This is a genomic window from Arthrobacter sp. RAF14, from assembly GCF_052114185.1.
Lineage (GTDB): Bacteria > Actinomycetota > Actinomycetes > Actinomycetales > Micrococcaceae > Arthrobacter_E.
The window spans coordinates 166507-222228 of record NZ_JBFREG010000003.1 but is presented as its reverse complement, the minus strand read 5'-3'; the positions used below and the strand labels follow the sequence as shown (position 1 = coordinate 222228).

General features: G+C 68.8%; 51 protein-coding genes and 3 tRNA genes (2 of these 54 cut by a window edge). 34 read left to right on the top strand and 20 right to left on the bottom strand.

Annotated elements, in window-relative coordinates:
* Window positions 1-796, bottom strand: partial view of an EamA family transporter gene (locus AB4Y75_RS11330; protein ID WP_441435980.1) — the 5' portion only. Its footprint begins 224 nt before the window's first position; 796 of the gene's 1020 nt are visible here — the first part of the coding sequence; its start codon is at window positions 794-796; the stop codon falls past the left edge of the window.
* 72 nt (window positions 797-868) lie between these two features.
* Between AB4Y75_RS11330 and AB4Y75_RS11325 the strand changes: the two genes are divergently transcribed.
* The gene (locus tag AB4Y75_RS11325) at window positions 869-1774 is read left to right on the top strand and encodes a LysR family transcriptional regulator (protein ID WP_441435979.1); all 906 of its coding nucleotides are present in this window, start codon (window positions 869-871) and stop codon (window positions 1772-1774) included.
* 125 nt (window positions 1775-1899) lie between these two features.
* On the opposite strand, the gene AB4Y75_RS11320 is transcribed toward AB4Y75_RS11325, so the two are convergent.
* Entirely contained in the window at window positions 1900-3729 is a 1830-nt protein-coding gene (locus tag AB4Y75_RS11320) for a phosphoenolpyruvate carboxykinase (GTP) (protein ID WP_441435978.1), read from the bottom strand.
* A gap of 265 nt (window positions 3730-3994) precedes the next feature.
* Here AB4Y75_RS11320 and AB4Y75_RS11315 point away from each other — a divergent pair.
* Both AB4Y75_RS11315 and AB4Y75_RS11310 read left to right on the top strand, forming a co-directional pair.
* A tRNA-Arg gene (locus AB4Y75_RS11315) sits at window positions 3995-4068 on the top strand.
* Window positions 4069-4319: 251 nt separating this feature from the next.
* Window positions 4320-4393: transfer RNA gene (locus AB4Y75_RS11310), tRNA-Arg, on the top strand.
* Window positions 4394-4512: 119 nt separating this feature from the next.
* On the opposite strand, the gene AB4Y75_RS11305 is transcribed toward AB4Y75_RS11310, so the two are convergent.
* Genes AB4Y75_RS11305 through AB4Y75_RS11295 form a run of 3 tightly spaced genes read right to left on the bottom strand, consistent with a single transcriptional unit; the run spans window position 4513 to window position 8039 of the window.
* A complete protein-coding gene (locus AB4Y75_RS11305; RefSeq protein WP_441435977.1) occupies window positions 4513-5694 on the bottom strand; it encodes an MFS transporter in 1182 nt (393 codons plus the stop codon).
* Between the two features lie 56 nt (window positions 5695-5750).
* Window positions 5751-7055: a D-arabinono-1,4-lactone oxidase gene (locus AB4Y75_RS11300; protein WP_441435976.1), complete on the bottom strand. Its 1305-nt coding sequence runs from the start codon at window positions 7053-7055 to the stop codon at window positions 5751-5753.
* Window positions 7056-7100: 45 nt separating this feature from the next.
* Entirely contained in the window at window positions 7101-8039 is a 939-nt protein-coding gene (locus AB4Y75_RS11295; protein WP_441435975.1) for a LysR substrate-binding domain-containing protein, read from the bottom strand.
* Window positions 8040-8145: 106 nt separating this feature from the next.
* Between AB4Y75_RS11295 and AB4Y75_RS11290 the strand changes: the two genes are divergently transcribed.
* The 6 genes from AB4Y75_RS11290 to AB4Y75_RS11265 all read left to right on the top strand — a co-directional run bounded on the left by AB4Y75_RS11290 (window position 8146) and on the right by AB4Y75_RS11265 (window position 15154).
* Window positions 8146-9411, top strand: a complete 1266-nt coding sequence (locus tag AB4Y75_RS11290; protein WP_441435974.1) for an amino acid deaminase/aldolase — start codon at window positions 8146-8148, stop codon at window positions 9409-9411.
* Window positions 9408-10880 carry an aldehyde dehydrogenase family protein gene (locus AB4Y75_RS11285; RefSeq protein WP_441435973.1) on the top strand — a complete coding sequence of 491 codons (1473 nt, stop codon included), beginning with the start codon at window positions 9408-9410 and terminating at the stop codon, window positions 10878-10880. The genes AB4Y75_RS11290 and AB4Y75_RS11285 overlap by 4 nt, the downstream gene beginning before the upstream one ends.
* 97 nt (window positions 10881-10977) lie before the next feature.
* Complete coding sequence (locus AB4Y75_RS11280; RefSeq protein WP_441435972.1) at window positions 10978-11730, top strand: ABC transporter ATP-binding protein; 753 nt, start codon at window positions 10978-10980, stop codon at window positions 11728-11730.
* Window positions 11727-13778, top strand: a complete 2052-nt coding sequence (locus AB4Y75_RS11275; RefSeq protein WP_441435971.1) for a YhgE/Pip family protein — start codon at window positions 11727-11729, stop codon at window positions 13776-13778. The genes AB4Y75_RS11280 and AB4Y75_RS11275 overlap by 4 nt, the downstream gene beginning before the upstream one ends.
* Window positions 13775-14470: a TetR/AcrR family transcriptional regulator gene (locus AB4Y75_RS11270; RefSeq protein ID WP_441435970.1), complete on the top strand. Its 696-nt coding sequence runs from the start codon at window positions 13775-13777 to the stop codon at window positions 14468-14470. Before AB4Y75_RS11275 ends, AB4Y75_RS11270 begins: the two co-directional genes overlap by 4 nt.
* 81 nt (window positions 14471-14551) lie before the next feature.
* Window positions 14552-15154: a hypothetical protein gene (locus AB4Y75_RS11265; RefSeq protein WP_441435969.1), complete on the top strand. Its 603-nt coding sequence runs from the start codon at window positions 14552-14554 to the stop codon at window positions 15152-15154.
* On the opposite strand, the gene AB4Y75_RS11260 is transcribed toward AB4Y75_RS11265, so the two are convergent.
* Both AB4Y75_RS11260 and AB4Y75_RS11255 read right to left on the bottom strand, forming a co-directional pair.
* Window positions 15069-15593, bottom strand: a complete 525-nt coding sequence (locus AB4Y75_RS11260; protein WP_441435968.1) for a SixA phosphatase family protein — start codon at window positions 15591-15593, stop codon at window positions 15069-15071. The genes AB4Y75_RS11265 and AB4Y75_RS11260 overlap by 86 nt on opposite strands.
* A 432-nt stretch (window positions 15594-16025) precedes the next feature.
* Window positions 16026-16925 carry a winged helix-turn-helix domain-containing protein gene (locus AB4Y75_RS11255; protein ID WP_441435967.1) on the bottom strand — a complete coding sequence of 300 codons (900 nt, stop codon included), beginning with the start codon at window positions 16923-16925 and terminating at the stop codon, window positions 16026-16028.
* Window positions 16926-17595: 670 nt separating this feature from the next.
* Here AB4Y75_RS11255 and AB4Y75_RS11250 point away from each other — a divergent pair.
* From AB4Y75_RS11250 to AB4Y75_RS11235, 4 genes are all read left to right on the top strand, one after another.
* Complete coding sequence (locus AB4Y75_RS11250) at window positions 17596-18420, top strand: hypothetical protein (RefSeq protein ID WP_441435966.1); 825 nt, start codon at window positions 17596-17598, stop codon at window positions 18418-18420.
* A gap of 434 nt (window positions 18421-18854) precedes the next feature.
* On the top strand, window positions 18855-19028 hold the full coding sequence (locus tag AB4Y75_RS11245) for a hypothetical protein (protein ID WP_441435965.1): 174 nt from the start codon (window positions 18855-18857) through the stop codon (window positions 19026-19028).
* Window positions 19029-19071: 43 nt separating this feature from the next.
* A complete protein-coding gene (locus tag AB4Y75_RS11240; RefSeq protein WP_441435964.1) occupies window positions 19072-19908 on the top strand; it encodes a sigma-70 family RNA polymerase sigma factor in 837 nt (278 codons plus the stop codon).
* Between the two features lie 95 nt (window positions 19909-20003).
* Window positions 20004-20378 carry a hypothetical protein gene (locus tag AB4Y75_RS11235; protein ID WP_441435963.1) on the top strand — a complete coding sequence of 125 codons (375 nt, stop codon included), beginning with the start codon at window positions 20004-20006 and terminating at the stop codon, window positions 20376-20378.
* On the opposite strand, the gene AB4Y75_RS11230 is transcribed toward AB4Y75_RS11235, so the two are convergent.
* On the bottom strand, window positions 20307-20645 hold the full coding sequence (locus AB4Y75_RS11230) for a hypothetical protein (protein WP_441435962.1): 339 nt from the start codon (window positions 20643-20645) through the stop codon (window positions 20307-20309). The genes AB4Y75_RS11235 and AB4Y75_RS11230 overlap by 72 nt on opposite strands.
* Window positions 20646-20878: 233 nt before the next feature.
* Here AB4Y75_RS11230 and AB4Y75_RS11225 point away from each other — a divergent pair, with 233 nt between their 5' ends.
* Both AB4Y75_RS11225 and AB4Y75_RS11220 read left to right on the top strand, forming a co-directional pair.
* Window positions 20879-21619: a response regulator transcription factor gene (locus tag AB4Y75_RS11225; protein ID WP_441435961.1), complete on the top strand. Its 741-nt coding sequence runs from the start codon at window positions 20879-20881 to the stop codon at window positions 21617-21619.
* Window positions 21616-23148 (top strand): sensor histidine kinase, encoded by a 1533-nt coding sequence (locus tag AB4Y75_RS11220; protein ID WP_441435960.1) that lies wholly within the window; start codon window positions 21616-21618, stop codon window positions 23146-23148. The genes AB4Y75_RS11225 and AB4Y75_RS11220 overlap by 4 nt, the downstream gene beginning before the upstream one ends.
* A gap of 80 nt (window positions 23149-23228) precedes the next feature.
* Here the strand turns inward: AB4Y75_RS11220 and upp are convergent, their stop codons facing one another.
* Window positions 23229-23876 carry a uracil phosphoribosyltransferase gene (gene upp / locus AB4Y75_RS11215; protein WP_441435959.1) on the bottom strand — a complete coding sequence of 216 codons (648 nt, stop codon included), beginning with the start codon at window positions 23874-23876 and terminating at the stop codon, window positions 23229-23231.
* A 129-nt stretch (window positions 23877-24005) separates the two neighbouring features.
* On the opposite strand from upp, the gene tadA reads away from it, so the two are divergent.
* From tadA to AB4Y75_RS11195, 4 genes are all read left to right on the top strand, one after another.
* Window positions 24006-24506 carry a tRNA adenosine(34) deaminase TadA gene (gene tadA, locus AB4Y75_RS11210; RefSeq protein WP_441435958.1) on the top strand — a complete coding sequence of 167 codons (501 nt, stop codon included), beginning with the start codon at window positions 24006-24008 and terminating at the stop codon, window positions 24504-24506.
* 285 nt (window positions 24507-24791) lie between these two features.
* Entirely contained in the window at window positions 24792-25268 is a 477-nt protein-coding gene (locus AB4Y75_RS11205) for a MarR family winged helix-turn-helix transcriptional regulator (protein ID WP_441435957.1), read from the top strand.
* Between the two features lie 30 nt (window positions 25269-25298).
* A complete protein-coding gene (locus AB4Y75_RS11200) occupies window positions 25299-27317 on the top strand; it encodes a DHA2 family efflux MFS transporter permease subunit (RefSeq protein ID WP_441435956.1) in 2019 nt (672 codons plus the stop codon).
* A gap of 198 nt (window positions 27318-27515) precedes the next feature.
* Window positions 27516-27605: transfer RNA gene (locus AB4Y75_RS11195), tRNA-Ser, on the top strand.
* A 533-nt stretch (window positions 27606-28138) separates the two neighbouring features.
* Here the strand turns inward: AB4Y75_RS11195 and AB4Y75_RS11190 are convergent.
* Window positions 28139-28792 carry a hypothetical protein gene (locus tag AB4Y75_RS11190; RefSeq protein ID WP_441435955.1) on the bottom strand — a complete coding sequence of 218 codons (654 nt, stop codon included), beginning with the start codon at window positions 28790-28792 and terminating at the stop codon, window positions 28139-28141.
* 199 nt (window positions 28793-28991) lie between these two features.
* Here AB4Y75_RS11190 and AB4Y75_RS11185 point away from each other — a divergent pair, with 199 nt between their 5' ends.
* Window positions 28992-29231 carry a PLDc N-terminal domain-containing protein gene (locus AB4Y75_RS11185; RefSeq protein ID WP_441435954.1) on the top strand — a complete coding sequence of 80 codons (240 nt, stop codon included), beginning with the start codon at window positions 28992-28994 and terminating at the stop codon, window positions 29229-29231.
* Window positions 29232-29602: 371 nt separating this feature from the next.
* On the opposite strand, the gene AB4Y75_RS11180 is transcribed toward AB4Y75_RS11185, so the two are convergent.
* The 3 genes from AB4Y75_RS11180 to AB4Y75_RS11170 all read right to left on the bottom strand — a co-directional run bounded on the left by AB4Y75_RS11180 (window position 29603) and on the right by AB4Y75_RS11170 (window position 31616).
* The gene (locus AB4Y75_RS11180; protein WP_441435953.1) at window positions 29603-30445 is read right to left on the bottom strand and encodes a hypothetical protein; all 843 of its coding nucleotides are present in this window, start codon (window positions 30443-30445) and stop codon (window positions 29603-29605) included.
* Between the two features lie 47 nt (window positions 30446-30492).
* Window positions 30493-30810, bottom strand: coding sequence for a hypothetical protein (locus AB4Y75_RS11175; protein ID WP_441435952.1), 318 nt, complete (start codon window positions 30808-30810; stop codon window positions 30493-30495).
* A gap of 179 nt (window positions 30811-30989) precedes the next feature.
* Window positions 30990-31616, bottom strand: a complete 627-nt coding sequence (locus AB4Y75_RS11170) for a sunset domain-containing protein (protein WP_441435951.1) — start codon at window positions 31614-31616, stop codon at window positions 30990-30992.
* Between the two features lie 221 nt (window positions 31617-31837).
* Here AB4Y75_RS11170 and AB4Y75_RS11165 point away from each other — a divergent pair, with 221 nt between their 5' ends.
* Window positions 31838-32779 (top strand): hypothetical protein, encoded by a 942-nt coding sequence (locus AB4Y75_RS11165; protein WP_441435950.1) that lies wholly within the window; start codon window positions 31838-31840, stop codon window positions 32777-32779.
* Window positions 32780-32847: 68 nt separating this feature from the next.
* Here AB4Y75_RS11165 and AB4Y75_RS11160 read toward each other — a convergent pair whose 3' ends face one another.
* The 4 genes from AB4Y75_RS11160 to AB4Y75_RS11145 all read right to left on the bottom strand — a co-directional run bounded on the left by AB4Y75_RS11160 (window position 32848) and on the right by AB4Y75_RS11145 (window position 36181).
* Window positions 32848-34110 carry a Dyp-type peroxidase gene (locus tag AB4Y75_RS11160; protein ID WP_441435949.1) on the bottom strand — a complete coding sequence of 421 codons (1263 nt, stop codon included), beginning with the start codon at window positions 34108-34110 and terminating at the stop codon, window positions 32848-32850.
* A complete protein-coding gene (locus AB4Y75_RS11155; RefSeq protein ID WP_441435948.1) occupies window positions 34107-34694 on the bottom strand; it encodes a copper chaperone PCu(A)C in 588 nt (195 codons plus the stop codon). The genes AB4Y75_RS11160 and AB4Y75_RS11155 overlap by 4 nt, the downstream gene beginning before the upstream one ends.
* 74 nt (window positions 34695-34768) lie before the next feature.
* Entirely contained in the window at window positions 34769-35398 is a 630-nt protein-coding gene (locus tag AB4Y75_RS11150; protein WP_441435947.1) for a copper resistance CopC family protein, read from the bottom strand.
* Window positions 35399-35473: 75 nt separating this feature from the next.
* Complete coding sequence (locus AB4Y75_RS11145) at window positions 35474-36181, bottom strand: hypothetical protein (RefSeq protein WP_441435946.1); 708 nt, start codon at window positions 36179-36181, stop codon at window positions 35474-35476.
* A 256-nt stretch (window positions 36182-36437) separates the two neighbouring features.
* Here AB4Y75_RS11145 and AB4Y75_RS11140 point away from each other — a divergent pair, with 256 nt between their 5' ends.
* From AB4Y75_RS11140 to AB4Y75_RS11130, 3 genes are read left to right on the top strand one after another with little or no spacing between them, the layout of a single operon-like run.
* The gene (locus tag AB4Y75_RS11140; RefSeq protein ID WP_441435945.1) at window positions 36438-37952 is read left to right on the top strand and encodes an APC family permease; all 1515 of its coding nucleotides are present in this window, start codon (window positions 36438-36440) and stop codon (window positions 37950-37952) included.
* Window positions 37949-38608 (top strand): TetR/AcrR family transcriptional regulator, encoded by a 660-nt coding sequence (locus AB4Y75_RS11135; RefSeq protein ID WP_441435944.1) that lies wholly within the window; start codon window positions 37949-37951, stop codon window positions 38606-38608. The genes AB4Y75_RS11140 and AB4Y75_RS11135 overlap by 4 nt, the downstream gene beginning before the upstream one ends.
* Window positions 38605-39777, top strand: a complete 1173-nt coding sequence (locus tag AB4Y75_RS11130) for a DmpA family aminopeptidase (RefSeq protein WP_441435943.1) — start codon at window positions 38605-38607, stop codon at window positions 39775-39777. The genes AB4Y75_RS11135 and AB4Y75_RS11130 overlap by 4 nt, the downstream gene beginning before the upstream one ends.
* A 113-nt stretch (window positions 39778-39890) precedes the next feature.
* On the opposite strand, the gene AB4Y75_RS11125 is transcribed toward AB4Y75_RS11130, so the two are convergent.
* Window positions 39891-41261: an APC family permease gene (locus tag AB4Y75_RS11125; protein ID WP_441435942.1), complete on the bottom strand. Its 1371-nt coding sequence runs from the start codon at window positions 41259-41261 to the stop codon at window positions 39891-39893.
* 86 nt (window positions 41262-41347) lie between these two features.
* Complete coding sequence (locus AB4Y75_RS11120) at window positions 41348-43066, bottom strand: amidohydrolase (protein ID WP_441435941.1); 1719 nt, start codon at window positions 43064-43066, stop codon at window positions 41348-41350.
* 83 nt (window positions 43067-43149) lie between these two features.
* Here AB4Y75_RS11120 and AB4Y75_RS11115 point away from each other — a divergent pair, with 83 nt between their 5' ends.
* From AB4Y75_RS11115 to AB4Y75_RS11075, 9 genes are all read left to right on the top strand, one after another.
* Window positions 43150-43863: a TetR/AcrR family transcriptional regulator C-terminal domain-containing protein gene (locus tag AB4Y75_RS11115; RefSeq protein WP_441435940.1), complete on the top strand. Its 714-nt coding sequence runs from the start codon at window positions 43150-43152 to the stop codon at window positions 43861-43863.
* Between the two features lie 132 nt (window positions 43864-43995).
* Complete coding sequence (locus AB4Y75_RS11110) at window positions 43996-44712, top strand: hypothetical protein (protein ID WP_441435939.1); 717 nt, start codon at window positions 43996-43998, stop codon at window positions 44710-44712.
* A gap of 81 nt (window positions 44713-44793) precedes the next feature.
* Window positions 44794-45507 carry a YcnI family copper-binding membrane protein gene (locus AB4Y75_RS11105; RefSeq protein WP_441435938.1) on the top strand — a complete coding sequence of 238 codons (714 nt, stop codon included), beginning with the start codon at window positions 44794-44796 and terminating at the stop codon, window positions 45505-45507.
* Window positions 45508-45651: 144 nt separating this feature from the next.
* Window positions 45652-46320, top strand: coding sequence for a DUF4232 domain-containing protein (locus tag AB4Y75_RS11100; protein WP_441435937.1), 669 nt, complete (start codon window positions 45652-45654; stop codon window positions 46318-46320).
* A 97-nt stretch (window positions 46321-46417) separates the two neighbouring features.
* Entirely contained in the window at window positions 46418-51409 is a 4992-nt protein-coding gene (locus tag AB4Y75_RS11095; protein ID WP_441435936.1) for a DNA glycosylase AlkZ-like family protein, read from the top strand.
* Window positions 51402-52340, top strand: a complete 939-nt coding sequence (locus AB4Y75_RS11090) for a DNA-formamidopyrimidine glycosylase family protein (RefSeq protein ID WP_441435935.1) — start codon at window positions 51402-51404, stop codon at window positions 52338-52340. The genes AB4Y75_RS11095 and AB4Y75_RS11090 overlap by 8 nt, the downstream gene beginning before the upstream one ends.
* On the top strand, window positions 52337-52858 hold the full coding sequence (locus AB4Y75_RS11085) for a tetratricopeptide repeat protein (protein WP_441435934.1): 522 nt from the start codon (window positions 52337-52339) through the stop codon (window positions 52856-52858). The genes AB4Y75_RS11090 and AB4Y75_RS11085 overlap by 4 nt, the downstream gene beginning before the upstream one ends.
* A gap of 123 nt (window positions 52859-52981) precedes the next feature.
* Window positions 52982-54076 carry an S-(hydroxymethyl)mycothiol dehydrogenase gene (locus tag AB4Y75_RS11080; RefSeq protein ID WP_441435933.1) on the top strand — a complete coding sequence of 365 codons (1095 nt, stop codon included), beginning with the start codon at window positions 52982-52984 and terminating at the stop codon, window positions 54074-54076.
* On the top strand, window positions 54073-54702 hold the full coding sequence (locus AB4Y75_RS11075; protein WP_441435932.1) for an MBL fold metallo-hydrolase: 630 nt from the start codon (window positions 54073-54075) through the stop codon (window positions 54700-54702). The genes AB4Y75_RS11080 and AB4Y75_RS11075 overlap by 4 nt, the downstream gene beginning before the upstream one ends.
* A gap of 58 nt (window positions 54703-54760) precedes the next feature.
* Here the strand turns inward: AB4Y75_RS11075 and yczE are convergent, their stop codons facing one another.
* Entirely contained in the window at window positions 54761-55402 is a 642-nt protein-coding gene (gene yczE / locus AB4Y75_RS11070; RefSeq protein ID WP_441435931.1) for a membrane protein YczE, read from the bottom strand.
* Between the two features lie 60 nt (window positions 55403-55462).
* Here yczE and yczR point away from each other — a divergent pair, with 60 nt between their 5' ends.
* On the top strand, window positions 55463-55722 hold the 5' portion of the coding sequence (gene yczR / locus AB4Y75_RS11065) for a MocR-like transcription factor YczR (RefSeq protein ID WP_441435930.1). 1228 nt of this gene lie beyond the right edge of the window; the window shows 260 of its 1488 coding nt (coding positions 1-260); the start codon lies at window positions 55463-55465; the stop codon falls past the right edge of the window.

Sequence of the window (55722 nt, the reverse complement as noted above, 5' to 3'; positions counted from 1 at the left end):
GGTCCCAGACGCCGGGGATCTCGCCGAACGCGAGCCAGCCGGCGAGCATCGCGAGGGGCGGAACCAGGAGGGTGAAGGGCGCCACCTGCGCGGCGGGATAGGTCTGCAGCAAGCTGTTCCAGACCGTGAACGCCAGAAGCGTGGACACCAGGACCGTGAAGAGGGTGCTACCCCAGGCGAGAGGGGTCATGCTGGTCAGTGCCCGAACCGGGGCCGCCGGGCCGTCCAGGAGCATCGACAGCGCGAGCAGGGGCACCGGCACCACGGCCGCGGACCACACCACCAGGGAGAACGGCTTCGCTCCCCGCGCCGAGCGGGACACGACGTTGCCCAGACCCCAGGACAGTCCCCCGGCCAGCCCCAGGAACAACGGCAGCAGGTTCGCGGAAGCACCCCGGCCCAGCACCACGACACCCAGTCCCAGGACACCTGCCCCGATGCCCAGGAGCTGCATCGTGCCGGGCCGCTCACCGAGGAACACCGCGGCCAGCAGGACCGTGAAGAGCACCTGGCTCTGCAGGATGAGCGGGGCGAGGCCGGACGGCAAGCCGAGATGCATCGCCAGATAGATGAAGCCGAGATGCCCCGCACTCATGAACAGACCCACACCCACCACGGTCCACCAGGGAACCTTCGGGCGCGGCACGAACAGGATGAGGGGGAACGCCACCAGGGCGAAGCGCAGCGCCGCGAACGTCAGGGGCGGGACGTCACGGAGACCCACGTCGATCGCGACGAAGTTGACGCCCCAGATGACGGCGACGAGCAGGGCCAGCAGGACATGACGGGTTTTCACGTCCTCATCCTGTCGCGCACGAGACTTAAGCACCAGCATTGATTTCTATCGTCAATTCGGTAGCATCACTGCATGATCGATCTTCAGGCGCTTCAGGCCCTCGTCGCGGTCCACCGGACCGGCAGCGTGGCCGCTGCGGCCGCCGAACTCGGCTTCACCCCGTCGGCCGTCTCGCAGCAGATCAAGAAGCTCGAACGCCACTCGAAGGCCGCCCTCCTCGAACGGCAGGGCCGCGGCGTGCTCCTGACCGAGCGAGGCAGGGCCCTGATCGAGCACGGCGGCCGGATCCTCTCCGAGCTTGAGGAGATGGAGTCGATCCTCACGTCCGGCGAACAGCCTCAAGGCACCTTCACCGTGGCGAGCTTCTCCACCGCCGCCCGCGGCCTGCTGGTCCACGTGGCGGAGCGGCTGGCCGAAGAGGCGCCGGAGATGCGCCTGGAGGTGGTGGCCGTGGATCCGGCCGAGGCGGTCGGCAAGGTGTCCCACGGGGACGTGGATCTCGCGGTCATCCACGACTGGAACTCCGTGGCCCTGGAGATCCCCGGGAACGTCGTGCGGGAGCCGCTCTGCGACGACGTGGCGGACATCATCCTGCCCTCCACACATCGCCTGGCCGGACTCGACGCCGTCCCCCGCGCCGAACTGCTGCAGGAGACCTGGTGCTCACAGCCGCGCGGAGCCATCTGCCACGAGGCACTTCTGCGGCTGCTGGCGAGCGAGGGGGCCACCCCGCGCATCGCCTACATCGACCCGGATTTCGCCACCCATCTGGAGTTCGTGGCGCGGGGACTCGCGCTCGCCTTCGTGCCCCGCCTGGGCCGGGGTGCGCTGCCCGCCGGAGTCGTCGCCAGGCCGCTCTCCGGGGAGCAGGCGCACCGCTCGGTTTCGGCGGCGTACCGCCACACCATGTCTGCAAGCCCGGGGGTTCAGCTACTCGTCCGCCTCCTGCACGAAGCGGCGGACGCCGCCTGGACGTGAGCACGACGACGCACGGCGGCTTCGGCGGAAGGCTCACCGCGCGACCGGGACGCGACGCGCCACCCCCGGAAAACGACAGAACCCCCGGAACTCCGGGGGTTCTGTCGTCGGCGAAAGTCCGCGGGCTAGGACGCCAGGCGGCTCTTCAGACCGTCGAGCTCGGCGCGGAGGTCCTCAGGGAGGGCCTCACCGAAGTTGCCGTACCACTCTTCGATGCTCGCGGCCTCGACCTCCCACTCCTCCGGGCGGAAGGCCAGGGCGGCTTCCAGTTCCTCGGCGGAGACGTTCAGGCCCTCGGTGTCCAGCGAACCGGCCGTGGGCACGAAACCGATGGGGGTCTCGACCGCCTCGGCCTTGCCCTCGATGCGCTCGATGGCCCACTTCAGGACGCGGGAGTTCTCGCCGAACCCGGGCCACGCGAAGCCACCCTCGGGGGTGCGGCGGAACCAGTTGACCAGGAAGATCTTCGGCAGCTTCTCCGGGTTCGCCTGGGCGGACAGGGAGATCCAGTGCTTCAGGTAGTCGCCGGCGTTGTATCCGATGAACGGCAGCATGGCCATGGGGTCGCGCCGCACCACGCCGACGGCGCCGGCCGCGGCGGCCGTGGTCTCGGAGGAGAGCGTGGAACCCATGAAGATGCCGTTGGTCCAGTCACGGGCCTCGGTCACCAGGGGGATGGTGGTCTTGCGGCGTCCGCCGAACAGGATGGCGTCCACCTGGACACCCTCGGGAGCGAAGTACTCCTCCGCCAGCATGTCGATCTGGTCGATCGGCGTGCAGAAGCGCGAGTTCGGGTGCGCGGCCGGACGGCCGGACTCGGGGGTCCAGTCGTTGCCCTGCCAGTCGGTGAGGTGCGCCGGGGTCTCCTCGGTCATGCCCTCCCACCAGACACCGCCGTCGTCGGTCATGGCGACGTTGGTGAAGATGCTGTTGCCCTTGGCGATGGCGCGCATGGCGTTCGGGTTGGTGCCCCAGCCGGTGCCGGGCGCGACGCCGAACAGGCCGGCCTCCGGGTTCACCGCGCGGAGTTCGCCGTCCTTGCCGAAGCGCATCCAGTTGATGTCGTCACCCAGGGTCTCGACCTTCCAGCCCGTGATGGTCGGGTCCAGGAGGGCGAGGTTGGTCTTGCCGCAGGCCGACGGGAAGGCCGCAGCCACGTGGTAGGTCTTGTTCTCCGGGCTCGTGAGCTTCAGGATCAGCATGTGCTCGGCGAGCCAGCCCTCATCGCGGGCCATGACCGAGGCGATGCGCAGGGAGAAGCACTTCTTGCCGAGCAGGGCGTTGCCGCCGTAGCCGGAGCCGTAGGAGACGATCGAGCGCTCCTCCGGGAAGTGCACGATCCACTTGTCCGGGTTGCACGGCCAGGCGACGTCCTGCTGACCGGGCTCCAGCGGAGCTCCCACGGAGTGCAGCGCGGGGACGAAGAAGGCGTTCGTGGCGGTGAGCTTGTCCAGCACCTCGGTGCCGATACGGGCCATGATGCGCATGGAGGCGACCACGTAGGCGGAGTCGGTGATCTCGACGCCGAACTTGGGGTCCTCGGCGTCAAGGTGACCCATGACGAACGGGATGACGTACATGGTGCGGCCACGCATCGAGCCGGCGAAGAGGGTGTTCAGCTTCCCCTTCATCTCGGCGGGGGCCATCCAGTTGTTGGTGAAGCCGGCATCGGCCTCCTTCTCGGAGCAGATGAAGGTCTGCTCTTCCACGCGGGCCACGTCGGCCGGATCGGAGAAGGCGGCGAAGGAGTTCGGGAAGGTCTCCGGGTTGAGGGGGACCAGGGTGCCGGCCTCGACCAGTTCAGTGGTCAGGCGTGCGTACTCTTCTTCAGAACCGTTCACCCAGTAGATGGAGTCCGGCTGCGTCAGCTCTGCCACTTCCTCGACCCAGGCCAGAAGCTTCTGGTGGGTGGTGGGGGCGTCAGCTGTCAGGCGAGACGTCGTCAGATTTCCCATAGTGAGTCCTTTTCGATGGGTTCCTGGGCGGGTGTCTCAATCGTAGGTATGGACCACTGGACGGATTTTCAGCAATATTTGACGAACGATCCGCTTTCGGGACGTTTTCCGTGGTCGAATCGCACTTTCCGGCCCTTTTTGTGATTAAGGTCACGTAGACCGGTACATGTGCGGGGCGTCACCGGCCGTCGATTTGGAAGCCGCCGGAAGTTCCCGTAAAGTTTATGAAGGTTCAACCGGGAGTCACTTCCGGAATGACACCGATGCGCCCATAGCTCAGCTGGATAGAGCGTCTGTCTACGGAACAGAAGGTCAGGGGTTCGAATCCCTTTGGGCGCACAGCGTATGTGGAAACACAGCGTCTGTTGAAACACAGAACATATGGAAACAGAGACAAGCCCCGGTCCACGGACCGGGGCTTTTTCGTTGTCCGGCCACGGGCGAGGAGAACAGCCGCCCGGCCCTCCCCCGCACCCGACGGCCGCCGAAACGCAGGGCCCGGAACACCGGCCGATCGCCGTCGTGCATCCTGCGAGGATTTCGGGTAAAGTATTTCGAGGTTCGAACGGGAAATCTCCCGGGAGAAACATGCGCCCATAGCTCAGCTGGATAGAGCGTCTGTCTACGGAACAGAAGGTCAGGGGTTCGAATCCCTTTGGGCGCACAGCGTCTGTTGAAACGCAGAACATGTGGAAACACAGACAAGCCCCTGTCCACGGACCGGGGCTTTCGCGTTCCCCCTCAGTTGTGCCGAAGTGCACTGGTGTGCCGAAGTGCGCTGGTTTACCGGAACGCGCGTGCCAGCGGCAGGATCGCCAGGACGAGCACCAAGGGCAAGGCGAATCCGAGGCGCAGGGAATCGGCGCCCACCAGGCCGGTCAGCACGGACCCCAGCAGTGCCCCCACATAGTTGAACTGGTTGAACCGCGCGATCACTGAGTCCACCCGCCTCCGGCGCACGGGGTCGTCTGCGCCGCCGTCCTGTCCCAGGGCAGCGATGGAACCCGCCACGGAGAAGGACAGCGGCGCGATGATGCCCGCCCCGAAACCGAGGACCGCGAAGCCCAGCACCGCGATCGCCGCATTCGGCGCCAGGACCACCACGGCGAGAGCCGCTGCGGAGAGCAGTGCCGCGGCACGCAGCAGCCGCACCGCCCCGAACCGGCCGACCGCCCAGTCGCCCGCCAGCCGCGCGAGGAGCGACGCCACCAGATACGGCAGGGTCGCCACGGCCACATTGCCCAGACCCGTTCCGAACAGGTCGTGCAGATAGGCGGGACCCCACGTGGAGGCCGCGGTGTCCACCATGTAGAAGAGCACCAGGACCAGCCCGACCGGCAGGAGCCGCTTCCACGGGATGCTCACCTGCGTCCCCTCGGCGTCGACCTCCTGGCCCTTGTCCCGGCGGAGGAACGGCACGGCGGTCAGCGCCAGGGCGACCACGCCGAACGGCGTCACCGAGGCCGCGAGCGCGACCTCCCCGAAAGCGAGAGCGGCCAGCGTCGCGACGATGCCGCCCGCGGTCCAGGACGCGTGGAAACCAGGCAGCAGGGTGCGCCGCAGCCGGTGCTCCAGTGCCACCCCCTGCATGTTCATGGAGGCGTCCACCGTTCCGAGCCCCACCCCGTAGACGGCCAGAAGAACGCAGAACAGCACAAGATCCGGGGCCAGTCCCACGCCGAGAGCCCCGGCCCCGATCAGGCCGAGGCCCACCCTGAGAGCCTGGGCGGAGTCGAACCGCCGGGCCAGTTGCCCGGCCAGCACCGATCCGACGCCGGCCAGCACCACCATGCCCAGGAGCACCAGGGACAGAGTGGCCGCGTCCAGTCCGAAGAGACCCTGGATCTGCGGCAAGTGGGTGGTCATGGTGATGAAGAGGAAACCCTGCATGAAGAAGGCGGCGCTGGCCGCCACCCGCTGAGCGGTCATCCCCTCGGCACGTACGACGGCGGCTGGCTGGCTCATGTCCATCTCCTCGGGGCTTCGCTCAGGGTTTCGCACACGGTTCGAGACGCCGGGATTCAGGCGCCGAAGATGCGGCGGACGTGGTCGTTGGCGAACAGGCCGTCCGGATCCAGCTCGCGCCGGACCCGCTGGAAATCGTCCCAGCGGGGGTACAGACCCGAGAGCCTGTCGGCGGAGAGGCTGTGGCGCTTGCCCCAGTGCGGACGTCCTCCGTAGGAGAGCGCCACGTCCTGAACGGCGGTGAAGAACTCCTGCCAGGGCATGCCCCGGTACATGTGCGCCGCGATGTAGCAGCTCTCGCGCCCGTAAGCGGGGCTGAGCAGGGATTCGCCGTCCCCCGCCACGAAGCGCACCTCGAAGGGGAAGTTCACGTCCAGGCGACGGGACGTCACCAGCCGGCGCATCTCCGTCAGGGCTTCGGCGCAGGCCTCGCGGGGCAGTGCCCACTCGGTCTCGGTGAAGCGGACGCTGCGCTTGCTGACCAGGACCTCGTGGCTGGTGCCGGTGCGGGAGGTCGGGGTGATCAGGTCCGTCGCCAGTCGATTGAGCCGGGGAATGAGTCCGGGCCGGGCCCGGCCCAGCCGGCACACCAGGTCCAGCGCGGTGTTCTCCAGCAGCTCGCCCTCCAGATAGGAGCGCAGCCGGCCCGTGGTGCTGGTTCCCCGTCCCGGGACAGGGCCGTCCACTCGGTTGGTCCGTTTGGCCAGCACGGTGCCGCTGTGGGGGAAGCTGAAGAATTCGAAGTGGTCATTGCCGTCGACGTGGTCGTCCAGCCGCTCCAGCGTCTCGTCCAGAGCGGCCGGTTCCTGGACGCCGTGCAGGGTGAAGGACGGCACCACCTTCAGGGTGTACGCCGTGATCACGCCGAGGGCGCCCACCGAGACCCGGGCCGCTTCCAGGACGTCCCGGCCGGCGGCCGACGCCTGGAGGACATCACCTTGTGCGGTCACGAGTTCCACGTCCTGCACGAAGGTCGCCAGGTTCCCGAGGTTCCGGCCCGTGCCGTGCGTGGCGGTGGAGATGGCGCCGGCCACGGACTGGCTGTCGATGTCCCCCAGATTCGCCAGGGCCAGCCCGTGCCCGTCCAGCAGACGGTTGAGCTCATGCAGCCGGGTCCCGGCCGCGACCCGGACGGTGCCGGCCTCCCGGTCCACGCCGAGGACTCCGCTCAGACGGTCCAGGGACAGCAGCGTGCCGGAGGTGAGCACGTTGTCACCGAACGAGTGACCGGCGCCCACCACCCGGACGCCCCGTCCCTGCCGCGCGGACTCCCGGACGGTGTCCCGGACCTCGTCCACCGAGGCGGGCTGGGCGAAGTGCGCCGGAGTGCAGGCCTGATCTCCGGCCCAGTTGTTCCACATGGCCTCCATGCTCGGGCCGATGTGAGCTGGAGCACAAACACTCGATCAGGCCGAATTCACAACCACGGGATGCTCAATCGTCCGGATCAGCTCCCGCTCGGTGTCCCGCACATCCCGGGCCACGTCCACGAAGAGCGAGATGACGTCGCTCTCGGCGTCGGCCCGCCAGGCCAGCGCGACCTCCGAGCCAGGGTGCGGCTCCACGGGGACGTACACCAGGCCGGGGCGCACCAGGTAGCGCGCCATGGCCGCCGCGGTCAGGGCCGTCGCCACGCCGCCGGCCACCAGCTCCGCCTCCTCGGTGGGCGAGGACGTCTCCACGATCCGGGTCGGGTGACCCTCCGCGCGGAAGGCGGACAGGGTCCAGAAACCCCGCCACGCGGCGTCGTGCCCTCCGCCGACCGTGAGCGGCTCGTCCAGCAGCTCCGTCGGCGACACCATGCTCCGGCCCGCCAGACGATGACTCGAGGCGAGGCAGGCCACCACGGGTTCCACGAAGAGCGGCAGCCGCTTCAGCCCCGGCAGCGACAGGGGCGGGCGGAAGATGGCCAGATCGCTGCCGCCGTCGGCCAGGCCACAGCTGGGATCGCTCAGGGACGCCTCCTGGAGGCGCAGTTCCACGTCCGGATGGCGCCGGGCGAACTCCGCCAGGAGCGGCCGCGTCAGCTCCAGCGCCGCGCCCACCACGAATCCGAGACGGAGCACCCTCTGATTCGCGCGGCTCGTCTGCCGGACGCGCCGCAGGCCGTCGTCCCAGGCCTCCAGGACTCCCCGGGCCACGTCGAGGAAGTGCTCGCCGTCCTCGGTCAGCTCCACACGCCGCGTGGTCCGGTTCAGGAGCGTGACGCCCAGCTCCGCCTCGAGCTCGCGGATCTGTTTCGAGAGCGCCTGCTGGGCGACGAAGAGGCGGGCCGCGGCACGGCTGAAATGCAATTCCTCGGCCACCGCCACGAAGTAGCGCAGCCGGCGCGTGTTCACGTCCATCACCCCCTCATTCTGAGAGCGGGCCCCGTGATTGACAACAGGTCGATGTGAGTTGCGCCAAGGCAGGTGTTTCCCCTCGCCCTGTGCGCCGTGTCACAGTCGGGGTATGCCCGGCAGTCCCGAACTCCCCTTCAGCCTCGCCTCGGATGGCTCCGCGCGGCGGGACGGCTTCACCGGCGCCGGTGGTTTCGCCGCCCTGAACCGTGCCACCGCCCACCTCGAGGCGCCCCTCGCGGTGCTGAGCCTGCCCGCCCTCCGCCGGAACACCGAGGATCTGCTGCGCCGGGCTCACGGCAAGCCCATCCGCGTGGCCAGTAAATCGATCCGCAGCCGCACCGTGCTGAGGGCTGTGCTCGACCTCCCCGGGTTCCGGGGCATCCTGGCCTACGCGCTCGCCGAGGCGCTCTGGCTCGCCGAGGAGTTCGACGACGTCGTGGTCGCCTATCCCACCGCCGACCGCACGGCGCTGGCGGCCCTGGCCCACTCCGCCACCGCCCGCGAGCGCGTGACGCTCATGGTGGACTCCGTGGAGCAGCTGGAATTCCTGGCGCCGTTCGCGAGCCCGGACGCACCGCTGCGGCTCTGTCTCGACCTGGACGCCTCGCTGCGGCTGGCGGGCGGCAGGGCGCACCTGGGCATGCGGCGTTCTCCGGTCCACACCCCGGCGGAGGCGGCCGCCCTGGCCCACGCGATCGCCGGTCGCCCGGAATTCCGGCTCGTAGGCGTGATGTCCTACGAAGGTCAGATCGCGGGGCTCGGGGACGACTCCGGATCGGCCCTGCACCGCGCGCAGATCCGAGCACTGCACGCCCTGTCCGGCAGGGAGCTCGCCGCCCGGCGCGGCGAGGCCGTCGCCGCGGTGCGCCGGGCCCTGCCCGCGGACGCCCCGCTGGAATTCGTCAACGGCGGCGGCACCGGAAGCTTCGAGACCACGGGCGCGGAGGCGGCCGTCACCGAACTCGCGGCCGGATCCGGACTGTACGCCCCTGGGCTCTTCGACGGGTGCCGGGCGTTCCACCCGCAGCCCGCAGCGTTCTTCGCCCTGCCCGTGGTCCGCAAGCCGGCCCCGGGATTCGCGACCGTGCTGGGTGGCGGCTGGGTCGCGTCCGGCCCGTCCGGGCCCGACCGCCTGCCCCGACCGGTCTGGCCGACAGGGCTGAGCCTGCTCGGCACGGAGGGTGCGGGCGAGGTGCAGACACCCGTGCACGGCCCCGCCGCGGACTCGTTGTCCGTGGGCGACCGGGTCTGGTTCCGGCATGCCAAGGCCGGCGAACTCTGTGAACACGTCGACACCCTGCACGTGGTGGACGGCGATCGGCTGGTGGCGTCCGTCCCCAGCTACCGCGGCGAAGGAAAGGCATTCCTCGGATGAGCACCTTCAACTCCCTCAACCCCGCCACCGGAGCCGTGGTGGCCACCTTCCCGGTGGACGACGACGGTGCGGTCACGGCGTCCGTCGAACGCGCCCGGGAGGCGGCGGCCTGGTGGGGCGGGCTGGGCTTCGACGGCAGGCTCCGCCGGCTGCAGGCGTTCAAACACGCCGTGGTGGCAGGACTGGACGAGCTGGCGCTTCTCATGCGGGAGGAGACGGGCAAGCCGGTGGACGATTCGCGGCTGGAGGTGATGGCCGCCGTCGAGCACATCGACTGGGCCGCGCGCAACGCCCAACGGGTCCTGCGACGGCGCTCGGTGCGGCCGGGCGTGCTCGGCGCCAATCTGGCGGCGAGCGTGGAGTACCAGTCGCTCGGGGTGGTGGGCGTGATCGGGCCGTGGAACTACCCGGTGTTCACCCCCATGGGCTCGATCGCGTACGCCCTGGCGGCGGGCAACGCCGTGGTCTTCAAACCGAGCGAATACAGCACGGCGGTCGGCTCCTGGCTCGTGGAGGCCTTCCATCGTGCGGTGCCGGAGCTGCCGGTCCTCCAGCTCGTGACGGGTCTGGGCGCCACGGGGGCGGCGCTGTGCCACTCCGGCGTGGACAAACTCGCCTTCACGGGTTCCACGGCCACCGGCAAGAAGGTCATGGCCGCGTGCGCGGAGACCCTCACCCCCGTGGTCATCGAGGCCGGCGGCAAGGACGCCGCGATCATCGCCGCCGACGCCGATGTGCGTGCCGCGGCGCAGGATGTGGCGTTCGGCGCCTGGGGCAATGCCGGGCAGACCTGCATCGGCATGGAGCGGGCCTATGTGGAGGCGCCCGTCTACGAGTCCTTCGTGGCCGAGCTCTGCCGGATCGCGGACTCCGTGACCGCAGGCCCGGGCGACGGCGATCGTATCGGGCCGCTGACCATGCCCAGCCAGCCGGACACGGTGCTGCGCCACATCAAGGCGGCGCTCGCGGACGGCGGCCGCGCGGCGACCGGTGGCGAGGAGTCGGTGGCGCCGCCGTTCGTGAAGCCCGTCATCCTGCTGGACGTGCCGGAGGACAGCGAAGCGGTGCGCGAGGAGACCTTCGGACCGACCCTCACCGTCACGCGGGTGGGTTCGCTGGAGGAGGCCATCGAGAAGAGCAATGCGGGCGTCTACGGTCTGGGGAGTGCGGTCTACAGCCGGGATCTCGCCCGTGCCGAGTCGGTGGCGCGCCGGGTCCGGGCCGGCATGACGTCCATCAACAGCGTCATGTCCTTCGCGCTGGTGCCGGCGCTGCCCTTCGGCGGGACCGGGGATTCGGGATTCGGCCGGATCCACGGCGCGGACGGCCTGCGGGAGTTCGCCCGTCCTCACAGCGTGGCCCGGCAGCGTTTCCCGCTGCCCGTGCCGGTGCTGTCCTTCCGCCGGGAAGCCTGGCAGGTGCGGCTCATGAGCCGGCTGGTGCGGCTGGTGCATGGAGCCCGCCGCTAGCGAACGCGGGCCCATCGGGGACGTGAAGAATTATTTGAACTGACCAGTCAGTTTAGATACTCTGGAGACAGACGTTCTTCACGAAAGGCACCTCCCCATGCTCGAAGCCCGTGCGCTCCAGGTGAACGGCCGCAGGACCGACCTCCTGCCCGCCACCTCACTGCGTGTCTCCCCCGGCGAACTGCTCCTGGTCCGCGGCGAGAACCAGGATGACCGCACCGCCCTCGCCCTGACCCTCAGCGGACGCATGAAACCGTCCTCGGGTCACCTTTCCTGGAACGGCAGCACCCGGCTCAAGACCGTCCGCAAGACCTCGGCCCTCGTGGACTCCCCCGGCATCAACGAGCCCGAACAGCACCTCTCCGTCTGCGATCTGGTCACCGAAGACCTCGCACTGGTCCCCCGTCGCTACCGCGGCGCGCTCCTGGCCAAGCCGTGGCTCAAGCTCAACGCCTTCGAGGACGTCGAGAACCTCTGGGTGGACGAACTTCCGGCGGACCGCCGCGTGAGCCTCCTGACCCAGCTGGCCCTCGCGGATCCCGCGGTGGACCTCCTGGTCCTGGACTCCCCCGACCGGCACAGCGCCGATCCCGCCGTCTGGCTGCAGCGCTGCGAGGACCTCGCCTACGACGCCGGGCGGCCGCTCGCCGTCGTCGCCGTCGTCTCGGCGCTGCCGGACGGCTGGGAGGGCCCCAGCGCGGTGATCGGCAACTCCGTTCCGCATGCGGAGCTGCCGCCGGGCGCCGAAGAGGACGCGGAAGCCGTGGAGGAAGCCCGGCCGGCGTCGACGGGTGAAACGCCGTCGAATGAGATGCAGAGTGCGGATGAGAACGTGGAGGAAGAGAAGTGACCGTTCTACGCCTGGCCCGCTCCGAGCTCAAGCGCATGACCGGTGGTGTGCTGCCGAAGCTCACCATCGTCGCCCTGTCCCTGGTGCCCCTGCTCTACGGGGCCATCTACCTCTACGCCAACTGGGATCCGTACAACAACCTGAGCGGCATCAAGGCCGCCCTGGTGGTCGAGGACACCGGAGCCACCCCGTCCAAGCCGGACGGCACCAAGGGCGAGGAGCTCAAGGCCGGCGCCAAGGTCGCGGACTCGCTCGTGGACGCGCACCTCTTCGACTGGCAGCGTGTGCCCACCTCGCAGGAGGCCGACGAGGGCGTGCGGACGGGCAAGTACGCCTTCGCCCTGAAGATCCCGAAGGACTTCTCCAAGAACCTGGTCTCGCCGTCGACGTTCGACTCGGCGCACCAGGCGATGCTCAACGTCACCACCAATGACGCCAACAACTATCTGCTCAGCACCATCGTGGACAAGCTCACCACGGCCGTGCACGCGAGCGTCGCCCAGGAGGTCGGCGAGCAGACGGCCGATCAGCTCCTCACCGGCTTCGGGGTGATCCACCAGAACATGGTGAAGGCCGCGGACGGGGCCAAGACCCTCTCCAACGGCCTCGCCCAGCTGCAGACCGGCACCACCGATCTGCACAAGGGCACCACGGAGCTGAGCTCCGGCGCCAGCCAGCTGGTGAACGGCCAGGGCCAGCTCGTGGCCGGCGCCAACAAGCTGTCCGACGGCGCGAACAAGCTGAGCAGCGGACTCGCGCAGCTCAGCCAGGGCGCCGCCCCGCTGCCGTCCAGCACCAAGCAGCTGGCCGACGGCGCCGCCCAGGTGGCCGCCGGGAACGCCCAGCTCAACGCCAAGGTCCAGGGTGCCGTGAAGGACCTCCGGACCGTGGAGACCCAGGCCGACGCGGACGTGAAGACCACGCTCAGCAAGCTCGTGAAGGACGAGGTCCTCACCCAGGAGCAGTCGGACAAGATCCAGGCCGATCTCAAAACCGTCCAGGGTTCCAGCCCCGTTCAGGACGCCAAGGCGAAGATCAACGGCGCCGCCGCGGACATTCAGAAGCTCTCCGACGGCGCAGGGGCTGTGGCCGCCGGCGCCAAGAAGCTCTCCGACTCCGCCCCCACCCTGGTGAACGGCATCAACCAGGCCAACTCCGGCGCCTACCAGCTGGCCGATGGCGCGAAGACCCTAGCGGCCGGCGAGCAGAGCGCCTACCAGGGAGCCACCAAGCTCAACGCGGGCGCCACCCAGCTCAATGCGGGTGCGGCCAAGCTCCAGGACGGGGCCAAGTCCGCCGCGAGCGGCGGCAAGGAACTCGCCACCAAGCTCGCCGACGGTTCGGGCCAGATCCCCAACCCGAACGCCACCCAGCGGGAGAGCGTCTCCAAGGTCATGTCCGATCCGGTGGCCGTGGACAAGCTCGCCCAGACCAAGGCGACCACGTACGGCGCCGGCCTGGCTCCGTTCTTCCTGAGCCTGTCCCTGTGGATCGGTGCGTTCATGCTGGTGCAGGCCATGCGCCCGCTCACCCAGCGCGCCCTGGCGTCCAACGCGCCGTCCTGGAAGATCGGCATCGCCGGATGGCTGCCGTTCTTCGTGGTGTCTGCCGTGCAGACCGCCCTGCTGTGGGCGGTGGTCACGCTCGGCCTGAAGCTGGAATCGGCCAACCCGGCCCTGACGTTCGTCTTCCTGCTCTTCGCGGCCATGGCGTTCACGGCTCTCATCCAGGGCATCTGCGCCCTGCTGGGGACACCGGGCAAGTTCGTGGTGCTCATCCTGCTGGTGCTCCAGCTGGTCTCCTCGGGAGGCACCTTCCCCTGGCAGACCACCCCGGAACCGTTCCACGTGGTGCACGACATCCTGCCGCTCGGCTACGTGGTGACCGGCATGCGCCACCTCATCTACGGCGGTGACCTGTCCATGGTGGCGCCGATCATGCTGGGCCTGGTGGGCTACGCGGCACTGGGCATGGCGATGTCCACCCTCGCGGTGCACAAGCACAAGCTCTGGACCCTGAAGAGCTTCAAGCCGGAGATCTCGGTATGAGACCCGCCGGGCCGGGCGCCCTCGCGGGGCTGCCGCAGACGGGCGGCGACGCCGGCGGAGTGGGCGGCGCTCCCGGTGCGGGCGACGACGACGGCGCGGGCCGCCGTCGTCGTCCCCAGCGGACCTCCGCCTCCCGGCAGAAGATCTTCGACGCCTCGATGCAGCTGATCGGCGAGCGGGGCGCGGCCGAGGTCACCGTGGATGAGATCGCCGCCGAGGCCGGCGTCTCCAAGGGCACGGTGTACTACAACTTCGGCAGCAAGTCCGAGCTGATCGCGCAATTGCTCCGGCACGGCGTGGACATCCTCCTGGCCCGTTTCGCAGCGGTGCCCGGGGTGGACGATCCCGTGGCGGCCATGGAGTCCGTGGTGTCCGAGGCGATCGCGTTCCTGGACGACTACCCCTCGTTCGGGCAGCTGTGGATGAACGAGAACTGGAAGGCCGAGAACGAGTGGCGTGACCTGATGCGGGAGCTCCGGGCCGAACTGCTCGACGTGATCTCTCAGGCTCTGGACCGGATCGGTCAGCGGTACGCCGTGAACCAGGACGTGTCCCGGAGCGGCCTGGAGGCGGCGATCTTCGGGGCCTGCTTCATCGTGGGGCTGGACCGCAAGAGCTTCCATCCCGGGCGGTCCCAGGAGGCCAGCGTGGAGGCCATCATGACCTTCGTGAAGGGGTACCTGGCGCGCTGAGACGCTGCCACTGCTCCGCCACCGGCACCGGCACCGGCACCGGCACCGAAAACTGTCAGACCCCTCTGAAAGAATGACGTCATGCGCTTGCTCACCACCAAGATCATGCTCGGCGCGGCCCTGGCCTGCGCCGCGCTCCTGATCCAGACGGTCCTGGCCCCGGAGACCCTGGGCCTGGTCCTCCTGGTGGTGTGCGCCTTCATCGGTTTCGTCTGCGCGATCGCGTCGGTCGCCATTCTGCGCCGCAACAAGACCCTGCTCGCAGCCGGGGCGCTCACCACCGTGGCGGTCACGTTCGCCCTGGCCTACGTCCGCCTCTGGGGCCTCGGCTTCTCCGAAGGCTACGACCGGATGCACACCACGGGACCGGGGGCCGGGAGCGATCTGTACTTCTTCCTGAGCCTCGCCGCGGGCCTCCCCGCGGCTCTGCTACTGTTCCTGGGCAGCGTCTGGCCCGTCAGGAGGCCCGGCGCCACCGGAGGCCGGAGCCGCACGCCCGCCGGGTCACGCCGGAGCGGATCCGCTTCGCGCGGCGCCGCAGGGTCCAGGAGCGGCACGCACAGCCGGAGTGGGGCCCGCCCGGTGCCGAAACCTACCGTCAGGCCCGGGGCACCTCGAAGGACGTCAGGCGCGCATCCTGACCGTCCAGCTCCGCCCAGGGCTTCACGCTCTCAAGCACGGTGATCCCGCTGGTGGGGTAATGCTCCGCCATGTCCAGGTACGCCGCCTGGTCCGAATCCCGGTCCGCCAGGAGCAGCGCGAGGTCCTGCACACCCGGCATGTGGCTAATGATCATCAGACTGGTCACCGTCTCCGGCACATGATTGATGACGGTGAGCATCCGCCGTCCGGTCGAGGCGTAGAGTCCCGACTCCAGCTTGGGCGTCGGAGCCTTCTCGCCCAGTTCCTCGCACACCCAGGTGCACGTCTGCCGGGTCCGCAGCGCGGTGGAGCAGAGGATGAAGTCCGGGACGTTGCCGGACTCCCGGAGCCAGGCCCCGGCAGCCGCCGCATCGCGGTGTCCGCGGGGTTCCAGGGGCCGGTCATGATCGGGCACCCCCAGAGGCCAATCCGCCTTGGCATGACGCATGACGATCAGGCGTTTCACATGATGCTCACTCATGGGAAAACACTATCCCCGGGGAGTTGGTGTTCGGTCCTCGGGGTAGGGGTGCCGCGGGCTTCCTCCGGCGCCTGCGCTCCAGCCCCGCCGGCTCTTGCGCGCAGACTCGGATCACGCGGACGGCGGGGCTTTCACGCAACAACGGCGCTCTCCGGATACCCCCGGCACCCCTGCGTGGACGGCCGGTCACCTCCGCAGGGTCAGGTCACCCACTCGCTCGCAAAGGACCGGCCCCACTCACGGGCAACCCTCCCACGAAGCCGGATGCACCGCATCTGACGCGGCGAACAGAGAAGGACGGGGATCCCCGTCAGCGCCGTTGTTGCGTTTCGATCCGCCGCATTGCGATCTTCCGCAAGGAAGAGCGTCAGGAGCGGCGGACCGAAGCGCAGGCGCGGAGGGGATCCCCGTCCTTCTCAGAAACCGAAACCGTCAGATGGAGTACTCCGGCGCGGCCCAGACGACCACCTCGGGGTGCTCGTAGAAGCGGTAGCCCTGGCCGCGGACCGTGCGGACCGTGTTGGCGAGGCGGCCCAGCTTGGAGCGGAGGCGGCGGATGTGCACGTCGATGGTGCGCTCGTTGGGGACTTCCTCGGCGTTGCGCCACAGGTTCTCCAGGAGCTCTTCGCGGTCCACGGTGCGGGTGCCGTTCTCCACGAGGTAGTTCAGGAGTTCGAACTCCTTGAACGTGAGGTTCAGGGTGTCGCCGTCCAGGTGGACCTCGCGACGGGCGAGGTCGATCAGCACGCCGCTGGGACGCTGATCGGGAACCGCGGCCGGACGGGGCGCCTCGACACGCTGGCGGTTGGCGACGGTGGGGTCACCGAAGGTGCTGCGCACGACGTCGAGCGCCGAGCCGGGTGCGCTGGCCGGGGCGACCGCGACGGCGGCGTAGCTCTCGGCACCCTGCACGAGGGACTGAGCGTAGGCGCGGATCTCCTGGGCCAGCTTGGCGATCGACTGACCGGAGGCGGCGGCCGTCTCCTCGTCGATCCCGACGTACAGGACGAACCCGCGGGCGACCGTGGGCGTTCCGGCGGCGGGCCGGGCCACGGCACCGTTGGCGCCACGGGCGATCACCGGGGTGGGTGCGGTCAGGGGGTGGCCCTCAGCGGCGGGAGTGCCCGGCTGCGGGACTGCTCGGAGCTGGCCGTATCCCTGCTGCGGGTAGCCGGGCTGCTGAGCCGGGGCGGCCGCGGAGGTGAGCTGGCCGTTGTAGCCTGCCGGGTACTGCTGCGGAGCGGCAGGCCGGTTGGCGAATTCGGGGCGGACGGCAGGAGCCTTGTTGGCATTCCGCAGGGAGATGTGGACGTATCCGGATGCAACTGACATGTTGTTTCAAACCTCTGAGAGTGAATTTGCCGTCATCGCGGCTCGAATGTTGAGTCCCCGCAATGAATCAGGAAAGTGCCCTTCATTGGGCGGGGGTGAGGACGGTTGCCTGAACTGAGGGGTGGAGTTCAGGCGCACATTCGACAACAGCCAGCCATCCGGCCAGCGGGTGCGCTGGGGAGGGTTACTGCGGCTGCAGATGCTGTTGATTTGGTATTCACATCTCCGAGTGTGCAACGTAACAAACAGAACTTGCAAGTAACAAAGCTCACAGCCGTCCACATCGTGAGACAAAAGTGTCCATTGTGATGGATTTCACCATTCTGGCAAGTGGCTCCGTGAGATGCGAATCAACCCTTTCACGGTCAGATTTCGCGTGATTCATCGAATTTTCTGCGCTGATTCGCCCTCCTGGGTGCGATTCGTTCAACTGTGAACTGAAACTCGTGTCAGATCCACTTGACCGCATCGTGGACGCCTCAGCGGACGTGGGCCCTCCGCGAAGGGGGTCGAAAGAGGACCAGCGTCGTTACCTAAATGTGACATGAGCGCGTCCGCCGCCTAGACTGATGGCGGGGCGGAGCGTCCGCCGGAACCAGCAGGGCACCGCCTCGGTGCCCGCGTCCGGAATCCAGGGACCCGCCTCTTCCAGGAGCATGAAGGGTTGAGCATGACCGCGAACCGACCGCGGACCACCGACGGGCGAGCCGCCGCGAGGTCCCGCGCTGTACGCGCCACCGGGAGCCCCCGCAGCGATGAACGGACCACAGGGTTCCGGTCGTCGGCTGCCGCCGCGCCGAGCGGCCGGCCCAAGCGTTCCATCCTCAGCCAGCTCCCCAGCCTCCTTCCCCGAACCCGCGGGGCCCGCGCCGCCGTCGTCGGCTCGGTTCTGACCCTGACGCTGGCCGGCGGGCTCGCCGCACAGGCGTCGATCGCCGCTCAGGACACCACCCCGGTGGCGCCGACCGTGCAGTCCGCGCCCGAGGTCAAGCTCAGCGCTCCTCAGTTCCGCAAGGTCAGTGTCGGCCAGAAGTTCGACTTCTCCGTCCTCGCCACCCTCTCCTCGGAGAGCGTCTCCGCCGGCGCGGAAGCCAGCAAGTCGGCCCGCGAGGCGGCCAGCCAGGCCGCCGCCCTGAAGGACGCGGTGGATGCGCTGAAGGAGGAGGCCGCACCGCCCAAGACGGTGGACGATCCCGCCGCTGCGCAGGCCTTCGCCGCGACTCAGCTGGGCAAGTACGGCTGGGGCGCCGGCGAGATGCCGTGCCTCGTGACCCTCTGGACTCGCGAGTCCGGGTGGAAGACCACCGCGCAGAACGCTGATTCCGGCGCCTACGGCATCGTCCAGGCACTGCCCGGCACCAAGATGGCCTCCGTCGCTCCGGATTGGCAGACCAACTACAAGACCCAGATCACCTGGGGCCTGAAGTACGTCTCCGAGCGGTACGGATCGCCCTGTGGCGCCCTCGGATTCCACTACGCCAACAACTGGTACTGAGCCTCAACCGGTCCCGAACCGCCCCGCGTGACGGACTCCTTCAGGCCCGCGCCTGACGGCAGCGTGAGGAATTTTTCGATTTCCTCGGCGTGGTCGCGTCACAGACCGCAGGCGACCGGCTATGTCTCTTCCAGTGGGTGACCTGCTTCGGCCAGACCGTCGTGGGCTACCCGCCTCGAGACCAGTGGCATGGGGGCGTGCTCACCGTTCTCGAGTCACTGCACATCGCCAACGGTGAGACATCATGTTTCTTCACATCGCGGTCCGGGAACTCAGTTTCCACACACCGGGCCGACTCGCGCACCTCCGGGTTCAGCCGCGTGAAAGTGTGAGCATCTTCCTTCACATGAAGATGCGAACACCCCTCCTGCATCTCTGTCGTGTTGCGTAAAAGGGTATGAATGTTTCTCCTGAGGAATCATCAAGGGGTGGAAATGGAGAAGACGTACCTCGACCGGAGGACGCTCGCATCGGCTTTCAAGAAGGAACACCGCGCTCTCATCGGGCTCTCCGGTCTGATGGCGCACCGGACGCACGGCGGACCTCAGCACCGGTTCGCCTCGGAAGGCACCCCTCATCATCCGAGCGAACGAGATCTTGTTGCCTAGGGGCAGCGACGCCGAGTTGCTCTCCCTCACACGCGCTGGGGACATGAGCGCGTTCGGAGCACTCTTCGCGAAGCACCGCGCTTCCGCCTACCGGATCGCCTACGCGCTGACCCAGGACCATGGCGCCTCCGAGGACGCGGTGAATGACACTTTCGGAGCCATTCTGTCCGCCATCAAATCCGGCCGGGGACCACAAGGGGTGTTCCTTCCCTATCTTCTCTCCAGCGTCTCGCGTACGGTCTGGCGCAATTCCCGGCGCAAGCGCCGTGAACTCCCCTCCGATGACATGGATTCGGTGGAAGAAGTACCGGAAGTCACCGATCGCGTCGTCGCGGCATTTGAGAACCAGTCGGCACGACGGGCGTTTCAGTCACTCCCCGAACGATGGCGCATGATCATCTGGTATCTCGATATCGAGGATATGCAGCCGCGGGATATCGCCCCCACGCTCGGATTGTCACCGAATGCGACGGTGGCACTGCACCGCCGCGCCAAAAGAGCTCTCCGGGTCGCGTATCTCCGGGAGCAGCTGGGAAAACGAGGATCCGACGACTGTCAGTTCACTCTCGAATATGTTCCCGCCTATCTGAGTGACGCGCTCACGGCCCGGAAGAAAGCGATGTTCGAGGCCCACCTCAAAACGTGCCGGTGGTGCGGCGGGGCCCTCGCGGAGCTGCTGGACAGCGGCGTTTTCCGGGTTCAGGACGGCAAACGGCCCCCCGGCTGGCCCTGGAAGGATTACATGACACATTTCATGCTCTGGGCATTCGTGGCACTGATCTTCGCATCTCAACCGGCATATCACGGACCCGATCCCACGGGCCTTCTCAGCCGCATCAGCGCGTCGGTGGCCAGTCATTATGCGGCAGGGAATACCTGATGCGGACAATGCCTCACGGACGTGCGATACACTCATGTGAAATCCCGACAGATGCCCCTTTCGCGCGGGCATGTTCATGCCAAGGAATCGCCCGAATGCCTGACGTGCCCGGTCCTCAGCAGTGCTGGCGAAATCTTTCTCTTCTGGGTTTCGCGACTCGGTGGATTTATGCGTGGCGATCGGGGGACATCGAATCCATTTCCAGCCTGGTCGGGGAGGACATCGAATTCCATCTCGGCGTGGAGCAGAACTCAGAACCGCTGCGCTCGTCAGCGGAACTCGTCTCAGCGCTGAAGCATCCGGACTTCCGGTGGGATCTTTCCGAGGCGATTCACCTCAAGGGTCTGATCACCGGGGACAACATGCTCGTCATCGACTACCGGGACGAGGCGGGCACCTCATTCACCGAGTCGCTGGAATTCCTTGACGGACGGGTCTGCTGGCGCCGGATCGGGATCGACGCACCCTGAACCGGTCCCAGGGGAAGCACCCCGGGCATCGACCACGTCCTGGACGCGGCGGGTCATCTCATCATGAGCCCGGACCATGCTGCCGGCCAGGTGGATCAGGCCGAGAAAACCCAGGGCGACGATCGCGGGCACGGTGGGCAGAACGCCGGCCGCCCACAGCGAGAGGACGACGACGCCGGCGAGTAAGGCGAGCAGCCGCAGCCAGGCCGTCGCCGTCGTATGTCGTGCTCGCGGATGCTCGTCCTGCGTGCCTTCAGGTGAGTTCATCCCGGGCCTTTTGCCTCGCGCTCAGTCACGGTCGGCCGGTTCCTGGCAGGAACTCGGCCTGGAGGAAACAGTGAAGAACCTCTCCTCCCCACGGTTCTTTAGTGGCCCCGGAGCGTGACATGACGCGATCCGGCCGGAATTCACTCCGTGCCGGCCACGCGCCGTCGTCCGCTCACAGCAAGCGCACAGCGAACACCTAGTCAGATGCGAAGACGAGGGTTCAGAGTGGAGGTATGTCACTGCCACCCTCACTCCAGTCACTGCCTCGCCTGACCCGCCCGGACGGCTCCCCGATCCGCGCCCTGGTCCTGGATGACGAGCCGATGCTCCGTGAGCTGGTCGCCATGGGGCTCAAGCTGAGCGGCTGGGACGTCCAGTACGCCGAAGACGGCCCCTCCGCGGTGCGTGTGGCACGCGAATTCCAGCCGGACGTGCTGGTCCTGGACATCATGGTGCCCGTGTTCGACGGCGTCGAAGCGCTGCAGAAGATCCGCACCTTCATGCCCGAAGTCCCAGCGCTCTTCCTCACGGCCAAGGACAGCGTGGAGAACCGAGTGGAGGGGCTGGCCGCCGGCGGCGACGATTACGTGTCCAAGCCCTTCAGTCTCGAGGAGCTGACACTCCGCCTGCACCGCCTGGTGCAGCGGTCCGGAGCCACGGCCAAGGACGCTTCGGAACTCGTGGTGGGCGATCTGGTGCTCAACATCGATTCCCGGGAGGTCCACCGCGGCGGCGAGGAGATCCAGCTGACCGCCACCCAGTTCGACCTCCTGCAGTACCTCATGGAGAATCCGCGGCGCGTGCTGAGCAAGAATCAGATCCTGGACCACGTGTGGCACTACGACTTCGGTGGTCAGGCGAACATCGTGGAGCTCTACATCTCCTACCTGCGCAAGAAGATCGATGTGGGCCGGGCCGCCATGATCCACACCGTCCGGGGCGTGGGCTACGTCATCCGGCCCGGTGCCGAATGACCGCTGACACCGCCCCGGAAGGCACTGCTCCCCCACCTCCCGGCAACCCACCGCAGGGCAACCCACCACAGGGCAGCCGCGGTCCCCGCTGGACGCGCCTGAAGTCCTGGCCCCTGCGCACCAAACTGGTGCTCGTCACCATGGCGCTGCTGACGGTCATCGCCGCGGTGCTCGGCTCGGTGGTCTACGCGACCATGGACCGCGTCCTGACCAATGACGTCGACACTCAGCTGCGCCAGGCCAATCACCGTGCCGCCGAGACACTGGGAGGACCGGGTGGGTACGGAGGCTCCCCGGACTTCCGGGGGCAGCCGCTCGGCACGATCACGGCCGTGGCGACGAGCAACGGGTCGCAGGGCGCCGCGGTGATCCTTCAGGACGACGGCAAGTTCGCACCGCTTCCCAGCAGTGACCTGCGCAAGATCGCTGCCATCTCCGCCACCCCGGAGGCCTACCGCCCCGGCGCCGTCCCAGCGACGAGCCACCTCAGTGTCGGCGAATACCGGATGCTGGCCTCCACCACGCCCAACGGCGCCGTGGTGGTGACCGGGCTCCCGCTGGCCGGCAAGAACCAGGCCCTGGGAGCGCTGGTCCTCACCACCGTGCTGGTGGCGGCAGGGGCCCTGGTGATCTGCGCCGTCGTGGGCACCTGGCTGATCCGCCGGACTTTGCGGCCGCTGGCCCAGCTCAGCGAGGTGGCCGGCCAGGTGGCCGAGTCACGGCTCGACGTCGGCGAGGTGGCCCTGGGCGTGCGCGTCCCGGACAGCGCCACGGACCCCGACACCGAGGTGGGGAGCGTGGGGCACGCGTTCAACCGGATGCTCGACAACGTCGCCGGCGCCCTCGCCGTGCGGCACGCGTCTGAGGTGAAGGCCCGCCAGTTCGTGGCGGACGCCTCCCACGAGCTCCGCACTCCCCTGACCGCCATCCGCGGCTACAGCGAGATGCTGGGCCTGACCGAGAACCTCAGCGATCAGGGCAAGGAGTCGCTCTCCCGGGTGCAGAGCCAGTCCGTCCGGATGAACACCCTGGTGGAGGACCTTCTGACGCTGGCCAGGCTGGATGAGGGTCAGGCGCTGCAGGGCAGGTCCGTGGACCTGGTGCAGCTGGCCGTCGAGGAGGTCATGGAGAAGCGCGCGCAGGACGCGGGGCACGACTGGCGGCTGGCTGTGCCAGCGGGAACCGTCGACGCCTGGGCCGATCCGGCGAGGCTGCGGCAGGTCCTGGTGAACCTCCTGACGAACGCCCAGAAGCACACGCCGGAGGGCACCAGAGTGGAGGTCGGCGTCGCGCTCTCGGCCGAGGGCAGGCCGATGCTCACCGTGACGGATGACGGCCCCGGCATCCCGGAGGACCTCCAGCCCGAGGTGTTCTCCCGCTTCACCCAGGCGGACAAGGCCCGCACGGGTGGCTCGTCCGGGCTGGGCCTGTCGATCGTGCAGGCGATCGTCCAGGCACACGGCGGGACCGTGACACTGGAGTCCCGTCCGGGCCGGACCGTGTTCTCCGTGGAGCTGCACCCGGCCTGACGCGAGAAGCCAGTTGGGCACAGTGTTCGGCGTGAACATTGTGCTCAACTGGCTTCTCGCGAGCAGGAGACGACGGGAGCTCAGGCCTCCAGGACGCTCGCGACGCCGTAGAGGCGGTCGCCGGCGTCGCCCAGACCGGGGACGATGTACGCCTTCTCGTTGAGACGCTCGTCGATCGAGGCCAGGACGACGGTGACGTTGGCGTCGGACAGCTCCTCCTCCAGCTTGGCCAGGCCCTCCGGGGCGGCCAGCAGGCAGATGCAGGTGACCTCGTCGGCGCCCCGGCGGAAGAGGAACTTGACCGCTTCACGCAGCGTCCCGCCGGTGGCCAGCATCGGATCCAGGACGAACACCTGGCGGCCCGTGAGGTCCTCGGGAAGGCGCTCGGCGTAGGTGATGATGTCCAGAGTGTGCTCGTCACGCGCCATGCCCAGGAAGCCCACCTCGGCGGTGGGGACCAGCTTGGTCATGCCCTCCAGCATGCCGAGGCCTGCGCGGAGGATGGGGACCACCAGGGGCGTCGGCTTGGTGAAGGCCGTGCCGATCGTGGTGGACACCGGGGTCTCGATGGTGACGGGCTGAGTACGCACCTCGCGAGTGGCCTCGTAGGCGAGAAGGGTGACGAGTTCCTCGGTCAGCTGACGGAAGACGGGCGAAGGCGTGGTCTTGTCCCGCAGCACGGTGAGCTTATGGGCGACGAGCGGGTGATCCACAACGATGGTGCGCATGGGTCAAATTTACAGGACTTCTTCCCCTCCGCCTCCCTTCGCGAACCGCCAGTAGGCGCCCTTATTCACAGCGCATAGGGGCATCCTTTGGCGGTTCGCGTAGACGGGAGGGCGGATACGCTGGTGGGCATGATCCCGCACGACGCCGAACACGAGCACTGGATGGGCCTCGCCCTCGCCGAGGCCCGGGCGGCGCTGCGCACGGAGGATGTGCCGATCGGCGCGGTTCTTCTGGGCCCCGACGGCGCCGTGCTGGCCACCGGTCGCAATGAACGCGAGGCCCTGGGCGACCCGACGGCGCACGCCGAAGTGGTCGCGATCCGTGCGGGCGCGGCCGCCCTGCGCGAGCGGATGGCCGACGACGACGGCGGGTCCGATGGCTGGCGCCTGGAGGACTGCACGCTGGTGGTCACGCTGGAGCCGTGTGCGATGTGCGCCGGGGCGATCGTCCTGAGCAGGATCCCGCGTGTGGTGTTCGGGGCCTGGGATGAGAAGGCCGGGGCCGCCGGGTCCGTGTTCGACATCCTCCGCGAGCGCCGCCTCAACCACTGGGTGGAGGTCTACGCGGGCATCCGCGAAGACGAATGCGCCGCCCTGCTCCGGGAGTTCTTCGCCCGGCACCGGGGCTAGCCGGGCACCTCCCCTCTCACAGCGCTCCGGCGCTCTTTTCCCCGGCCTGGCGGACATTCCCCGCCGCCGCAGCGCAGGGGACTGTCCATTGAAGCGGGCGGATCCACGACGACCGCGCGCGGCCGGGTAGCGGGGCGCGCCCTGCCCGGCGGCCGTCGTCGTCGTGCGCTTGGCACGCCTCCTCCACCCCGCACCTATCCCTACCCCGCGCGCCTCCGGAATATTAGTTTGACTAAGCAACTTTCATGATTATATAGTTGCCGTAAGCAATTACAGGAGGTTCGGATGCCGGTGGAGCCAGCAACAGCGCGGGCGCTCATCCGCGGGGTCGTGGACTTGCAGCGTGCACTGCGCTGCCTCTCCCACGACTCCCTGGCTCCGGGAACCAGCACGGCCCTGCTCGGGGTGCTCCACATGATCACCGAACACGGTGGGCGTGCGGTGGACATCGCGCAGCGGCTCGGTGTGAGTTCCCCCGTGCTGAGCCGCCACCTCGCAGAACTCGAGGAACGCGGCTTCATCACCCGGACGCAGGACCCCACGGACCGCAGGGCTCAGATCCTGGAGGTCACCGATGCCGGGCAGGAACAGCTCGCCCGTGCCGAGGAGGACCGCGTCCAGGCGCTGCTGAGCCTCCTCGGTGACTGGGATGAGGACCAGGCGCTCACGTGCCGTTCCAACCTCACCGACCTCACCGTGGCCTTGCAGTCCTACCGCCGCAAGCCCTCCCCGTACGCCGCCGTCACCCCCGCAGGAGACTGAATCTTGAACCCCAACCACGAGGCTCAACCCATGAGCCACCGGCAGATCATGGAGGCCTTCACCGGCCTCCTTGCCGCGTTCTTCACGGCGATCGTGTCCAGCACGATCGTCTCGAACGCGCTGCCCACCATCATTTCCGACCTCAAAGGCACCCAGACGGACTTCGCCTGGGTCATCACGGCATCCATGCTCGCGAGCGCCGTCACCACCCCGATCTGGGGCAAGCTCGCGGACCTCTACGACAAGAAGATCCTGGTCCAGCTCTCGATCGTGGTGTTCGTGGCCGGCTCGGTCGTCGCGGGCCTCTCCCCCGACATCCCCATGCTGCTTACCGCACGCGTCATCCAGGGCATCGGCATGGGCGGTCTGATCGCCCTGTCGCAGGCCATCATGGGCGTCATGATCGCCCCGCGTGAGCGCGGCAAGTACTCCGGCTACCTCGGCGCCGTTCTCGCCGTGGGCACCGCGGGTGGCCCGTTGCTCGGCGGTCTGATCGTGGACCACTGGGGCTGGCGCTGGACCTTCTACGTCTGCGTCCCGCTCGCGATCATCGCCCTGATCCTGCTCCAGCTCACCCTGAAGCTGCCGCAGGTGCGCCGCAAGGCCCGGATCGACTGGCTGGGCACCATCCTGCTCAGCGCGTCCGTCTCCACCCTGCTGATCTGGGTCTCCTTCGCCGGCAACCCGGACTACTACGAGTGGTGGTCCTGGCAGACCGCGGCGATGGTGGGCGGCTCCGTCGTCGGCCTGCTGCTCTTCATCCTGGTCGAGGCCAAGGTCTCCGAGCCGATCATCCCCCTGAAGATCATCTCCAACCGCACCACCGCGCTGAGCATCGTGGCCTCGGTGGCCATCGGCGTGGCCATGTTCGGTTCCTCCTCCTTCATCGGCCAGTACTTCCAGGTGGCCCGTGGCGCGACGCCCACCGAGGCCGGCCTGCTCACCCTGCCGATGATCTTCACCAACCTGGTGGGCTCCACGGTCGCGGGTCAGCTGATCTCCCGCTACGGCAAGTGGAAGGGCTACCTGGTGGCCGGCACGATCCTCACCGCGGCGGGCATGCTCCTCCTCGGCACGATCGACCACGAGACCGACTTCTGGATCACCGGCGTCTACATGGCCGTGCTGGGCCTGGGCCTCGGCATGACCATGCAGAACCTGGTCCTCGCCGTGCAGAACACCGTGGCTCCCCGGGACATCGGCTCCGCGAGTGCCTCGGTGGCGTTCTTCCGCACCGTCGGTGGCGCGATCGGCGTCTCCGTGCTGGGCGCCGTGCTGGGCAATCGGTCCTCGGATCTGATCAAGCAGGGTTTCATCGACCACCACATCAAGGTCCCCGCCGGGTCCGGGGCGTCGAGCACCAGCCTGGACGTCAAGGACATGCCCGGTCCGATCGCCACGATCGTCAAGGCCGCCTATGGTGACGCCTCCGCGCAGATCTTCCTGATCGCCGGCTTCGTGGCCATCGCCGCGATCATCGCCGTGCTGTTCATCAAGGAGGTCCCGCTGCGCAAGACGGTCGAGATGCAGCCCGCCAAGGCGGCTTCCGAGGGCTCTTCCACGGAACCGGACACGACGACGGCGACGCTCGCCGCGGTCGCCGCTCCGTCCGGCGCCGCAGGCGAGGCCCTGGCCAACGGGCTGAACCCGAGCAGCGCACCGGAACAGCACGTGCCGGCTCACGCTGCCGGACACCAGCGCGCCGTTCCGGCGACCCACGACGGCAGCCTGGAGGGCAGCCTGGACTCCGAGCTCAGGCTCCTCCTGGCCGAGCGCGAGGAAGCCGCCGTCGTCCCTGAGGGCGACACCGCCGCGACGCTCGCCGCGCTCCAGCAGACTCAGCTGATGCTGGCGAAGCAGCAGGAGCAGCTCGCCCGGCTCGCGGAGAAGGTCAACACGCAGCTGCTGGCGCAGCTCGAGATGTCCGAGCGGCAGGGCCAGGCGGCCGGCGAGCTGGCGAGGATCCAGGCCGAGCTCGACGCCGAACGGCAGCTCCAGAAGGAAGCCGCGCTCTACCTGGCGACCAGGGGACGGCACAGCGCGGGCTGAGGCCGGCGGTTCCTGCGGAGGTGCTGAGAGGGGCGTCCATCGATTGCGGTGGGCGCCCTTCGGGCGCTTCCGGGGTTCTGGGGAGGCTCGGTGCTTCGGCGACAAGCCCGGGAACGGGCGGATCCGAGGCCTGCAGACGGGCCCGCAGGTGCTCCGTTTGGGCGGGGGTGTCCGGCTACGGTAAAGTGGTCAACCGTTGGTGACGTGTCCGAGCGGCCGAAGGTGCAACACTCGAAATGTTGTTTGGTGTAACAGCCAACGTGGGTTCAAATCCCACCGTCACCGCCAGAGCGAAGGCCCTGGAACCCTGAGAGATCAGAGGTTCCAGGGCCTTCGTCACGCTCGCGACAGATCCAGCGATGACGCTGCGGTGGCGAAACTCGCCGGGGCGGCACCTCGTCGCTGAGCATGTCAGCCAACGAGTCTAGGACTCGTTCGAATCGCACCAAGGTTCAGCCTCATCATTGCTGAAGACGCGGCCGCCCTTTGCCGACGGGGCGCTGCTCAACAACTGAAGGCCGACCGCGTTGGGCAGATCCTCGGGAAAAACAATCCTGACGCGGTACGTGAAATGGGAGCAATTGCCCAAACGGTACTCGACCCGGCCAACCAAGCAAGGGCCCGATTCCACCCAGAGGCCCCGGGTGCGCACGGACCTCAGGTACCCCCGGCGATCCTTGGCAGCGCGTCTTGAGCGCCCCGAGAGCCTAGAGAGCCTAGAGAGCCTAGAGAGCCTAGAGGCACTGTGCTCAGATGAATTCGGATCTGGAGGCAGAGCTTCCAGATCCGAATTCAACCTGGGAGTCACCAACGAGTCCGTGTCAGCCGATGGTCGCTCCGAAGCCCTCGATGGACCCATTCGCCCTGACCGTAGCCTGCATGGACGCGTCATAGGTGATCGGTGTGCCGTTGAGGTTCACGTTCCAGATGCTGTTCATCACCCGGAAGTTCAACGCGCCAGACTCGTTGCACGCCCGGTCCGAGATGTTGACTTCGACCGTGTAGTTCGTGAAGCAGTTATGGGAACCCTGGTACCCATGACGTACCTCGGTCACCCACACTTCACTGCCATTGAAGAACATCGTGCCGTTCTGCGTCCGAGTGTATGCGCCACCAGTGGTGAACTGGCTCCAGTGCCGGGACTGGACGGCGCCTGCCGTGGCCGCAGCGACCAAGGAGCGCTTTTCCGAAGCGGACAGCCCCGACGCGGCTCGCACTTCTGCGACGGTGACTGGTGCACTTGCGTCGAGCTGGGTCGTCACGGTCGTCTTGCACTCGTCGTGAGAGACGTTCCGTCCCTGGCTCGCGTTGTACGCATCCACTTGAGTCAGGCAATCCCGCACATAACCCGTATGCGTAGTGCTTGAAGGCTGCGGTTCCAGCGACGCACTGGCCTGTGCAGGGATCGCCGCCGCACCGCCTAGCAGTCCAATCGAGGCCAGAAGGCACGTTGCGCCTTTGCCGAACGTCTTCATAACATTTCCTCCTCATATTCCGGGATTCCAGACCGAATAGAAAGCGAGATCGCCACTCGATCGGGCAAACGGTAAGCAGAACGATCGACTAAGGCACAGTCGCATCCATGAACCCTCACCCGTGATCTGCTTGTCGACTTGACCTGTCAACAAGGTCGGTGATGTCCTGGATCGACCCGACGAAAGGTAGGCGAGTGCCATGCTCGGAACCTCAGAAATCCTGGCCATCATCATCAGCGGAGCAGCGCTCGTCGCACTGCTCGCCTTGATTGTGACCGCTGCATGGCAGGCTTATCACGCTGACTTCAGGGATGAACCATTCCTGAAATGGGCATGGCTCATCGGCATCATCGCAGCACCTCTCGTCGGCGCTGGGGCATGGATGATCCTGCGCATGAATGGGTCAACGTGGACAGGCGCACGGCGCACCAGGTTCTGACTGTTCCGCCGAAGACTGCTCCGCCAAAGCGAAGCGTCAGCCAGCGGAGTCTAACGGCGCTCAACCCATTAAAATTCCATTGCAGGACGCGTAGTTCCGTGCAATGGCATTTTCCCTGACCCTCCGTCCAGAAAGTCCTTGGAAACGAGGCCACGTATGGGGACACTGCGCTTCTTTGTGATATTGACAAGTCAAACAAGGAAGCGGGAGATGGCATTATTGTCTTGTACGGCGTAACTGGCTGAACGTCGACGTTCGCTGGGCAATCCCCATTTCGGGCGAAACAGATTTCTTGCCGTTCCGCAACGCCCTGCTGGCTCGAAATTGCTTCATGTGGCGTATCGAGGTACGGTCCCGCTACTCGCTCCGCCTCACAGCCCCAGGGTGCGGAGCTCGAAGTTGTTCGGTGTCGAGATGGTGGCGTCGCAGGTTCCGGAGCCGTCAGGCATGGCGAGGACCGCGTGGCCGTCACCGTCTCCGACAAGTCGGAGGGTGACCTGGCTGTCTTTCTGGGGCTCGAATCCGGTCAGCTTGGGCGTGGCATACCCGATCACGAACTCCCTCTCAGCGCCGTCGTCGTCGCGCGCATGGACGAGAAGGTCCGTGTGTTCCGGGTTGGATTTGAGGCCCTTCACGAGAACCGTGATCTCCTGCCAGGACGTCCTGCTCGCCGCTTTCCTGGCGTTCCTGTACGACCGGACGCGCGTGGCGCTCAGCCACAGCAGGAGGAGCAGCGGCACCACCGAGATCAAGGCGATCATCGACGTCGCGGTCCTGATTCCCTCGTCATGGCCCACGATCAGCATGCCGGAATAATCCGTGGGGTTGTAGGCGAGGGTGACCTGTTCCTTGTATCGCGGCAGACGATCACAGGACGCTTCGTTCCTCACCGTGGCCTCATGAGGCACGCCGTCGAGTTCGAACCGCAGAGTCACGGTGCAGATCGGGGTGCTCTTGTGGGCATTGGCCTCGGACTTGCCGACTACGGTCGCGGGAACCTGCGGGTAGTTCCCCCACAGGGGATTGGTCGTCCACGCCAGGAGCACCGCAATCCCCGCCGCGACTACGACGAACACTGCCGTGGACATGATCGCGGCCCTCAGCCGACTCTTTCGGACGGAACCCGATTCCCACACCGGAGCCTGGTCACCTGGGGCCGGACGGGAGGCGATCTTCAGGTTCTTGGCGAGCTGCACCGTGTCCTTCTTCGTCAAGACATCAGGGGAGAGGTCCGCCGCGACAGCATCCTGAGGTGAGTCCATCAGCCGAAGGAGGGCACGCACGCGATGCTGAAGACCGTGGCACCTTCGGCGAGGAGATCCTCGACCGGTTCGTCGGCCGCGAGGAGCCGGAACCCGAGGGTACGGTCCCGGGACCAGGGGAATTCGGCGATGTCGACCCACTCACCACGGACCTCTGCCCGGCAGGTCCAGACGGCCAACGGTGCGGACGCCAGCCAGGGACCGACCACGGTTTCGAGCAGCTCCGACAGCATGTCGCCGGCCGGATGTTCGACAGTCCGATGCAGGCCCAGGTAGTCGGCCGCGTGGGCGTCCAGCCGGCTCAGATTAATCTTCATAAGGCAACTATCGCGTGTGTCCGGCACCCTGCCAAAGTGACACGACTGAAAGCGGACTGACACGTACAGCTGCTCGGCCGCTGACCGCCGTCGAGCGCCCCGCCCCACGAAAAAGCTCCCCCAGGGGCTGATCCGATTTCTCGGTCCGTCCCCGGGGGAGCTTCGTCAGGCCTGAGAACTTAGTTTCGAGCTCTCCGGTAGCCAGCACGCTGCGCTGCGCCTTCGGTGGAGAAACACGCTTCGGGGGCGGTGACGTTGTATGAACGCTGGCCAGGCAGGTGATAGATCCACTCCGGACGGCCTTGGTTCCCCTTGATGGGCGCCCAGGCGGGGCAGTTCAACTTGCTGATGGGAGCGGCGGACGTCGGCCGGGTCGGCCGCGGCGGTGCCACGACGCGCACGTACCGCTGGCCCGTGGAGCTGGCCTTCAGCGTGCCCGTCGACACGATCCGCAGGGTCCACTTGCCCGAGACGCTCGCGGTGAACGACGTACGGACGAAGCCCTTGGTGTTGCTGTTCACGGTGCGGACCGCCGCGTTCGGCTTGGCGCCGTCCGGGTCGAAGTACACGACCGCCTTGACGGTGCCCGTGTTGGCCCAGGTGCGTCCGTTCAGGCGCTGCGCCTGGCCCTGGACGGTGATGGGCTTGCCGCGGGTGACCGTGGCGGGTCCGGCCGCGTAGGACGCGACGCGGGTGGCGACGGTCGGAGCCGCCTGTGCAGGTGCCGCCACGACCAGCGAAGCGACGACGGCGAGCAGCGCCGTCAGGGCTGCGATGACTGCGCGCCCCAGAGATTTGATAGACAAAAGTCCCCCAGTGAAAAGTTCCGGTTGAACCGGCCAAACGTGTGATGCGCTGAAATCATATCCGCCTCCCACCTGCCGGAACAGCGCCCGCTAGGAGGCGAATCACATTCCTCGGGTATGTTTCAGCTCGTTGACGAGTCGACTGGCATCACACACCACGTCCACGTAGCGTCCAGTGTCCACACCCCAGCTTCAATTCCGGGCCCATAAGGACCACACTCATGACGACCTCCACCTCAGCCACCACGACACAACCCTCCGGTGCGAAAAAATCCGCGACCGCGGGGGCAGCGCTCGTCGCCGTCGCGGTGCTCTGGCAGGGCGTCGGAACCGCGCTCGTCTCCCACACCATCGCTCCGGCCCTGGGGACGTTCTCCACCTTCACGGCATTCCTGGTGGCCGGCGTCATCGGGGTCACGGCCAAGGCGGTCGCCTCTCGGCGCGGACGCAAAAACCCGGCGACGACAGGCCGGATGACGCGTGCCGACGTGCTCCTCCTGAACCTCGTCACCGCGGGCGCTTTCGCCTGCTTCTACGTCGCGGCGACCTTCATCCCCGCGACTGCCGCCAGCGTCATCGAAACGGGACTCGGCCCTCTCGCGATCGCAGTGGCCCTGCTGTCCGGCGGCACGGCGAAGCGAACGCTGCTACAGCCTGCCCTGGTCCTCGTCGCGGCGGGCGCTGTGGCCGTGAGTGTCTTCGCCGTCGACGACGCCGACCCGGGCCTGCGCATCGCCGGGATCCTCCTCAGCGCGGTCGCCGGAGTCTGCGCGGCGGGCGTGCTGTTGACGTCGCGGCGGCTGGCCGGCCGCGGAGTCGACGCTCTGAGCATCAGCGCCGCCCGGTTCCACCTGGCCTGGATAGTGTGCGGCGTGATCGCCCTGCCCACCGTCGTCGAAACCCAGCAGACCGCACAGTCCCTCCTCACCGCATCCGGAGTGTCGGTCGTCGGCATCAGCCTCCCGATCCTGTTGCTCCAAGCGGGCATCACGAAAGCCAGTCCGCTGATCTCGGCGTTGATCATCTCGGCGCTCCCGGCGATCGTTCTGCTCGCCGACACGGCGCTCGGTGCACCCCTCACAGCGGAAATCGCCGTGACCATGGGAATCCTCGTCGCCGTCCTGCTGGCCGGGCTTCGTCCACCTCGCACCCGGAAAGAGTGACGACCAGGTAACACGGCACAGGCCGGCGCCGCTCCACTGAACGGCACCGGCCTCACCGCCTCACCGCGTCACGCGGAGGCGAACAGCCCCTCCCCCACGAAGCCGTCCGGACCGCACCCCGGCGGGATGGCGAAGACCGCCGAGCCCACCGGCGTCGTCCACTGATTCAGGATGTCCAGGTCGTCCAGGCGCTTCTGGATCGGCACGAACTGCCGGTCCACATCCGCCTGGAACGAGGCGAACAGCAGCCCTGAATCGGACACCCCCGGACCCCCGGGAGGCACGTCGTAGTTGAACGCCCTCCGGAAGATCCGCTGGGACGGGTCGTCCGGACGTGCGCGGCGCAGATGGGAGAAGTCCGCGATCACCGGGAAGCCCACGGGATTGAGAGCCTTGAAATCGGGCTCGTCGGGCTCGTGGACCCCGGTGAGCGGAGCGCCGTTGGAGAGCTTCCGCCCCACCGACTCCTCGCGCCCGGAGCGGTCCAGCTCGTCCCACTTGTCGAGGTTCATGCTGATCCTCCGGAGCACGAGGGACGTCCCGTTCTCCACCCAGGGCCGGTTGCTCCCGTCGCCGAACACGACCCGCTCGAAGCTCTCGCTGCCGGGTGCCGGGTTGGCGGTCCCGTCGACCTGGCCGAAGAGGTTTCGCATGGTCGTGCCCGGTTTCTCGGTGCCGTAGGCCCGCCGGAAACCCTGCTGGACCCACCGGAGCTTGGTGAAACTCCGGCTGTCCTTCAGCAGCATCCGCTGGGCATGAGCGACGGTGAGCGGGTCGTCGGCGCAGATCTGCAGGAGCAGATCCCCGTCGCTGTACTCCTTCGCCAGCCGGTCGATGCCGAACTTCGGCAAGGGCCGCAGCCAGGAGGGGGCACGCCCGGGCGCGGCGACCCGGAAGAGCCCCGGCCCGAAGCCGAACGTGACCGTCAGGTTCGCCGGGCGGAACGCCAGCTCCGCCTCCGTGTCGGCGAGCGCCCCCTCCCCCTGGGTGAGTTTCGCGGCGTCGGAGGTCAGGAGCCTCAGCAACGACTTCACGCCCGCCGCCGTGATCCCGGGCTTCAGGTCCAGCGCCACGAAGGCGCCGTGCGCCTGCGCCGCCGTGCCGATCCCGGCCTGCCGTGCCCCGAAGAACGGCACGGTGCCGGCTCCGTTGTCGGACGTCCCCGCCGCCACGGACGACGACGGCGCCCCGCCCACCAGCTGCGTCCCGGCGGCGGCCAGCGCCCCCACCCCCGCCGCGGCGCCACCGAACAGGAGGTGCCGGCGTCGTACCCCCGTGGAGGATCCCGGGGCGGTTCCCGGCCCCGCCGGCTCCACGTCCCGCGGACTCACTTGGCCGGGGAGGTCGTGGGCTGACCGTGCCCGGAGTGGTCCTCGCCGCCGTGGCCGGACTCCTGACTGGAATCACCGCTCGGCGCGTAGTTCTCCTTGGCCCCGGAGAAGTCCTTGACCTGAGCGGTGAAGCTGAGGGTGGTGCCGTCACTGGCCTTGAGTTCGAAGGGGATCTCGTCACCGGCACGGTAGGCCTTGGCGAGCTTCATGAGCATGATGTGGTTCGCGCCGGGTTCGAGCTTGAGCTCACCGCCGGCGGGGATGGTGAAGCCGCCCTCCTTGGCGCGCATCTGCATGCCGCCGCTGGGGTTCATGACGGTCTCGTGCAGTTCCGCCATGGGAGAGGCGGGCGTGCTCACCGAGGTGATGGTGAGGTCCTTCCCGCTGCCGTTGCGGACGGTCCCGAACGCGGCGGTCATACCGGAGGACGCCGCCTTCACCCAGGGTTCGCTGATCGAAAGGGCGGATGCCGGGCTGGCGGAGGACGCGGCCGGGGCCGGAGCGTCCCCCGAGGAGCAGGCGCCGAGGGCGAGAGTGGCGGCAGCGGCGAGGGACAGCAGGGAAAGGGTCTTCTTGGTGGTCATGGTGACTCCTGATCTGTGCCCGTCCGGGCAGCGTGAGGCCGGGACGGGGTGAAAGTGTGAGATGAAAGGGGTGTTCAGGCGGCGTCGTCGCGGCGCAGGCGCTGCAGGGCCCGGACGGCGAGGTACAGGCCGAGGCCCGCGACCGCACCGATGCCGCCGGCGATCAGCCAGCCGGGAACGCCCGCCGTCGGCCTGCTGACCGCAGAGGCGTCGGCCTCCGAGGACGGCGCGGTCGCTCCCGCGGCGGGCTCGGTGCCCGGTGCGAGCCCGGGCGCCGGGATGGTGCCCGCTTTCGCGTTCGCTCCGACGAGGAACGAATAGCTGCCGCTGATGGGGTGGCCGTCGCTGGAGACGACTCTCCAGCGGACCTGGTACTCCCCCTCCGGAAGGTCCGGAGCGAGGGGCTGCGCCAGGGTCTCCCGCGAGAGCACGGGGCTCCCTTGGGCCCAGTTCTTCGAGGCCGCATCGACGACGCGGATCTCGTTGCCCAGATCCATCAGCGCGGCGCTGAAGGTGACGGACACCTGGGTAGGTGCTGCCGACAGGCGTTTACCGTCGGATGGGGTGGACGAAACCAGTTGGTCGTGCGCCGAGGCCTTCGGTGCGCTCGCCAGAAGAGCGGCGAAACACAGCACCAGAACGGCCGACAGCAGGGACGCACGACGTCCCGGGTTCCGCCAGGACATGGATGGCAAGGAACTCATGACTGCTTCCTGCCCTGCGGGACACAGGGGCCCGGCAGGGCGCTGAGAGAAGGGCGCGGAGGATCCGCGCGGGTCTCACGGCTCCGGAACGCAGAGGGCGGCCGGGAACCGCGGTGATGTGAACAGCTCAGGAAGCAGAGGCGGGCCGCGGTGCCGCAGCACCAGCAGTGGCACGCCGAGGTTGCGCAACGGGGTCACGCGCCGGTCCAGCGGCATGGTCAGCGATCCGGGCACGACGACGAGCGGCAGCACCCGGGGCAGGAACGTCATGAGCCGCATCCGCAGAGCGGCGAGCAGGCTTAGAAGGGTCGCCTCGCCGTGGCGCAGCACGGCGATGGTGAAGACGGCGGCGAGCGCGTGGCCCAGCCACATGAGCGGCGACGAGTGGTCCATCAGCGCCATGGACCCCTCAGAAGTGACACTGCCGGGCGGCGGCGCCATGGACCGGACCGTGTGGCCGGCATGACCCATCCGGGCCATGTCGTGCGCCATCGTGGCGGCGGGGCTGTCGGTCGCTCCGGCGGATGTCATTCCGGCCGGGGCCATGCTGAAGAGGCTGTGGAACAAGGCCTGACTGAAGAGGACTCCCGCGGACAGGCGCCAGAGGGACAAGGCCTTTCCGGCCAGGAGGGTGCAGACCAGTCCGGACAGGACCAGCGAGAGCAGCAGGACGGCGGACGCGGGAACCGCTCCGCCCGCGAGGACATGCGAGAAGGCGGCGATCGACGTCGCGGCGGTGGCTGCGACCCAGCCCCGTGCGAAACGCGCTCCGCGTGCCGTCATGGTCCTTCCCTGTCCGTCCCGGAAGGGCAGACCGCCCGTCCAGCCCCGATTATCCACGAATTTCTACGGGCTGTCGAAAAGTTGGGAGTGCCGGAGGATCTCCTCGCCGACGGGGCGTCGGGCGGACCGGATATTTCAGAAATCTGAACAGCTGGTCAACTTTAAGCGCGGAAAGCCTTGACCGCGGCGCAAACACGGGGTGAGACTTTTCTCACACTTGTTCAGATTTCGTCACCCAGGCACACCGGAGGTTCCCATGCAGAGCACGACCACCGAGGCCAAGGCTCCGGATTCCCTCGCACCCGGGAGGCTGGGCACGGTCGACATCGTCTTCTTCGTCGTGTCCGCGGCTGCGCCTCTCACGGTGGCCGTGAGCGCGGCTCCGCTGTCGTTCCTCCTGGGCGGGATCGGGGCGCCGGGCGCCATGCTCGCCAGCGGCGCGGTCCTGATCCTCTTCGCCATCGGCTTCACGGCCATGTCCCGCTTCGTCCGCAACACGGGCGCCTTCTACGCCTACGCGGCCGCCGGGCTGGGCAAACCGGTGGGCATCGGCGTCGCCTTCGTCACCGTGATGGCGTACGCGTTCCTGCTCATCGGCTTCTACGCCCTGCTCGGGTTCTTCGCGGACCTGACGTTCGGGAATCTGTTCGGCGTCCATCTGCACTGGGGCGTCTGGGCGGCGCTCTCCGTGCTCCTGATCGGGCTGCTCGGCTACCGGCGCATCGACGTCGGGGCGAAAGTCCTCGCGGTGCTGCTCACCGCCGAGGTCCTCATCCTCCTCATCGTCTCGATCGCCTCGATAGTGGAGAACGGCGGCCGCATCGCTGAGGCCACGGCCGCGTCCTTCAACCCCGTCAACATCTTCTTCGTCCCGGGCGCCAGCGTCCTCTTCGTCTTCGGTTTCGGGGCGTTCCTCGGCTTCGAGGGCACGGTCATCTACGCCGAGGAAGCGAAGCAGGCCGACCGCACGGTTCCCCGCGCGACCTACCTGGCCATCGCGTTCCTCGCCGTCTTCTACGCCTTCACCTTCTGGGCCCTCACCGTCGCGTTCGGGGCGGACGGCGTGCTGGCGCTCGCGAACTCGGACAAGCTCGAGGAGATGATGTTCATCGCCGGCGAGCAGTCGCTGGGAGCCTGGGCCGGCGTCGTGCTCCAGATCCTGGTCATCACCAGCTTCTTCGCCTGCGCGCTCGCCTTCCATAACGCCTGTGCGCGGTACGTGTTCTCGCTCGGCCGCGAGCGCCTGCTGCCGACGGTGTTCTCCCGCACACACCACCGCATGCGGTCACCGCACGTCGCGAGTCTGGCACTGACGGGCCTCAGCCTGGTGGTCATGATCGCCGGGGCACTGTCCGGCACGGATCCCTATCTCGGGCTGAGTCTGTGGACGTATGCCGTGGGCGTGGCAGGGCTCGTCTTCGCCCAGGGCGTGGCCGCGGTCTCGGTGATCGGCTTCTTCCGGAAGGACCGGCGAGGCCATGGGACGTGGCGCGTGGTCGTCGCACCGGTGCTCGGCGCTCTGGGACTCCTCGCCGCGTTCGCCATCATCGTCTCGCACTTCGATATCGTGTCCGGCATGACCGGCCCTGTGAATCTCCTGCTGATCGGCGTCGTGCCGCTCGTCTTCGTGGGCGGCGTGATCGCTGGCCTCGTGATGCAGCGGCGCGCCCCCGAACGCTACGCCGCCCTCAATTCCTCCGTGGTGGTCGCCGCCCCGGAGGACCGCTCCCCCGCGGCCAAGCCGGTGGCGGCAGAGGAGCCGGTGGCATGAGAGCCAAGAGCAGACAGCGTCGCCAGGATCTCATCGCCGCCGCCAGCAGCGTGATCGCCGAACACGGCATCGCCAACGCCAGCGTGCGCGCGGTCGCGGAACGTGCCGAGGTGAGCACGGGCAGCGTCCTGTATCACTTCGAGAGCTTCGATCAGCTGGTCATGGAGGCGGTGAAGGGTGTCATCGACGAGTTCAGCGAACAGCGCCGCCGGCTGATCGACGGCGTCTCCGACCCGGTCGAACGGCTCCGCCTCATGATCGAGGCCGGGATCCCCGAACACATCAGTGACGAACTGCGGGTCGTCTACCAGCTGGTCTCGGCGGCGCAGGACAACCCCCAGTACCGGCGCAATCTGGCGCTCGTGGTGGAACGCCAGGTCGCACTGTACGAGATCGTGCTCGAAGTGGGCGCGGCCCTCGGCGCTTTCCGGCCCCGCATGGAGGTCCACGCGATCGCGGAGAACCTGGTGGCACTCGAGGACGCCTACGACCTCTACCTGATCGACCCCGACGACTGGCAGCGTGACCGCTATCTGCGGAACACCCTCCTCTTCGCCGAGCTCGCCCTCGACTGCACCCTGATCACGCCCGCCACGACCACCCCGTCCGCACCGACCACCCCGTCCACATCACCCACGTCAGAGGAGCAGCAGTGACCGCACCCCTTTCCGATCCGAGCACGAGCCGTCCGTCCGGGACCGCTCCGCTCGGCGCCTCCCCGCGGGCCCGGGATCTCGGCATCCCGTTCGACGGCGAGCCCGGACCGTGGAACGCGATCACCGATGTGCCGGGACTGGAGGTCGGCTACGTGACGCTGATCGAGGACGGGCCCGTGGTGACACGCACCGGCGTCACCGCCATCCTGCCGCGGGGCAAGGCCGCCGCCGGATCGCCCTGCGCTGCGGGTCTCTCGGTTCTGAACGGCAACGGAGAGCTGACCGGGAGCACTTGGATCGAGGAGTCCGGACAGTTCCAGACGCCCATCGCCCTGACCAACTCGCACGCGGTGGGAGCCGTGCACCGCGGCATCGACCAGTGGATGGCCCGCCACCACCCCGCCGCCGCGGCGCAGTGGATGCTCCCCGTGGTCGGCGAGACCTGGGACGGCTATCTGAACTCGATCAACGCGGACACTGTGCTCCCCGAACACGCCGCGGCCGCCCTCGACGCCGCCCGCCCCGGTCCGATTGCCGAAGGCAATGTGGGCGGCGGGACCGGTATGAACTGCTACGGCTTCAAAGGCGGGACGGGCACGGTCTCCCGGGTGGTCCGCTCGGGCGACGACTCCTGGACCGTGGGTGTGCTCCTGCAGGCCAACTTCGGATCCCGGAAGGAACTGCGTGTGGCCGGTCGGAGACTCGGCCCGGACTCCCGGGTCCCAGACCCCATGAGCACCACCGACTGGTTCGAACGCGACACGGCCTCCCCGGCCCACGCGGTGGCAGGGGCCGGGAGCGTGATCGTGGTCGTGGCCACCGACGCGCCGATGCTCCCAGACCAATGCCGTGCGCTCGCCCGTCGGGTGAGCCTGGGCCTGGCACGTACCGGAACGACGGGCAGCCACTTCTCCGGCGACATCTTCCTCGCCTTCTCCACGGCCAACGAGGGCGGCCTCGGCTCGCGCATGGGCGCCGGCGGCGTGGTCGTCGAGCAGCTCTCCCATGTGGCCTGGGGCAGCATGGACCCCTTCTACGAGGCCGTGGTCGAAGCGACCGAGGAGGCCGTCCTCAACGCCCTCGTCGCGGCCCGGGACATGGTCGGCCGCGAGGGCCACAGGAGCCATGCGCTCCCCCACGAGGAGGTCCGCGCGGCGTTCGCGTCGTGACCGGGCCGCCCTGATCATCCCGTACGACGACGGCGGTGGGSCGGGCGCGCCGCCCGGCCCACCGCCGTCGTCGTTCAGGCAGTCGTGCAGCGGGAGCCGTGCCCGCCGCGGCTCTACTCGAACGTGAGCTTCGGGGGCGCCTGCCGGAATCCCTTGGTGCGCACGGCCAGGAAGACCACTCCCACCACCATCCAGCACACGCCCACCGTGAAGGACGTCGGCGCGAGGGAGGTCCACAGCCAGATCGTCAGGGCGAAGCCGATGAGCGGGAGCACCAGGTGGATCAGCAGATCCCGCGGAGTACGGCCCTGACGGTCCCAGATGAAGTACTTCACCACGGACAGGTTGACCATGGAGAAGGCGAAGAGGGCGCCGAAGCTGATCATCGTGGCCGCGATCTCCAGGGACAGGACGAGCGAGAGCAGCGAAACCACTGACACCGACACCGCCGCGAGCACGGGCGTGCCGAAGCGCGGGTGCAGCTTGCCGAACGCCCGGGGCAGGAGCCCGTCGCGGCCCATGGCATAGATGATGCGGCTGACGCTCACCTGGCTGGTCATGGCCGAACCGATGCAGCCCGCCACGAACACGGCGATGAAGATGGCGCTCAGCACGGGGCCACCGACCTTCTCGATCAGTTCGATGCCCGCGGTGTCCAGAGAACTGAAGGCGTGCCAGTCCGGGAACACCAGGCCACCGGCCCAGGCGACGGCGATGAAGATGACACCGCCCAGCACCGTGGTGATCACGATGGCCCGCGGGATGTTCCGCTGGGCGTCCCGGGCGTCCTCGGAGAGGGTGGAGACGGCGTCGAAGCCGAGGAAGGACAGGGCCAGCACGGCCGCGCCGGCGAAGATCGGGCCCACGCCGCCCGAACCGGTCTCGAACGGGGCCAGCACGGAGGGCGCCGGGTTGCCGGAGAGGTACGAGACGGCCAGCGCGATGAACACCACGATGATCGCCACGGCCATGGCCACGATCACGCCGCTGAACTTGCCCACGAACTTCACGCCCAGCGCGATGAACGCCAGCACCGCGACGACGCTCGCCAGGGCGAAGACCCAGGCGGGCACGGCCGGGAAGGCCGAGTTCAGATAAAGGCCCACCAGCAGGAAGTTGATCATGGGCAGGAAGAGGTAGTCGAGCATGAGCGTCCACCCGGTCACGAAGCCCACATGGCCGCCGAAGGTCTGGGTAGTGTAGGAGTACGCGCTGCCCGCGGCCGGGATCACGCCCGAGATCCGCGCGTAGCTGAGGGCGGTGAAGAACATGGTGGCCAGCGCCACCACATAGGCGGCGGCGAGGTGCCCGTCGGTGATCTGGGTGACCGTGCCGAAGGTGGTGAACACGGTCACCGGGGCCATGTAGCTCAGGCCGAACATGACCAGGGCTGCGAGGCCGAGGACGCGGCGGAGCTGCCGGGGGCGGTGGCCGCCGGGAGCGTCCCCGGCGTACGCCGAAGGCTCGAGTGGGGTGGAGGACATGGGGTGGTCTTTCTTTCGGGGAGGCGCGGGTATTCGGGGAACGCGGGGTTTCCGGATGACGCAGGGCCGTCGAAGCGGCGCTCGGCTCAGCGCGCGGCGGGGAGCAACGCGGTGTGGGTGCGCCGGCCGGCCAGCCAGGTGCCTTTCACCTGGATGTCCTGGATCTCCTCCTGGGCCACTTCCCGGGGGTCGTGCGAGAGCAGCACCAGATCGGCGCTCAGGCCGGGGCGGAGGGCGCCCCAGCGGTTTTCGGCGAACGCCTGATAGGCGACGCCCGCGGTGTAGGCGGCGAGGGCGGCGTCGACGTCGACGCGCTCGGCGGGCAGCCAGCCGCCCACGGGCAGGTGGTCGGGGGTCTGGCGGGTCACCGCCGTCGCGAGTCCGGGCACCGGTTCGTGGCAGGTGACGGGCCAGTCGCTGCCGAAGGAGACGGCGACACCACGCTCCATCAGGCTGCCGATGGGGTACTGGCGTTCGGAGCGCGGGCTGCCCAGGCGCGGGACGGTCAGGAGGTTCATGACGTCGTCCTCGCGGGCCCAGAGCGGTTCAAAATTGGCCACCACTCCCAGCTCGGCGAATCGCGGGATGTCCTCGGGGTCGACGACCTGGAGGTGGGCCAGCACGGGCCGGCGGTCCCTGGGGCCGTTGCGCCGGGAGGTCTCCTCGATCCCGTCCAAGGCCATGCGGATGGCGCCGTCGCCGATCGCGTGGATGTGGGCCTGGAAACCGAGGCGGTCGACGGCGGCGAGCGCGTCGTTCAGCTCGTCCTGGCTCCAATTGGGGAGACCCTTGTCCTCCGGGGCGTCGGTGTAGGGGCTGAGCATGCAGGCCGTGTGGCTTTCGATGATGCCGTCCGCGAAGAACTTGATGGTGTTGGCGCTCAGGAGCTCGCTGCCCACCGCACGGACCGACTCCCGGGCCGCGACGAAGGTGTCCAGATTCTCCTGCCAGCGGCCGGGCTCGGCCAGGAACGCCAGGTTGAGACGGGTGTTGAGCCTGCCATGGCGGGCGGTCTCGAGGTACACGTCCAGGTGCTCCAGCGAGGCCCAGGCGTCCTGCACCCAGCTGATCCCGGAGGCGGCGAGCTTCCAGGTGGCCCCTTCCAGGGCGGCGACGCGGCGGCCCAGCGAGTAGCCCGGGGCGACCCGTTCCACGAGTTCGAGCGCGCCGTACTCCTGAAGCGTCCCGAGGGGGCTGCCGTCCTCGCGGCGGACGATCCTCCCGCGGTCCGGTTCCGGGGTGCCGGCGTCGATCCCGGCCGCGCGGAGAGCAGCGGAGTTGACCCAGAGCGTGTGGTAATCCCAGGCCTTGAGCACCACGGGCCGATCCGGCACCGCGGCGTCCAGCCAGGCGGCGTCGAAAAGCCCGCCGGGTGCGAGCGTGGCGTCGTAGCTCGCGCCGATGATCCATTCCTGGTCCGGGTTCTCCTCGGCGAAGGCCGCGACGGCGGCCACGATCTCCTCGACGGAACCGCAGGAGCGGATCTGGGGGCCGAGGTCCTCCATGCCACCGAGGAGCGGGTGCGCATGACCGTCCGCGAACGCGGGTCCCAGGTAAGCGCCCTCCAGGTCCACCACATGGTCCGCCTGGTCCAGCAGCGCCTCGGCCTCCGCGCCGACGGCTTCGATGACGCCGTCCCGGACGGCGAGGGCGGTCGCGTCGGCAGGGGCGAGCGCGCCGGCAGGGGCGAGCGCGCCGGCGCCGCCCTGGGCGGTTCCGGCGAGCGCGGTCCCGGTGAGGTCGGTCCCAGTGAGGGTACGGGGATCGGCTGCGACCACGCCGCCGTGGAAGACTGTCAGGACCATTGGAACTCCAGATATTTAATGGGATTAAATAATTGTGGATCACAGTAGTCTGTGATGTGCGCAACACGCAAGAGGGGACAGCCATGATGTCAGCCGCGCCACGACGGGCGGGACGGCCGAAAAGAAGCGTTCTGGACCGGGAGCTGATCGTCCGGACCGCCTTCGACGTGCTCCGACGCACCGGCCCGGAGGATTTCACCATGGCCGCCCTGGCCGGTGAACTCGGCGTGAAAACCCCCGCGCTGTATCACCATGTGGGCAACAAGACCGAGGTCCTGAGCTCCATGCGGGAACTGATCACCTTCGGGATCGACCACTCCGGCTTCGGGACCCTTCCCTGGCTGGAGGCCACCCGGCAGTGGGCCCGGTCGTACCGCACCGCCTTCGCCGCGCACCCGCACGCGATCGCCCTCCTGGCCACCACTCCCGTCACCGGGGCCAACCCCACCTTGAGCATGTACGAGGAGGTCACCAAGGGCTTCCTCGCCGAGGGGTGGCCCGAGGAACTGGCCGTCAGCGCCATCGTCGCCCTGGAGAGCTTCGTCCTGGGATCGGCGCTCGACGCCGTCGCGCCGGCGGACATCTTCGACACCGGCGACTTCGCCGCCCAGGTCCCCGTCTTCACCCAGGCCCTCGCCGTCCGGCAGCGCTTCCTCGGCCGGGACGACGACGTCTCCTACGCCGCAGCCGTGGCGGACCAGGCCTTCGACCTCGGCCTGGACGCCCTCCTCACCGGACTGTCCACCTCGCTCGACCGGCTCCGCAATGAACCCGGACGTCCCGTGTCCGCCCGATAGAATGTGGCGGGCGGCAAGCGCCGGCCGTTGAATTTCCCGCCCCTGAACTTTCCACCCTGCGCCCGCCGCAGCGCCCTGCCCGATCCCCTGCCCTGCGCCCTGTCCGATGCCCTGCCCGATGAAGGAGGAATCATGCCCGCACCGCACCGCACCCTCCTCCGGGCAGCCCCGCCGTCATCACGGACCGGGTCCAGTCAGGCCCGGCAAGCGGTTCCCTTCCACCTTCTCCGGACCGGCCTGCTGAGCACCGGAATCCTCTCGCTCGCGGCCGGGGCGCACTCCCTGGCAGGCGGGGCGCTTCCCGCGCCGCCGATCCTGGCCGCGCTTCTCGCGCTGACCCTTCTGTCATCGGTTCTGGCCACCAAGGTCCGTCTCGGACTCCCCGCCATGACCGCCATGCTCGGCGCCGGCCAGATACTGCTCCACGAGGCGTTCGGCGCCCTGGCGGGCACCGCGACGCCGATGCCCGGCATGCCGATGGGCCACCAGCACGACGACGGCGCCGCCCTGGCCGGAGCTCTGCAGCACCTCTCCCCCGCGCTGGGTTCGTCCCGGCTCGGTTCCGCGTCGGCGGACGCGCACTCGTCGCTGGCCCACGACCCCGGGATGCTCCTGGGCCACCTCGTGGCCACGCTGCTGACGGCACTCCTGCTCGCGCGAGGCGAGGCCGCCCTCTGGGCACTGGCCGCCTGGCTGCGGCCTCTTTTCCGGGCCGCGAAGCCCTCGGTTCTCCCGGTCCCCGACCAGGCGCCCAGGGCTCCCCGGACGCCCGAGCCGCCGCGGCTGCCGTGGCGCACCCTCCGCCGTGACAGGCTGCGTGGCCCGCCGCGCGTCGTCGTCCTTCCCTGACGACCGCCAGCATGCCCTAGCCGGCATATACGCCGGAGAACACATTTTTGGCGCGCCCTGAGCGTGCCGCGAAAGGCAACCATGTCACGCATCCGCAAGTCCGCCCTGTCCATCGCCGGCGCCGCCGCCCTCCTGCTCGGAACGTCCGTGGCCGCGAGCGCCCACGTCGGCGTCACTCCGGACAAGACCGGAGCCGGCGACTACGCCCTCCTGACCTTCGGAATCCCCCACGGCTGCGACGCGCAGCCCACCACGAAGGTGACCATCAACCTCCCCAAGGAACTGGACGACGCCACCCCCACGGTGAACCCGAACTGGACCATCCAGAAGGTCACCGAGAAGCTCCCCGAGCCCAAGAAGCTAGAGACCGGCAACTCGATCACCACCCGCACCAAGGCGATCGTCTACACGGCCAAGACCCCACTGGACCCGCACCAGCGCGACGCCCTGGTCCTGTCCGTGAAGCTCCCGAGCACCCCGGACACCACGCTCTACTTCCCCACGCTCCAGGAGTGCAGCACGGGCTCCACCGACTGGAACCAGATCCCGGCCGCGGGCCAGGACGAGGAGTCCCTCAAGTCGCCGGCCCCGTCCTTCAAGGTCACGGCCGCCTCCGCGGGCGGTGAGCACGGCGGGCACGGCGCCGCGACTCCCGAGGCCGCCGCACCGGCCTCCTCCACGAGCGACGACGGCGGCTCCGCAGCGCGCTCGTGGGTCGGCCTGGGCGCCGGCGTCGCAGGCCTGGTGCTGGGCGGCACGGCCTTCGTGCGCACGCGCCGCAACTCTGCCGGGTAGCCGGTCGGCGGGTCCCCCGGCGATCCGCTGAGTCCACCGCACGGAGTGTGGTTCCGCTGCATCCGCCAGCGGAACCACACCCTCGCGGCGGACTCGGCATTTCTGTTTCCCCAGCTCAGGCGTCACGGGACTAGGGTGGATTTCATGAGCACTCCGAGGAAGTTCCTGACCTCACGAACCATCCCTCTCGGGGCCGCCGCAACGGTCCTCGCGCTGGGACTGGCCGCCTGCGGCACGCCGGGCGGCGGCAGCAGTCCGTCCCCGAGCAGCGACTCGCCGTCGCCGGCCATGACGACACCGGAACCGAGCGCCACCACGCCGTCCGTTACGCCGTCGGCCCCGGCCACCACGCCGCCTCCGGCGACCACGACCGCACCCCCCGTCGCGGGACCCCGGCCGTGTGCCGCAGGGTCGCTCGCCGCGTCCCTGGACACCAGCGGCGGGGGCGCCGCGGGCAGCGTCTACGGCATCCTGACCCTGAAGAACACCGGCGGCGCCACCTGCACGGTCACCGGATTCCCCACGGTGGAACTGGTCCCGGGAACGGCGGCCCCCGCCATCGGCGCGCCGGCCGAGAAGGACACCTCGGTGCCCCCCACCACCGTCACCCTGGCCCCCGGACAGGCGGCGGGGGCCCAGCTGCGGTACAGCCAGGCAGGGCTGCACCCCGATTGTGTCCACGTGGCGGCCCATCAATACCGGGTCTACGTGCCCGGCTCCACCACCCCGCTCTTCGTGCCGGTCACCGTGGACGGCTGCTCCAACGCCGCGGTGAAACTCCTGACGGTCCAGGCTCTCAAGCCCGCGGCCTGATCCTCTCAGCTCGGCGCTGACCACCCGCCCGGACCGCCATCGCGGCGCGGGCGAGTGGAGCGCAATTCCTGTCAGACTCCTACGGCAAGATGGTCCCATGTCATACGAAGCCCTGAAGGACGACGCCGGGAACCCTCCCGCCGAGGTCCTGGCGCGCTTCGGCAAGGCCACCCGCCAGTGGTTCCTGGGCGCCTTCGCCGCCCCCACCCGGGTGCAGGAAGAGGCCTGGCACGCCATCTCGCAGGGCCACCATGCCCTCGTGGTCGCGCCCACCGGCTCCGGCAAGACTCTCGCAGCGTTCCTCTGGGCGCTGGACCGGCTGATCCACGGCCCCGGTGAGGCCTCCTCCCTTCCCGCCCCGGCGCAGGACGGCACCCTGGACATCCCGGACCTGCCCGCGCCGTCCGGTCCCCCGGATCCGGCCTCAGGGAAAGCCGGACCGCGCACCAGAGTCCTCTACATCTCCCCGCTCAAGGCGCTCGGCGTGGACGTGGAACGCAATCTTCGCGCTCCACTGATCGGCATCACCCAGACCGCCAAGGGCCTGGGACTCCCCGCGCCGAACGTCAGCGTAGGGGTCCGGTCCGGCGACACTCCGGCCAACGAACGCCGGAAACTCCTGAGCCACCCGCCGGACATCCTCATCACCACGCCCGAGTCCCTCTTCCTCATGCTGACGTCCAGCGCGCGGGAGACGCTCAAGGGTGTCGACACCGTCATCCTGGACGAGGTCCACGCGGTGGCGGGAACCAAGCGGGGCGCCCATCTGGCCGTCTCCCTCGAACGGCTCGACGCCCTGCTGGAACGGCCCGCGCAGCGCATCGGCCTGTCCGCCACGGTGGAGCCGCGTGATCTCGTGGCCCGATTCCTGGGCGGGGAGTCCCCCGTCTCCGTGGTGGCCCCGCCGGCCTCGAAGACGTGGGAACTCACCGTGAGCGTGCCGGTGGAGGACATGTCGGACCTCCCGGCCGCGGCCTCGGCCCATGACCTCGGCCCGGCGTCCGGACTCCAGCCACAGGCCTCGATCTGGCCGCATGTGGAGGAGAAGATCGTGGACCACGTGCTGGCCCGGCGGTCCACCATCGTCTTCGCCAACTCCCGTCGGCTCGCCGAACGTCTCACCGCCCGGCTCAATGAGATCTACGCGGAGCGCCAGGTCGAGAGTGCCTGGGCGGACGGCTCCACGGACGGACTTAACGACGGCGACGGCGGGCTGCCGGACGGTGACCTCCCCCGTCCGGCGGCCGAGGCCGTGGCGGCAGCCGTCGAGCGCCTGCGGGACGGCGCGCCGGCGTCGACCGGCACACCGGCCCACATGATGGCCCAGGCCGGGCAGAGTTCCGGTGCGGAGCCCATCCTGGCCAGGGCCCATCATGGCTCCGTGTCCAAGGAGCAGAGGGCCCAGATCGAGGACGATCTGAAATCCGGGCGGCTGCGCTGCGTGGTCGCCACGTCCAGCCTGGAACTGGGCATCGACATGGGCGCCGTGGATCTGGTGATCCAGGTGGAGTCGCCACCGTCCGTGGCCAGCGCCCTCCAGCGCGTGGGCCGCGCCGGGCACCAGGTGGGCGAGGTCAGCCAGGGCGTCCTGTTCCCCAAGCACCGGGCCGATCTGGTGCACACGGCCGTGACCGTGGAGCGCATGACCGCCGGCAAGATCGAACGGCTCAGCATCCCTCAGAACCCGCTGGACATCCTGGCCCAGCAGACGGTCGCGGCCACCGCGCTGGGGCCGATCGACGTCGAGCAGTGGTTCACCGTCGTGCGGCGCTCGGCGCCGTTCTCGGCACTGCCGCGCGGAGCCTTCAACGCCACGCTGGATCTGCTCGCGGGCCGGTATCCCAGCGATGAGTTCTCCGAGCTCCGCCCGCGCATCATCTGGGACCGGAACGCCGGGACCATCGAGGGCCGTCCCGGTGCGCAGCGTCTGGCCGTGGTGTCCGGCGGCACCATCCCGGACCGCGGCCTGTTCGGCGTCTACCTGGTGGGCGAGGAGGACTCCAAATCCAGCAAACGCGTCGGTGAGCTGGATGAGGAGATGGTGTACGAATCCCGGGTGGGCGACGTCTTCGCCCTCGGCGCCACGAGCTGGCGGATCGAGGACATCACCTTCGACCGCGTCCTGGTCACCCCCGCCTTCGGGCAGCCCGGCAAGCTCCCGTTCTGGAAAGGCGACTCCCTGGGCCGTCCCCTGGAACTGGGTCAGGCCCTCGGCGAGTTCATCCGGGAGGTGTCCGGAGCGGACGAGTCGGCCGCGGTGGCCCGCTGCGAGCGGATCGGGCTGGACCCCTTCGCCGCCGGGAATCTCGTGGCGTATCTGAACGAACAGCAGCAGTCCACCACGGTGGTGCCGAACGACCGGGCCCTGCTCGTGGAGCGCTTCCACGATGAACTGGGCGATTGGCGCGTGGTCCTGCACAGCCCGTTCGGCATGCCGGTGCATGCTCCCTGGGCTCTGGCCGTGGGGCGCAGGCTCCAGGAGCGGTACGGGCTGGACGGTTCGGTCATGGCCGCCGACGACGGGATCGTGCTGCGCGTCCCCCTCATGGAGGATGAACCGCCGGGAGCAGAGCTGTTCCTCTTCGAACCGGAGGAGCTCGAACGGATCGTCACGGAGGAGGTCGGCGGCAGCGCCCTCTTCGCCTCGCGCTTCCGGGAGTGCGCAGCGCGTGCGCTCCTGCTCCCGCGGCAGACGCCCGGCAAGCGGCAGCCGCTCTGGCAGCAGCGTCAGCGCGCCGCGCAGCTGCTGGACGTGGCGAAGAAGTACCCGCAGTTCCCCATCGTCCTGGAAACAGTCCGGGAGTGCCTGCAGGACGTCTACGACCTCCCCGCCCTGCAGGACGTGGCCGGGCGTATCGAGCGCCGCGAGATTCAGATCTCCGAGACCACCACCTCCCAGCCGTCCCCCTTCGCACGCAGCCTGCTCTTCGGCTACGTGGCCCAGTTCCTCTACGAGGGCGACTCCCCGCTCGCGGAGCGCCGGGCCGCGGCGCTGTCCCTGGATTCCGGGCTCCTGAACGAACTCCTCGGCCGGGTGGAGCTGCGCGAACTCCTGGACCCCGCCGTGGTGGAACAGACCGGGCTGGAACTGCAGCGGCTCCTGCCCGACCGGCGCCTCCGGGGCGTCGAAGGCACGGCCGATCTGCTCCGGCTCCTGGGCCCTCTCACCGTGCCGGAGATCGCGGCGCGCCTGCAGGATCCTGACGACGCCGGGGAGCACGCGCGGCAGCTCGTCGCCACGGGCCGGGCACTGCGTTTCAGCCTGCGGGGCCAGGAACATGTGGCCGCGGTGGAGGATTCCGCCCGGCTGCGCGACGGCCTCGGCGTGCCGCTTCCGATGGGCGTCCCGCTCGCCTTCCTCGAACCGGTCGCCGATCCGCTCGGCGATCTGGTGGGCCGCTACGCCCGCACGCATGGCCCCTTCACGACGGCGGAACTCGCCACACGCCTCGGGCTCGGCACCGCCGTGGTGCTCTCCGTCCTGAAACGGCTCGCCGCCGACGGCCGCGTGGTCGAGGGCGAATTCCGTCCGCATCCCGAGGGTGTTCCGGAGACCCAGAGCCTGGAGAGCGGCCAGAACGGAGCCACTGACGGCGGGGTCTCCGTCGGCGGGGCCCTGCCCGACCCGAGCCTCCCCGGAGGCGCGTCCGTCGGTGAGACGGCCCGGCTGGTCGGCGGCCAGGAATGGTGTGACGCCGAAGTGCTCAGGAGGCTCCGCCGGCGTTCGCTCGCTGCCCTGCGCGCCGAGGTGGAGCCGGTCGACGCGAATGCGTTCGGCCGGTTCCTGCCCTCCTGGCAGAACGTCGGCACCTCCCGGAGCTCCGCGGCTCTCCGGGGTCTCGACGGCGTCCTCACGGTGGTGGACCAGCTCGCCGGTGTGCCCATCCCCGCCTCCGCCTGGGAAAACCTGGTGCTTCCCGCCAGGGTCCGGGATTACTCCCCCACCCTTCTGGACGAGCTCATGGCGAGCGGGGAGGTGCTCTGGACCGGGACCTCCTCCCTGCCCGGCAATGACGGCTGGATCAGCCTGCATCTGGCGGAATCCGCCGCGCTGACGGTCAATCCCGCCCTCGAATTCGACCCCACGGCGCCCCAGGAACGTCTGCTGGAACACCTGGCCGGCGGCGGCGCGTACTTCTTCCGCCCCCTCAAGGAGAGCGCGGGCGGACTGGACTCCGTCCTCACGGATGAGGAGATGGTCGCGGAACTCTGGGGTCTGGTCTGGGCCGGGAGGGTCACCGGGGACACCTTCGCTCCCGTCCGGGCCCTGCTCGCCGGCGGCGGGACCGCCCACAAACAGTCACCGAGGCCGTCCCGCGCCCGACCTCTGCGGCGCTCCCGCCTCGGTCAGGCCGGCGGTTTCCCCGGCGTCGGGCTGGACGGCCCCGGGCTGACGGTCGTGCCGCCCCTGGGCGCGGGACGGTGGTCGGCGGTCATGCCGCAGCCGCTGGATCCCACCGTCCGGGCACACGCCCTCGCCGAGCTGCTCCTGGACCGCTACGGGGTCCTGACGCGTGGTTCGGTGGTCTCCGAACAGGTGCCGGGCGGCTTCGCGCTGCTCTACCGTGTCCTGAGCAAACTGGAGGAGAGCGGCCGGACGCGCCGCGGCTACTTCATCGAGAAACTCGGCGCGGCCCAGTTCTCCGTCCCCGCCACCGTGGATCGGCTGCGGTCCTTCTCCGAGGATGGCAGCATCCTGGCGGCCGAGGACCGCCCCCACACCGCGGTGACACTCGCGGCCACGGATCCCGCCAACGCCTATGGCGCGGCCCTGCCCTGGCCCACCCTGGACGGCGCCGCCAGCGGCCACCGGCCGGGAAGGAAGGCGGGCGCCCTGGTGGTGCTCGTGGACGGTCGGCTGATCCTCTATGTGGAACGGGGCGGGAAGACGCTGCTCAGCTTCACCGAGGACGAGTCCCTGCTGACGGAGGCGGCCGGCTCCCTCGTCTCGACCGTCCGGCGCGGCGCCGTGGACCGGCTGGCCATGGAGAAGGTGAACGGACGGGACCTCCTGGACACCCCCCTGGCCGCCGCGTTCCTCGCCGCAGGCGCCTACTCCACGCCGCGAGGAGTGAGGATCCGTGCCTGAAGGGGATTCCGTCTGGCGCGCCGCTTCACGGCTGGACGCCTTCCTGCGCGGCGCCACCCTGCTCGCCAGCGACTTCCGTGTGCCCCGCTTCGCCACGCTGGACCTGACAGGGTGGCGGACCGAGGAGGTCACGGCCCGCGGCAAGCACCTGCTGCACCGTCTCATCCCTCCGGCCGGCATCGACCGCGAGGGCCTGACCATCCACTCCCATCTGAAGATGGAAGGCGAGTGGCAGCTCTACGAGCCCGGGGAACGCTGGCGGAAGCCCGGGCACACCGCCCGGGTGGTCCTGCGCACCGAGCGGGGGTCCGCCGTCGGGTTCTCCCTGGGCATTCTGGAGGTGCTGAAGACCTCCGCCGAGCCCAGCGTCGTGGGGCACCTGGGCCCCGATCTGCTCGGCTCGGACTGGGACCCGGCGACGGCGGAGGCGAATCTGCGCGCCGACCCCACACGTCCGCTCGGTCTGGCTCTGCTGGACCAACGGGTGATGGCGGGGATCGGGAACATCTACCGGAACGAACTGTGCTTCCTGGCCGGCATCCACCCCGCCGCACCGGTGCAGGCGCTCCTCGACCGGACCGGGATCCCGGACCGCCCCGATCCCAGCCCACACGGCACGCTGGATCTGCCCGGCGTCGTGGCCGAAGCTCATCGGCTCCTCGACATGAACCGTGACACCCCGGCCCGCCAGACCACCTCGCTCCCCCGGGGCATCCGGCCCGCGGGCGGCGGGTCCTGGCCCCGGTACCACGTGTACCGGCGGGCCCGACAGCCCTGTCTGCGGTGCCGGACCCCCCTCCGCGAAGGGTCACTGGGCGAACCGGGACCACGCTCCGGAGGGCCGGCCCGCGCCTCCCAGGACCGCGTCATCTACTACTGCCCGCGGTGCCAGCCGCTCCCGCCCGACCAACCACCCCGGAGGACAGCATGACCAGCCTGGAGACCCGTCTCGACACCATCTTCTCGGCGCGCGACCGGGAGAACATGCAGCCCACCATCGACGCCTTCCTGGAGGTGCTGGCCGAGCACCCGGATCATCCCGAGGTGCTGTATCAGGTGGGCGGCGCCTACGACACGGACGGCCAGGAGGCGGTCGCCGAAGGCTACTACCAACGGGCCATGGAGGCAGGGCTCGACGGCGAGAGCCTGCGCAAGTGCTACCTCCAGTACGGCAGCACCCTGCGGAATCTCGGCGAGCTGGAGCGGTCCGCCGAACTGTTCCGAGCGGGCCGCGAGCAGTTCCCGGCCTCGCTCTCCCTGGGCGTCTTCGAGCTGCTGACGCTGCACGCCCAGGGCCGTCATCATGCGGCGCTCTCCTCGGCGCTGACACTCTTCGCCGACCACGTCGATTCGCCGGAACTCGCCCGCTACGAGGCGGCGCTCCGCGGCAATGCCAAATACCTCGTCGGCCTGGACCGCCAGACGAACCAGACCAGCCAAACCGGCTGAGCGTCACACTCGCCGAATTCGCGACCCACTGAGCGCCACGGCGGTCCCGCCGCGGCACGAGCCGACCGATGTCGCTAGGCTCGGAACACACGCACACCAACCCCACAGCACCGGAGGTGTTTCATGGCCGCAGCCGTCCACGAAGTCAAGGCAGTAGTCGTCCGGGAGAAGGGTGCTCCCGCGAGCATCGAGACCATCCTGGTGCCGGATCCTGGACCCGGAGAGGCTCTGGTCGATGTCCTGAGCTGCGGTGTCTGCCACACGGATCTGCACTACAAGCTCGGTGGCATCGGTGACGACTACCCCTACCTCCTGGGCCACGAATCCACGGCCGTGGTCAGCGCGGTCGGCCCGGATGTCACCGATCTGGAGCCCGGCGACCGCGTCATCCTCAATTGGCGTGCCGTCTGCGGCACGTGCCGCGCGTGCGCCAAGGGTCAGCCGCAGTACTGCTTCGCCACCCACAACGCCACGCAGAAGATGACCCTGCAGGATGGCACGCCGCTCTCGCCGGCCCTCGGGATCGGATCCTTCGCCGAGAAGACCCTCGTCGCCGCGGGTCAGTGCACCAAGATCGATGACGACGTGGACCCCGCCGCGGTCGGCCTGCTCGGCTGCGGCATCATGGCCGGCATCGGCGCCGCCATGAACACCGGTGAGGTCAAGCGCGGCGAATCCGTGGCCGTGATCGGCTGCGGCGGCGTGGGCATCGCCGCGATCGCCGGGGCGAAGCTGGCCGGCGCGACCACGATCATCGCGGTCGACCTGGATCCCGCCAAGGTGGAACTCGCCAAGACGCTCGGAGCGACGCACGGGATCGTCTCCGGAGAGACTGACCCGGTGGAGGGCATCCGCGAGCTGACCGGGGGCTTCGGCGCCGACGTCGTGATCGATGCGGTCGGGCGTCCGGAGACGTACAAGCAGGCGTTCTACGCTCGTGACCTGGCCGGACGCGTGGTCCTGGTCGGGGTCCCCACTCCGGAGATGACGCTGGACCTCCCGCTGCTGGACGTGTTCGGCCGCGGCGGCTCCCTCAAGTCCTCCTGGTACGGCGACTGCCTGCCCAGCCGCGACTTCCCCATGCTGGTGGACCAGTACCGGCTGGGCCGTCTGCCGCTGGACGCCTTCGTCACCGAACGCATCGGCCTGGGCGAGGTCGAGGCGGCCTTCGACAAGATGCACCGCGGCGAAGTGCTGCGTTCGGTGGTGGAACTGTGACCGCCCGCATCGAGCACCTGGTCACGTCGGGGACCTTCTCCCTGGACGGCGGCACCTGGGACGTGGACAACAACGTGTGGATCGTGGGCGACGACGCCGAGGTGCTGGTGATCGACCCCGCCCACGACGCCGCTCGCATCGCCGAAGCCGTGGCCGGGCGGACGGTCCAGGCAGTCCTGCTCACCCACGGCCACGACGACCACATCCGCCACGCCCGGGAGTTCGCCGAGCTGGTGAACGCCCCGGTGCACCTGCATCCCGAGGACCGGATGCTCTGGGAGGCGGTCTACCCCGAGACGGCGCCGGACGAGGAGATCGCCGACGGGCAGCGCTTCACGGTCGCGGGGACGGAACTGGTGGCCGTGCACACCCCGGGTCATTCCCCCGGCTCCGTGAGTTTCCACGCGCCCGCGCTCGGCGCCGTGTTCACCGGGGACACCCTGTTCCAGGGCGGCCCCGGTGCCACGGGCCGCTCCTACAGCGACTTCCCCACCATCATCGACTCGATCCGGGAGCGTCTCCTGACCCTCCCGGCCGAGACGGTGGTCCACACCGGCCACGGGGAATCGACGAGTATCGGGGCCGAGGCTCCGCAGCTTCAGGAATGGATCGACCGGGGCCACTGACGCCCGTTCACCTCATCGATTGCTCCGTAGATGTCGTTTTCAGGCGTGAAAAGGACGTTTACGGAGCAGTCGAGGGGAGACGCTCGACGGCGGGAGCCTCCACCTTGGCGCCCCCGCGGTGCACGCCCGGGATCGCGAAGACCGGCATGAGCCACTGCACCAGCGGGCCGATGCCGAACGCGTAGGCCACGGTCCCCACGCCGAGCACTCCGCCCAGGGCCCAGCCGATGGCCACCACCGTCACCTCGATCAGTGTGCGGCAGCGCCACAGCGGCCATCCTGTGCGCCGCGCCAGACCGGTCATGAGACCGTCGCGGGCTCCCGGCCCGAAGTTCGCGGAGATGTAACAGGCCGTCGCCACCGCGTTCAGCACCAGGGCCCCGAGCAGGAACAGCACTTGCCACAGCAGGCCGTCGGCCCGTGGGATGAGCGGCATCGAGAGGTCCACGAACAGCCCCACCAGGACCGCGTTGGCGAGCGTGCCCCAGCCCGGCCGCTGCCGCAGGGGGATCCAGAGCAGCAGGATCAGGAAGCTCAGCACGATGATCACCACACCCGTGCTGATCCCGGTCAGCCGCGCAACGCCCTGATGCAGGATGTCCCAGGGAGCGGTGCCCAGCCCGGCGCGGATGAACAGGGCGATGGAGAAGCCGTAGAGGGCCAGGCCGGCGGTGAGCTGAGAAATCCTTCGGAACATCATGACTCCACCTTCCCAGCCAAGTGGCTATGAAAAACATAGCCACTTTGAGATACTGGCTTCGTGAACCAGGCCATTTCGAGCACACCCTTCGTCCGGCTCCTCGGCGAATGGCGCCGCGGCACGGCGCCCGCGTACCGCGAGCTGGCCGACGTCGTGCGTCTTCTCATCCTAGATGGGCGCCTGCCGCTCGACTCGGCGCTGCCCAGCGAGCGCACGCTGGCTCTGGCGCTCGGGGTGAGCAGGACGACCGTGACGGCCGCGTACAACGCGCTGCGGGAGGAGGGCTTCCTCTCCGCCGGGCAGGGCACACGGGCGCGCAC

Excerpts from the sequence above, each read along its gene's own strand:
- AB4Y75_RS11325 (WP_441435979.1), top strand. The coding sequence starts at position 869 with ATGATCGATCTTCAGGCGCTTCAGGCCCTCGTCGCGGTCCACCGGACC.
- AB4Y75_RS11320 (WP_441435978.1), bottom strand. The coding sequence starts at position 3,729 with ATGGGAAATCTGACGACGTCTCGCCTGACAGCTGACGCCCCCACCACC.
- AB4Y75_RS11305 (WP_441435977.1), bottom strand. The coding sequence starts at position 5,694 with ATGAGCCAGCCAGCCGCCGTCGTACGTGCCGAGGGGATGACCGCTCAG.
- AB4Y75_RS11300 (WP_441435976.1), bottom strand. The coding sequence starts at position 7,055 with ATGTGGAACAACTGGGCCGGAGATCAGGCCTGCACTCCGGCGCACTTC.
- AB4Y75_RS11295 (WP_441435975.1), bottom strand. The coding sequence starts at position 8,039 with ATGGACGTGAACACGCGCCGGCTGCGCTACTTCGTGGCGGTGGCCGAG.
- AB4Y75_RS11290 (WP_441435974.1), top strand. The coding sequence starts at position 8,146 with ATGCCCGGCAGTCCCGAACTCCCCTTCAGCCTCGCCTCGGATGGCTCC.
- AB4Y75_RS11285 (WP_441435973.1), top strand. The coding sequence starts at position 9,408 with ATGAGCACCTTCAACTCCCTCAACCCCGCCACCGGAGCCGTGGTGGCC.
- AB4Y75_RS11280 (WP_441435972.1), top strand. The coding sequence starts at position 10,978 with ATGCTCGAAGCCCGTGCGCTCCAGGTGAACGGCCGCAGGACCGACCTC.
- AB4Y75_RS11270 (WP_441435970.1), top strand. The coding sequence starts at position 13,775 with ATGAGACCCGCCGGGCCGGGCGCCCTCGCGGGGCTGCCGCAGACGGGC.
- AB4Y75_RS11265 (WP_441435969.1), top strand. The coding sequence starts at position 14,552 with ATGCGCTTGCTCACCACCAAGATCATGCTCGGCGCGGCCCTGGCCTGC.
- AB4Y75_RS11260 (WP_441435968.1), bottom strand. The coding sequence starts at position 15,593 with ATGAGTGAGCATCATGTGAAACGCCTGATCGTCATGCGTCATGCCAAG.
- AB4Y75_RS11255 (WP_441435967.1), bottom strand. The coding sequence starts at position 16,925 with ATGTCAGTTGCATCCGGATACGTCCACATCTCCCTGCGGAATGCCAAC.
- AB4Y75_RS11250 (WP_441435966.1), top strand. The coding sequence starts at position 17,596 with ATGACCGCGAACCGACCGCGGACCACCGACGGGCGAGCCGCCGCGAGG.
- AB4Y75_RS11245 (WP_441435965.1), top strand. The coding sequence starts at position 18,855 with ATGGAGAAGACGTACCTCGACCGGAGGACGCTCGCATCGGCTTTCAAG.
- AB4Y75_RS11240 (WP_441435964.1), top strand. The coding sequence starts at position 19,072 with ATGAGCGCGTTCGGAGCACTCTTCGCGAAGCACCGCGCTTCCGCCTAC.
- AB4Y75_RS11235 (WP_441435963.1), top strand. The coding sequence starts at position 20,004 with ATGCCTGACGTGCCCGGTCCTCAGCAGTGCTGGCGAAATCTTTCTCTT.
- AB4Y75_RS11230 (WP_441435962.1), bottom strand. The coding sequence starts at position 20,645 with ATGAACTCACCTGAAGGCACGCAGGACGAGCATCCGCGAGCACGACAT.
- AB4Y75_RS11225 (WP_441435961.1), top strand. The coding sequence starts at position 20,879 with ATGTCACTGCCACCCTCACTCCAGTCACTGCCTCGCCTGACCCGCCCG.
- AB4Y75_RS11220 (WP_441435960.1), top strand. The coding sequence starts at position 21,616 with ATGACCGCTGACACCGCCCCGGAAGGCACTGCTCCCCCACCTCCCGGC.
- upp (WP_441435959.1), bottom strand. The coding sequence starts at position 23,876 with ATGCGCACCATCGTTGTGGATCACCCGCTCGTCGCCCATAAGCTCACC.
- tadA (WP_441435958.1), top strand. The coding sequence starts at position 24,006 with ATGATCCCGCACGACGCCGAACACGAGCACTGGATGGGCCTCGCCCTC.
- AB4Y75_RS11205 (WP_441435957.1), top strand. The coding sequence starts at position 24,792 with ATGCCGGTGGAGCCAGCAACAGCGCGGGCGCTCATCCGCGGGGTCGTG.
- AB4Y75_RS11200 (WP_441435956.1), top strand. The coding sequence starts at position 25,299 with ATGAGCCACCGGCAGATCATGGAGGCCTTCACCGGCCTCCTTGCCGCG.
- AB4Y75_RS11190 (WP_441435955.1), bottom strand. The coding sequence starts at position 28,792 with ATGAAGACGTTCGGCAAAGGCGCAACGTGCCTTCTGGCCTCGATTGGA.
- AB4Y75_RS11185 (WP_441435954.1), top strand. The coding sequence starts at position 28,992 with ATGCTCGGAACCTCAGAAATCCTGGCCATCATCATCAGCGGAGCAGCG.
- AB4Y75_RS11175 (WP_441435952.1), bottom strand. The coding sequence starts at position 30,810 with ATGAAGATTAATCTGAGCCGGCTGGACGCCCACGCGGCCGACTACCTG.
- AB4Y75_RS11165 (WP_441435950.1), top strand. The coding sequence starts at position 31,838 with ATGACGACCTCCACCTCAGCCACCACGACACAACCCTCCGGTGCGAAA.
- AB4Y75_RS11155 (WP_441435948.1), bottom strand. The coding sequence starts at position 34,694 with ATGACCACCAAGAAGACCCTTTCCCTGCTGTCCCTCGCCGCTGCCGCC.
- AB4Y75_RS11150 (WP_441435947.1), bottom strand. The coding sequence starts at position 35,398 with ATGAGTTCCTTGCCATCCATGTCCTGGCGGAACCCGGGACGTCGTGCG.
- AB4Y75_RS11145 (WP_441435946.1), bottom strand. The coding sequence starts at position 36,181 with ATGACGGCACGCGGAGCGCGTTTCGCACGGGGCTGGGTCGCAGCCACC.
- AB4Y75_RS11140 (WP_441435945.1), top strand. The coding sequence starts at position 36,438 with ATGCAGAGCACGACCACCGAGGCCAAGGCTCCGGATTCCCTCGCACCC.
- AB4Y75_RS11135 (WP_441435944.1), top strand. The coding sequence starts at position 37,949 with ATGAGAGCCAAGAGCAGACAGCGTCGCCAGGATCTCATCGCCGCCGCC.
- AB4Y75_RS11125 (WP_441435942.1), bottom strand. The coding sequence starts at position 41,261 with ATGTCCTCCACCCCACTCGAGCCTTCGGCGTACGCCGGGGACGCTCCC.
- AB4Y75_RS11120 (WP_441435941.1), bottom strand. The coding sequence starts at position 43,066 with ATGGTCCTGACAGTCTTCCACGGCGGCGTGGTCGCAGCCGATCCCCGT.
- AB4Y75_RS11115 (WP_441435940.1), top strand. The coding sequence starts at position 43,150 with ATGATGTCAGCCGCGCCACGACGGGCGGGACGGCCGAAAAGAAGCGTT.
- AB4Y75_RS11110 (WP_441435939.1), top strand. The coding sequence starts at position 43,996 with ATGCCCGCACCGCACCGCACCCTCCTCCGGGCAGCCCCGCCGTCATCA.
- AB4Y75_RS11105 (WP_441435938.1), top strand. The coding sequence starts at position 44,794 with ATGTCACGCATCCGCAAGTCCGCCCTGTCCATCGCCGGCGCCGCCGCC.
- AB4Y75_RS11100 (WP_441435937.1), top strand. The coding sequence starts at position 45,652 with ATGAGCACTCCGAGGAAGTTCCTGACCTCACGAACCATCCCTCTCGGG.
- AB4Y75_RS11095 (WP_441435936.1), top strand. The coding sequence starts at position 46,418 with ATGTCATACGAAGCCCTGAAGGACGACGCCGGGAACCCTCCCGCCGAG.
- AB4Y75_RS11085 (WP_441435934.1), top strand. The coding sequence starts at position 52,337 with ATGACCAGCCTGGAGACCCGTCTCGACACCATCTTCTCGGCGCGCGAC.
- AB4Y75_RS11080 (WP_441435933.1), top strand. The coding sequence starts at position 52,982 with ATGGCCGCAGCCGTCCACGAAGTCAAGGCAGTAGTCGTCCGGGAGAAG.
- yczE (WP_441435931.1), bottom strand. The coding sequence starts at position 55,402 with ATGATGTTCCGAAGGATTTCTCAGCTCACCGCCGGCCTGGCCCTCTAC.